This window comes from Mycobacterium sp. 050272 (assembly GCF_039023525.1).
GTDB lineage: Bacteria > Actinomycetota > Actinomycetes > Mycobacteriales > Mycobacteriaceae > Mycobacterium.
In genome coordinates this window covers 114,082-171,752 of sequence record NZ_JBCHKV010000005.1, presented here as the reverse complement: position 1 = coordinate 171,752, position 57,671 = coordinate 114,082, and the positions used below count along the sequence as shown (strand labels likewise).

General features: G+C 65.3%; 45 protein-coding genes, 1 tRNA gene and 1 pseudogene (2 of these 47 only partly in view). 30 read left to right on the top strand and 17 right to left on the bottom strand.

Translation table 11 applies throughout. The annotated features are described in order from the left end of the window. The 4 genes in view from AAHS21_RS12855 to AAHS21_RS12840 are tightly spaced (at most 18 nt apart) and all read left to right on the top strand, a layout consistent with a single transcriptional unit that may run on beyond the window. Positions 1-1,255: the 3' portion of an MCE family protein gene (locus tag AAHS21_RS12855; RefSeq protein WP_342928050.1), read on the top strand. It extends 215 nt beyond the left edge of the window; the window shows 1,255 of its 1,470 coding nt (coding positions 216-1,470); its start codon lies beyond the left edge, outside the window; the stop codon is at positions 1,253-1,255. 18 nt (positions 1,256-1,273) lie between these two features. Beyond that, positions 1,274-1,957 carry an Mce protein gene (locus tag AAHS21_RS12850; RefSeq protein ID WP_342928049.1) on the top strand — a complete coding sequence of 228 codons (684 nt, stop codon included), beginning with the start codon at positions 1,274-1,276 and terminating at the stop codon, positions 1,955-1,957. Continuing rightward, positions 1,954-2,559 carry a hypothetical protein gene (locus tag AAHS21_RS12845; protein ID WP_342928048.1) on the top strand — a complete coding sequence of 202 codons (606 nt, stop codon included), beginning with the start codon at positions 1,954-1,956 and terminating at the stop codon, positions 2,557-2,559. Before AAHS21_RS12850 ends, AAHS21_RS12845 begins: the two co-directional genes overlap by 4 nt. Positions 2,560-2,573: 14 nt before the next feature. Next, entirely contained in the window at positions 2,574-3,068 is a 495-nt protein-coding gene (locus AAHS21_RS12840; protein WP_342928047.1) for a CAP domain-containing protein, read from the top strand. A gap of 4 nt (positions 3,069-3,072) precedes the next feature. Here the strand turns inward: AAHS21_RS12840 and AAHS21_RS12835 are convergent, their stop codons facing one another. The 5 genes from AAHS21_RS12835 to AAHS21_RS12815 all read right to left on the bottom strand — a co-directional run bounded on the left by AAHS21_RS12835 (position 3,073) and on the right by AAHS21_RS12815 (position 11,567). Further along, a complete protein-coding gene (locus AAHS21_RS12835; protein WP_342928046.1) occupies positions 3,073-4,719 on the bottom strand; it encodes an NAD-dependent malic enzyme in 1,647 nt (548 codons plus the stop codon). A 109-nt stretch (positions 4,720-4,828) separates the two neighbouring features. Then, entirely contained in the window at positions 4,829-5,407 is a 579-nt protein-coding gene (locus AAHS21_RS12830; protein ID WP_342928045.1) for a rhodanese-like domain-containing protein, read from the bottom strand. A 92-nt stretch (positions 5,408-5,499) separates the two neighbouring features. Further along, entirely contained in the window at positions 5,500-6,852 is a 1,353-nt protein-coding gene (locus AAHS21_RS12825) for an MBL fold metallo-hydrolase (protein WP_342928219.1), read from the bottom strand. A 150-nt stretch (positions 6,853-7,002) separates the two neighbouring features. Continuing rightward, a complete protein-coding gene (locus AAHS21_RS12820; protein ID WP_342928044.1) occupies positions 7,003-7,269 on the bottom strand; it encodes a hypothetical protein in 267 nt (88 codons plus the stop codon). 101 nt (positions 7,270-7,370) lie between these two features. Next, complete coding sequence (locus AAHS21_RS12815) at positions 7,371-11,567, bottom strand: bifunctional nitrate reductase/sulfite reductase flavoprotein subunit alpha (protein WP_342928218.1); 4,197 nt, start codon at positions 11,565-11,567, stop codon at positions 7,371-7,373. Between the two features lie 354 nt (positions 11,568-11,921). Between AAHS21_RS12815 and AAHS21_RS12810 the strand changes: the two genes are divergently transcribed. Both AAHS21_RS12810 and AAHS21_RS12805 read left to right on the top strand, forming a co-directional pair. Further along, a complete protein-coding gene (locus AAHS21_RS12810; protein WP_342928217.1) occupies positions 11,922-12,377 on the top strand; it encodes an LppP/LprE family lipoprotein in 456 nt (151 codons plus the stop codon). A gap of 159 nt (positions 12,378-12,536) precedes the next feature. Beyond that, entirely contained in the window at positions 12,537-13,937 is a 1,401-nt protein-coding gene (locus tag AAHS21_RS12805) for a nitrate/nitrite transporter (RefSeq protein WP_342928043.1), read from the top strand. Between the two features lie 9 nt (positions 13,938-13,946). On the opposite strand, the gene AAHS21_RS12800 is transcribed toward AAHS21_RS12805, so the two are convergent. Further along, positions 13,947-15,893, bottom strand: a complete 1,947-nt coding sequence (locus AAHS21_RS12800) for an acyl-CoA dehydrogenase (RefSeq protein WP_342928042.1) — start codon at positions 15,891-15,893, stop codon at positions 13,947-13,949. Between the two features lie 181 nt (positions 15,894-16,074). Here AAHS21_RS12800 and AAHS21_RS12795 point away from each other — a divergent pair, with 181 nt between their 5' ends. Further along, positions 16,075-17,196 (top strand): esterase-like activity of phytase family protein, encoded by a 1,122-nt coding sequence (locus tag AAHS21_RS12795; protein WP_342928041.1) that lies wholly within the window; start codon positions 16,075-16,077, stop codon positions 17,194-17,196. Here the strand turns inward: AAHS21_RS12795 and AAHS21_RS12790 are convergent. Together AAHS21_RS12790 and AAHS21_RS12785 are read right to left on the bottom strand one after the other, a co-directional pair. Next, positions 17,155-19,722 carry an ATP-binding cassette domain-containing protein gene (locus AAHS21_RS12790; RefSeq protein ID WP_342928216.1) on the bottom strand — a complete coding sequence of 856 codons (2,568 nt, stop codon included), beginning with the start codon at positions 19,720-19,722 and terminating at the stop codon, positions 17,155-17,157. The two genes, AAHS21_RS12795 and AAHS21_RS12790, sit on opposite strands and share 42 nt — an antisense overlap. Positions 19,723-19,823: 101 nt before the next feature. Then, positions 19,824-20,300, bottom strand: a complete 477-nt coding sequence (locus tag AAHS21_RS12785; RefSeq protein ID WP_342928040.1) for a MarR family transcriptional regulator — start codon at positions 20,298-20,300, stop codon at positions 19,824-19,826. A 128-nt stretch (positions 20,301-20,428) separates the two neighbouring features. Here AAHS21_RS12785 and AAHS21_RS12780 point away from each other — a divergent pair, with 128 nt between their 5' ends. The 4 genes from AAHS21_RS12780 to AAHS21_RS12765 are packed head-to-tail and all read left to right on the top strand — an operon-like array spanning position 20,429 to position 25,593. Continuing rightward, complete coding sequence (locus AAHS21_RS12780) at positions 20,429-22,471, top strand: ATP-binding cassette domain-containing protein (protein ID WP_342928039.1); 2,043 nt, start codon at positions 20,429-20,431, stop codon at positions 22,469-22,471. Continuing rightward, positions 22,468-23,331 (top strand): energy-coupling factor transporter transmembrane protein EcfT, encoded by an 864-nt coding sequence (locus AAHS21_RS12775; protein ID WP_342928038.1) that lies wholly within the window; start codon positions 22,468-22,470, stop codon positions 23,329-23,331. Before AAHS21_RS12780 ends, AAHS21_RS12775 begins: the two co-directional genes overlap by 4 nt. A gap of 23 nt (positions 23,332-23,354) precedes the next feature. Further along, positions 23,355-23,807, top strand: a complete 453-nt coding sequence (locus AAHS21_RS12770; protein WP_342928037.1) for an SRPBCC family protein — start codon at positions 23,355-23,357, stop codon at positions 23,805-23,807. After that, positions 23,800-25,593 carry a sulfatase-like hydrolase/transferase gene (locus AAHS21_RS12765; RefSeq protein WP_342928036.1) on the top strand — a complete coding sequence of 598 codons (1,794 nt, stop codon included), beginning with the start codon at positions 23,800-23,802 and terminating at the stop codon, positions 25,591-25,593. The genes AAHS21_RS12770 and AAHS21_RS12765 overlap by 8 nt, the downstream gene beginning before the upstream one ends. Before the next feature lie 79 nt (positions 25,594-25,672). Here AAHS21_RS12765 and AAHS21_RS12760 read toward each other — a convergent pair whose 3' ends face one another. Further along, positions 25,673-26,119: an Lrp/AsnC family transcriptional regulator gene (locus tag AAHS21_RS12760; RefSeq protein WP_342928035.1), complete on the bottom strand. Its 447-nt coding sequence runs from the start codon at positions 26,117-26,119 to the stop codon at positions 25,673-25,675. 121 nt (positions 26,120-26,240) lie between these two features. Between AAHS21_RS12760 and ddaH the strand changes: the two genes are divergently transcribed. The 3 genes from ddaH to AAHS21_RS12745 are packed head-to-tail and all read left to right on the top strand — an operon-like array spanning position 26,241 to position 29,811. Further along, a complete protein-coding gene (gene ddaH, locus AAHS21_RS12755) occupies positions 26,241-27,119 on the top strand; it encodes a dimethylargininase (RefSeq protein WP_342928034.1) in 879 nt (292 codons plus the stop codon). Further along, positions 27,116-28,351, top strand: a complete 1,236-nt coding sequence (gene rocD / locus AAHS21_RS12750) for an ornithine--oxo-acid transaminase (protein ID WP_342928033.1) — start codon at positions 27,116-27,118, stop codon at positions 28,349-28,351. The genes ddaH and rocD overlap by 4 nt, the downstream gene beginning before the upstream one ends. A 29-nt stretch (positions 28,352-28,380) precedes the next feature. Next, positions 28,381-29,811 carry an amino acid permease gene (locus tag AAHS21_RS12745; RefSeq protein WP_342928032.1) on the top strand — a complete coding sequence of 477 codons (1,431 nt, stop codon included), beginning with the start codon at positions 28,381-28,383 and terminating at the stop codon, positions 29,809-29,811. Positions 29,812-29,898: 87 nt separating this feature from the next. Here the strand turns inward: AAHS21_RS12745 and AAHS21_RS12740 are convergent, their stop codons facing one another. Genes AAHS21_RS12740 through AAHS21_RS12730 form a run of 3 tightly spaced genes read right to left on the bottom strand, consistent with a single transcriptional unit; the run spans position 29,899 to position 32,919 of the window. Further along, on the bottom strand, positions 29,899-31,236 hold the full coding sequence (locus AAHS21_RS12740; protein ID WP_342928031.1) for a sugar ABC transporter substrate-binding protein: 1,338 nt from the start codon (positions 31,234-31,236) through the stop codon (positions 29,899-29,901). Continuing rightward, entirely contained in the window at positions 31,233-32,057 is an 825-nt protein-coding gene (locus AAHS21_RS12735) for a carbohydrate ABC transporter permease (RefSeq protein WP_342928030.1), read from the bottom strand. The genes AAHS21_RS12740 and AAHS21_RS12735 overlap by 4 nt, the downstream gene beginning before the upstream one ends. Then, on the bottom strand, positions 32,044-32,919 hold the full coding sequence (locus AAHS21_RS12730) for a sugar ABC transporter permease (RefSeq protein ID WP_342928029.1): 876 nt from the start codon (positions 32,917-32,919) through the stop codon (positions 32,044-32,046). The genes AAHS21_RS12735 and AAHS21_RS12730 overlap by 14 nt, the downstream gene beginning before the upstream one ends. A 60-nt stretch (positions 32,920-32,979) precedes the next feature. Between AAHS21_RS12730 and AAHS21_RS12725 the strand changes: the two genes are divergently transcribed. The 7 genes from AAHS21_RS12725 to AAHS21_RS12695 all read left to right on the top strand — a co-directional run bounded on the left by AAHS21_RS12725 (position 32,980) and on the right by AAHS21_RS12695 (position 41,115). Then, complete coding sequence (locus tag AAHS21_RS12725) at positions 32,980-34,497, top strand: TldD/PmbA family protein (RefSeq protein WP_342928028.1); 1,518 nt, start codon at positions 32,980-32,982, stop codon at positions 34,495-34,497. Next, on the top strand, positions 34,494-35,867 hold the full coding sequence (locus AAHS21_RS12720) for a metallopeptidase TldD-related protein (RefSeq protein ID WP_342928027.1): 1,374 nt from the start codon (positions 34,494-34,496) through the stop codon (positions 35,865-35,867). Before AAHS21_RS12725 ends, AAHS21_RS12720 begins: the two co-directional genes overlap by 4 nt. Before the next feature lie 16 nt (positions 35,868-35,883). Continuing rightward, positions 35,884-36,741, top strand: a complete 858-nt coding sequence (locus AAHS21_RS12715) for a carboxymuconolactone decarboxylase family protein (protein WP_342928026.1) — start codon at positions 35,884-35,886, stop codon at positions 36,739-36,741. A gap of 38 nt (positions 36,742-36,779) precedes the next feature. Beyond that, positions 36,780-36,995, top strand: coding sequence for a DUF3072 domain-containing protein (locus tag AAHS21_RS12710; protein WP_096289041.1), 216 nt, complete (start codon positions 36,780-36,782; stop codon positions 36,993-36,995). A gap of 58 nt (positions 36,996-37,053) precedes the next feature. Further along, positions 37,054-37,127 (top strand) — tRNA-Ile (locus AAHS21_RS12705). A gap of 170 nt (positions 37,128-37,297) precedes the next feature. Then, positions 37,298-38,758, top strand: coding sequence for a hypothetical protein (locus tag AAHS21_RS12700; RefSeq protein ID WP_342928025.1), 1,461 nt, complete (start codon positions 37,298-37,300; stop codon positions 38,756-38,758). Between the two features lie 170 nt (positions 38,759-38,928). Further along, on the top strand, positions 38,929-41,115 hold the full coding sequence (locus AAHS21_RS12695; protein ID WP_342928024.1) for an arylsulfatase: 2,187 nt from the start codon (positions 38,929-38,931) through the stop codon (positions 41,113-41,115). Between the two features lie 93 nt (positions 41,116-41,208). Here the strand turns inward: AAHS21_RS12695 and AAHS21_RS12690 are convergent. Further along, positions 41,209-41,322: pseudogene (locus AAHS21_RS12690) on the bottom strand (MBL fold metallo-hydrolase); the annotation flags it as partial. A 128-nt stretch (positions 41,323-41,450) separates the two neighbouring features. Here AAHS21_RS12690 and AAHS21_RS12685 point away from each other — a divergent pair. Then, entirely contained in the window at positions 41,451-43,997 is a 2,547-nt protein-coding gene (locus AAHS21_RS12685) for an excinuclease ABC subunit UvrA (protein WP_342928023.1), read from the top strand. Positions 43,998-44,075: 78 nt separating this feature from the next. Here AAHS21_RS12685 and AAHS21_RS12680 read toward each other — a convergent pair whose 3' ends face one another. Beyond that, positions 44,076-44,900 (bottom strand): formate/nitrite transporter family protein, encoded by an 825-nt coding sequence (locus AAHS21_RS12680; RefSeq protein WP_342928022.1) that lies wholly within the window; start codon positions 44,898-44,900, stop codon positions 44,076-44,078. A gap of 234 nt (positions 44,901-45,134) precedes the next feature. Between AAHS21_RS12680 and AAHS21_RS12675 the strand changes: the two genes are divergently transcribed. The 3 genes from AAHS21_RS12675 to AAHS21_RS12665 all read left to right on the top strand — a co-directional run bounded on the left by AAHS21_RS12675 (position 45,135) and on the right by AAHS21_RS12665 (position 50,212). Beyond that, positions 45,135-45,683: an MmpS family transport accessory protein gene (locus tag AAHS21_RS12675; protein WP_342928021.1), complete on the top strand. Its 549-nt coding sequence runs from the start codon at positions 45,135-45,137 to the stop codon at positions 45,681-45,683. Beyond that, a complete protein-coding gene (locus AAHS21_RS12670; RefSeq protein WP_342928020.1) occupies positions 45,680-48,613 on the top strand; it encodes an MMPL family transporter in 2,934 nt (977 codons plus the stop codon). Before AAHS21_RS12675 ends, AAHS21_RS12670 begins: the two co-directional genes overlap by 4 nt. 360 nt (positions 48,614-48,973) lie before the next feature. Then, positions 48,974-50,212, top strand: a complete 1,239-nt coding sequence (locus AAHS21_RS12665) for a hypothetical protein (RefSeq protein ID WP_342928019.1) — start codon at positions 48,974-48,976, stop codon at positions 50,210-50,212. An 86-nt stretch (positions 50,213-50,298) separates the two neighbouring features. Here the strand turns inward: AAHS21_RS12665 and AAHS21_RS12660 are convergent, their stop codons facing one another. Then, positions 50,299-51,567, bottom strand: a complete 1,269-nt coding sequence (locus AAHS21_RS12660) for an ATP-binding protein (RefSeq protein ID WP_342928018.1) — start codon at positions 51,565-51,567, stop codon at positions 50,299-50,301. A 231-nt stretch (positions 51,568-51,798) separates the two neighbouring features. Between AAHS21_RS12660 and AAHS21_RS12655 the strand changes: the two genes are divergently transcribed. From AAHS21_RS12655 to AAHS21_RS12640, 4 genes are all read left to right on the top strand, one after another. Further along, positions 51,799-52,005 carry a hypothetical protein gene (locus tag AAHS21_RS12655; protein WP_342928017.1) on the top strand — a complete coding sequence of 69 codons (207 nt, stop codon included), beginning with the start codon at positions 51,799-51,801 and terminating at the stop codon, positions 52,003-52,005. Positions 52,006-52,139: 134 nt separating this feature from the next. Further along, positions 52,140-52,628 (top strand): hypothetical protein, encoded by a 489-nt coding sequence (locus tag AAHS21_RS12650; protein WP_342928215.1) that lies wholly within the window; start codon positions 52,140-52,142, stop codon positions 52,626-52,628. A gap of 179 nt (positions 52,629-52,807) precedes the next feature. Continuing rightward, positions 52,808-53,923: a phosphate ABC transporter substrate-binding protein PstS gene (pstS, locus tag AAHS21_RS12645; RefSeq protein WP_342928016.1), complete on the top strand. Its 1,116-nt coding sequence runs from the start codon at positions 52,808-52,810 to the stop codon at positions 53,921-53,923. 370 nt (positions 53,924-54,293) lie between these two features. Next, positions 54,294-55,607: an NtaA/DmoA family FMN-dependent monooxygenase gene (locus tag AAHS21_RS12640; protein WP_342928015.1), complete on the top strand. Its 1,314-nt coding sequence runs from the start codon at positions 54,294-54,296 to the stop codon at positions 55,605-55,607. Positions 55,608-55,615: 8 nt separating this feature from the next. On the opposite strand, the gene AAHS21_RS12635 is transcribed toward AAHS21_RS12640, so the two are convergent. Beyond that, the gene (locus AAHS21_RS12635) at positions 55,616-56,542 is read right to left on the bottom strand and encodes a class I SAM-dependent methyltransferase (protein ID WP_342928014.1); all 927 of its coding nucleotides are present in this window, start codon (positions 56,540-56,542) and stop codon (positions 55,616-55,618) included. Positions 56,543-57,000: 458 nt separating this feature from the next. Between AAHS21_RS12635 and AAHS21_RS12630 the strand changes: the two genes are divergently transcribed. Beyond that, positions 57,001-57,651 carry an HAD-IA family hydrolase gene (locus AAHS21_RS12630; protein ID WP_342928013.1) on the top strand — a complete coding sequence of 217 codons (651 nt, stop codon included), beginning with the start codon at positions 57,001-57,003 and terminating at the stop codon, positions 57,649-57,651. Positions 57,652-57,663: 12 nt separating this feature from the next. Here the strand turns inward: AAHS21_RS12630 and AAHS21_RS12625 are convergent, their stop codons facing one another. Next, a protein-coding gene (locus AAHS21_RS12625; protein ID WP_342928012.1) for a hypothetical protein crosses the window boundary here: on the bottom strand, positions 57,664-57,671 show its 3' end. Its footprint extends 466 nt past the window's final position; only the last 8 of its 474 coding nucleotides appear in the window; its start codon lies off the right edge, out of view — the gene reads right to left on this strand; its stop codon occupies positions 57,664-57,666.

The following is a 57,671-nucleotide window of genomic DNA, read 5'->3' as shown; positions in this document are numbered from 1 at the left end:
ATCGGTCGACGTCACCGCAACCGGGGTGCGCGCGGTGCTCGCGATGCGATCCGGGGTCAAAGTCCCTGCCAATGTCCAGGCTTCGGTGCACAGCCGCTCGGCGATCGGTGAGCAATATATCGAATTGACCCCGCAGCAGGGCAAGGACGGTGAACAATCCCGGCCGCTGCAGGCCGGCGACGTCATCCCGGCCGGCCACGTCGACGTACCCGTCGACATCGGCCACCTGCTTGACATGACCAACCGCGCGCTGCAAGCGATTCCACGGGACAATTTGCACACGGTGATCGACGAGACCAACCGGGCGGTCGGCGGACTGGGCCCGGAGCTGTCGCGGATCGTCGACGGGTCAACAGCATTGGCCATTGCGGGCGGCCAGACGCTCGACCCACTCGCTACCCTGATCGACCAATCACCCGCGGTGCTGAGCACACAGGTGCAGACGTCGGACGCGATTGCCACCTGGGCCAGTCGAACATCGGCCCTGATGGCGCAATTCAAGGCACAGGATGCCGCGGTGCGAGATCTGCTGACACAAGGCACTTCTGGTGTCGAAGAGGGTCGCGCATTGCTCGACCGGGTGTCGCCGGCGCTGCCGGTGCTCTTCGCCAACCTGGTGAGCCTCGGCGACATCGCCGTCGTCTATCGCCACGACATCGAACAGCTTCTGGTGCTGCTCCCGCAGGGCATCGCCGCCATGGCGGCGATCATCGTGCCGAGCTCGAACACCAAACAGGAGTATCGGGGCGCGCAGTTGGACTTCAATCTCAACCTCAACCTGCCGCCGCCGTGCACCACCGGGTATCTGCCCCCGCAGCAGCGCCGCTCACCGGCCAGCGTCGATGCTCCCGACCGCCCGGCAGCAGACCTGTTCTGCCGGCTGCCGCAGGACTCTGAGCTCAATGTCCGTGGCGTACGCAATATTCCGTGTGAGGCCAAACCATGGAAGCGCGCGCCGACGATCGAGCTGTGCGAAAGCGACGAGGAGTATGTGCCGCTCAACGAGGGCTACAACTGGAAGGGCGATCCCAACGCCACGACCAGCGGCCAGGGCGTGCCGATGTACCCGCCGGGACAGGATCCGCGGCTGCCACCGCCGCGGGGCACCGCGCCACCGGCCCCGCCGCTTGCGGTCAGCACGTATGACCCGGCCACGGGCGACTACATAGGTCCCGACGGGCGGCATTACACCGAATCCGACTTGGCGCACCCGCGTGCCAAAAACTGGCAATCCCTACTGGTGCCGCCAGCGTAGGAGTGTGAAGGAGAAACAATGGCCGATGAGCCCGATACCCCAGAGACCGAAGAAAAGGTCACTGCGCCAACGGATGCCGAAGACTACGACGCGTCCGCAGATGACGCCGCGGACAACGCCGCCGACGGCGACGCAGTCGCGTCGGCCGAGGAGAGCGACGACGGCGAAAGCCGGTCCCCAGGCCGGCTGGCCCGTTGGCGCCGGCGGGCCACGAGCCGTCGACTTTCCCGCACCGGATCGGCATTGGTTGCCAGCGCGGCCATCGTGGCGGCGGTGACGGGCTTGGCCGGCTGGCTGGGATTGCGCGCCTACGAAACCAAGCACGCCCAAGCCCAGCGCGAGCAGTTCGTCCAAGTTGCCCGCCAGGGCGCGGTGAACCTCACCACGATCAACTACACCGAGGTCGATGCGGACGTGCAGCGAATTCTTGACCAGGCCACCGGGGCCTTCCGCGAAGACTTCGAGCAGCGGGCCAAGCCATTCATCGAGGTCGTCAAGGCGGCGCAGTCGAAATCGGAGGGCACGGTAACCGATGCGGGTCTGGAATCGCAGCGGGGAGATTCGGCTCAGGTATTGGTGGCGGTCGCGGTGAAGTCGCGGACTGCGGGCGGCGAAGAGGCGCCGCGGGAATGGCGGATGCGCATCGAGGTCCGCTCGGTCGGCAACGACACCAAGGTCTCCAACGTGGTGTTCGTGCCATGACCGCGGTCAAGGACGACGCCGTGACCGAAAGTCCCGACGAAGTGCTGGTCGAGGAGCCGACAGACTCGGCCGAGGAGGCGGATTCGGCCGAGACCGAAACCCCACGCGAGCGTCGGCGGATCCCGTGGCTGCGGGTGCTCGCTTACGGCGTGCTGCCCGCGATCGCATTGCTGGTGGCGCTGGGGGCGGGCTACCTACGCTGGGTGATCGGGTCAACCGACGAGCTGGCGCAGGCCCGCACCGAATCGGTCCGGGCGGCAAGCGAAGACGCCGCCGTCTTGCTCTCCTACAAGCCCGACACGGCCGACAAGGATCTCGGCGCGGCACGCGAGCGGCTGACCGGTGAGTTCAAGGACGCCTACGGCGAATTGATCCGCCAAGTGGTGATCCCCGGTGCGAAAGAAAAACACATCTCCTCAGCAGCCAAAGTGACTGCGGCATCGTCGGTTTCAGCGAGCGCTAACCACGCTGTGGCCCTGCTGTTCGTCAACCAGACGGTGACCATTGGCGACGGCGCTCCCACCGATACCCAGCCGGTCATCAAAGTGACACTGGACAAGGTCGATGGCCGATGGCTGGTTTCGCGTTTCGATCCGGTGTGATTCGAGGAGGTCGGATGACGACGTGGCTACGCTCGCTGTCCGTCGCCGTGCTGGTGGCGGTAACCAGCGCACTGGCGGCCCCGGCCGCGCACGCCGACAATAAGCGGCTCAACAGTGCTGTCGTCTCCGCTGTCTATACCCTGCAGCACCAGGCGGGTTGCACCAACGACGTCATCCGCAACAACGCGTTGACCCTGGCCGCGCAATGGCACGCCGATGACATGATCAATAACCGAAACATCAACGACGACATCGGATCCGATGGATCGACACCGCAAGACCGAGCCACCGCCGCAGGATTCCGCGGCAAGGCCGCCGAGACGGTGGCAATCAATCCGGCCATTGCGATCAGCAGCCTGGAGCTGGTCAACCAGTGGTATTACAACCCCGCGGACATGGCCATCATTCGCGACTGCGCCAACAACAACATCGGAGTGTGGTCCGACAACAGCCTGGACCGCACCGTCGTGGTCGCGGTGTACGGGCAGCCGGCGCCGCCCGGCCGCTAAGTTTTCAGTCGTAGACCGGTGCCCAGGTGGTTTCCGCCACCGCCTGCGCGACATCGTCGTGGCGAGTCGTGGCCACCCCGTCGTCGACGGCGGCGTGGTAGACCGCCTCGGCGACCGCGGTGGAGATTTGGCGCAGGTTCTGCACATCCGGCAACAGCGAGTCTCCCATATTCGTCGGGCTAGCTTGCCGCACAATCGCTTTCGCGGCGGCCTGCAGCATGCCCGGGGTGACCCTGTTGGCTCGGGCGACAATGATCCCGAGTCCGATACCCGGGAAGACCAGGACGTTGTTGGCCTGGCCGATGGTGTAGGTGGTTCCGTTGTATTCGACGGGGGCGACGGGGGTTCCGGTGGTAATCAGCGCCTTCCCGCCCGACCAGTTCAGCACGTCGACCGGCATGGCCTCCATGCGTGAGGTCGGGTTGGACAGCGGGAAGATCATCGGCCGCTGGCAGCACGCGCTCATCGCCTCCACGGCTTCCTGGGTGAATGCGCCGAATACCGTTGAGGCACCCAACAAGATGGTCGGCGAGGCGAGCTTGATCGCGTCCACCAATCCCACCCGGTCGCCGTCGGCCACACCGAGTTGCTTGCGGTTCTTCGCATACGGCACCTGAAATGCGCGCAGGTCGTCCATGTCGTCGAACAGCAGGCCTTGCTTGTCGATCGGCCAGATCCGTGACCTGGCCTGCTCGATGGAGGCGCCGTCGGCGACCATCGCGTCACGGATCTGGTCGGCGACGCCGATCCCGGCGGTGCCGGCGCCGAACACGATCACTGTCTGCTCGCGCAGCGGGGTCGCGGTGACATGGCACCCGCCGTAGATGGCGGCCACCACGACCGCGCCGGTGCCCTGGATGTCGTCGTTGAAGATGCAGTAGTCGTCGCCGTAGGTCCGCAAGATGTTGCGTGCGTTGACCGGACCAAAGTCCTCGAAATGCAGGATCGCCTTGGGGAACAGCCGGTGAGCCGTTTCGATGTACTTCTTGATAAACGCGTCGTACTCCTCGCCGCGGCGGCGGGCGTGCCGATTGCCCAGGTAGAACGGGTCCTGCAGAAGCTGTTCGTTATCGGTGCCGACGTCGAGGGAGACCGCGATGCAGCGGCGGGGATCGATGCCGCCGCCCGCGGTGTAAAGCGCCAACTTGCCCACCGCGATCTGGATGCCCCCTACGCCCCAGTCGCCGATGCCCAGGATGGCTTCGGCGTCGGTGCACACGATCAGGTCGACGTCGTCGGGTCCCAGCCCGAAGGTCTCGAAGGCATCGTTGATGTCCTCGGGCTCGTCGATGCTCAGAAACAGTCCACGCTGCCCGCGGTATTCGTCGGAGAAGCGCTGGATCGCCTCCCCGACGGTGGGCGTGTACACCACCGGCATCAGTTCGGGCAGATGGTCTTCCAGCACCTTGTAGTACAGCAACTCATGCCGGTAATGCAGCTGCTCGAGTAGCAGATTGCGACCCAAATCCGTTGCCAGGCTTTGCAATTGATGCCATACCCGGTCGGCCTGTTGCTCGAGTGTGAGAACGGCCGACGGCAGCCGGCCGGTCAAGCCCAGCTTGTGCCGCTGCTCGTGGGTAAAGCCGACCCCGCGATTCAGGCTCGGCGAGGACATCGCGAGCGGGATCCGGGGCGTGTGGGGGTCGCTCATCGCGGCCTCCGTCCGATGGCTGGGCGCATGAGGTCACGTTAGCCCTGTCCCGGTGAACGCAACCTAACGAGAACTTGAAGGGCAGCCCGCTGCGATGCGCGAAGCGCCGTCAGGCGCCGAGCCGCGCCACGATTGTCTCGGCATCGGCCGTCGCCGCACGGTTGTACGGCAATTTGGACAGCGCCGTTGCCATCGCGCACGTGTTGGAGATCGCGGCATACGTCAAGCCCGCCCCGATCGCGCCGGCCAGCCATTTGAGTCGCGGCACGGCGAGGCTGCCAACGACCGACGACAGCACGACCGATCCCGCGACCAGACGTACCTGACGCTCGAGATCCCAACGCGGAGCACCGCGGTCGACCGCGAAACCTCGTCTCTCCCAATCGGTGATGCCGTTCTGCAGGACACGCCCGCTGGCCAGACCCGCGTTTCGCAACAGCGTTTGCGCCTTGGTGGCCCGTTGGCCCGAGCGACACACCAGCACGACATCGGGGTCGTCGTCCAAGCGCTGGGCAACGGCAGGGCCGTGTTCATCCACAACGTCGAGCGGAACGTTGTAAGACCCGGCGATGTGCGAGGTTTCGAACTCGGCGGGCGTCCGGACGTCGATGACCCGTGGGGCCGTGGGCGATTCCAGCAACGTCCGAAGCTCTGCCGAGGTGATGACATCGGCGCTCGATGCGTTCATTGTCAGCTCCCGTATTAGGCGGCAATGAGTTATCACTACCCGGGTCCGTCGGGAACTACAGGTTTTACTTCAGAATGAGTTTTTGCCCCGCCTCACCCGCTGGACGTGGTGATCCCGAGTTTTTCGGCGCTGCCGAAATCGTCGTCGATCAGCACGACGCGCAACTGGTGCCGGTCCAGCAGCGCGGCGGCGATCGACGCCCGGTAGCCGCTTGCGCAATGGATCCATAGCTCGCGGTCGGGCGGGATCTCGGCGACACGTCCGGTCAGTTCGTGCAGTGCGACATTGAGCGCCCCGCGCACATGGCCGCTGTCGAATTCCCCGCGCTGGCGCACGTCCAGCACCAGGACCCGGTCCATGTCGAGAATGGCGGCCAGTTCGCCGAAGTCGGCGACGCGGTAGCTCCGCAGCTGCGCCCCACCGGCGAGCTCGCGGATGTCACAGCTGGCGCTGCCGGTGAGGTGGTCGACGCCGATGCGGGAAAGCTCACGCTGCGCCTCGGCGATCTGCTTGGCGCCGTCGCCGATCAGGGTCAGCGGCGCGCCCCAACTGTAGAGCCAGCCGAGGTAGTTGACGAACGAGCCGGACAGCTCGAAGCCGTATGTGCCCGACAGATGTCCAGCCGCGAACGCAGTCCGGTTGCGCAGGTCGACGACCCATTCGCCGGCATTGATTCTCCTGCGCAACTCGCCCGGATCGACCGGCGTGAGCGGCGAAAGGTCGGCTGCCGCAGGACCTTTCCGGTTGATCACGCCCATGTGTGCGTAGTAAGCCGGGAAGTCGGCCAGACCCGCGAGAAGGCCGTCCACGTAGTCCTGCTCCTCCTGGGTCAGCGCGGGATTCTTGTCGCGCTGATCTCCGATGGTGGAGTCGTCGCCGTCGGTGGGTGCGGCCGAGCAGAAGCTCCCGAATCCGTGGGTGGGATAGACGGGAGTCGATGGGGGCAGCTCGTCGGCGAGGCGTCGAACCGAATGGTATTGCAGCCGAGTCAATTCCTCGGTGTGCTCGTCGCCGAGTAGGTCGGTCCTTCCGGTGCTGCCGAAGAGCATCGACCCACCACTGAATACCCCGAGTGTGTCCCCGGATTCGTCGCGGAGCACGTAGCTGACGTGATGGTGCGTGTGCCCCGGAGTGAACAGGGTGTCCAGGTGAATTTCGCCGGTATCGATGCGGTCGCCGTCACTGGCTGCGCGGCAAGAGAATTCGACGTCTTCGCCAGCCGGAAGAACGTATTCGGCTCCGGTCGCCGCGGAAAGCGCTAAGCCGCCGGTCACGTAGTCGTTGTGGATGTGTGTTTCGAGGACATGCGTGATCCGCGCGTCGCCGGCGAGCTCCAGCACCCGATCGATGTCGCGCTGGGGGTCGATGACGACGGCTACCTCGCCGTCGCTCACGAGATAGCTGCGATCACCCAGCCCGGAGGTCTCGACAATCGATACGTCCACCATGCTTGTGCCCCGTCCACCGTCGTTGCCCGACGGTACGGCCGCAGCGCTGGACGTGCGTTGTCGCGAACACCGTCGCGGGGATGCGTGATTGACAATCGTGGCGGTTTGCTATCCGCCGTTCACGTCCCAGAAGGGCGACTCCGCGTGCTACCCGGCGTGGCGGCGATCGTCGCTCAGCCACTCACGCGTGTGACCCGCATCGGAGTCGAGCAGGCCGTTTTCGGTGGCGGGGTCGGCGGCGTTTGCGTCTGACCCGTTTTTGAGCGCGCACCAACGCTTGCGCAGCAGGTGCTGCGCGTAGACCTTGTCGCGCTGGGCGTAGGAGAACGCGAAATCCAGGTTGATCGGCAGTCCCGCCCACGCAACTTCGCCCGTCGGTAATTCCTGGTCACCGAGGTGTTCGTCAGTCGACATGCGGGCACCCCTTCATAGCTGTCGCACCAGTTGTTGAGCACATGGTGCGACAGCGATGTTTCGGCCACGCTTGTCCGGCGTTTCCGCCGTATTACGAAGTCCTAGTAGACGTCGCGGTGGTAGCGCTTGTCGGCGCTGAGCGACTGGACGTAGTCTTTTGCCTCGTCCAGGTCGAGGTTGCCGTGCTCGGCCGCGATGTCGCACAGCGCGCGGTCGACGTCTTTGGCCATCGGGTCGGCACTGCCGCAGACATACAGTTGGGCGCCGTCCTGCAACCAGCTCCACAGCTCGGCGCCACGCTTGCGCATCAGGTGCTGGACGTAGACCTTCTCTTGCTGGTCCCGGGAGAACGCCAGGTCCAGCTCGGTGAGGAGCCCGTCGGCGTGCATCTTCTCGATCTCGTCGCGGTAGTAGTAGTCGGTCTCGGCGTGCTGTTCGCCGAAGAACAGCCAGTTGGGCCCGGTGTGGCCGAGGGCGCGGCGCTCCTGCAGGAAGCCGCGGAACGGCGCGATGCCGGTTCCTGGCCCGATCATGATCATCGGCGTCGCTGACTCACGCGGCGGCCGGAAATTGCTCGACGGCTGCAGGTAGACAGCGACGCGATCACCGGGGGAGCGGTCGGCAAGGTAGGTCGAACACACCCCGCGGCGGGGGACGCCCTGGAAGTTGTAGCGCACCGGAGAGACGGTCAGGTGAGCTTCGCCCGGGCACTCCTTGGGGCTTGACGAGATCGAGTACAGCCGCGGTTGCAGGCGTTTGAGGACGCGCAGCCACTCGTGGGCCGACGCGTAGACCGGCAGCTGCGCCAGCAGGTCGATGGACTGGCGCCCCCACGTCCAATTGCTCAGGGCGGCTTTGTTTTCCGGCCGCAGCAGTTCCGCGAGTTTCGGGTCACCGGTGCGCTCCTGCACGAACCGCACCAGGTCCCGGCTGATGTGGGCGATCTCGATTCGCTCGGTGAGCGCGGAACGCAGCGACATCAGGCCGTGCTCGCCGACCTCGACCGGCGTCTGCCCGTTCAGTCCGGTGACCGACAGCCATTCGTCGACCAGCTGGTCGTTATTGCGCGGCCACACCCCGAGCGCGTCGCCCGCTTCGTAGCTGGCGGCCTCATCGGAAACGTCGAAGACGATCTGCCGCACGTCTTTTGCGGAGTTCGGCCCGCTGAGGGTGATGTTGCTGATCATGTCGGTGACCAGCGGGCGCTTCTTGTTGTACGCGGGTGCCTGGGGACGGGCCGCCGGACGGGGCGCGGACGTGGCGGGGGCCGCCGCCGGGGCACCGACGCGGGTGGGGGTGCGCCGCAGCGCCTCGATCACCCCGCTCATCCACCCGGCAGCGGCCTCCTCGTAGTCGGGTTCGCAGTCGACGCGGTTGACGATCCGGGTCGCGCCCAGCTCCGCCAGCCGCTCGTCGAGCTTGCGCCCGAAACCGCAGAAGTCGTCGTAGTTGGAGTCGCCCAGGGCCAATACGGCATAGCGGGTACCAGACAGCCGCGGTGCGCTGTCGCCGGTCAGCGCGCGCCACAGTGCGGCACCGTTGTCGGGGGCGTCGCCGTCGCCGGTGGTGCTGGTGATCACCAGCAGTTCCCGCGTGGTGGCCAGGTCGGCCACCGGGAAGTCATCCATGCTGTGCAACGCGACCTGCAGCGACGCCTCTGCGAGCTGGGCAACGCAGTCGGCGGCGAGTTCTTCGGCGTTGCCGGTCTGCGACGCCCACAACACCACCACCGGAGCCTGCTTGCGTTCCGCCGCGGTTGCCGGGGCCGCGGGCGGGCCGGCTGGTGCCTGCGCGGCGGGGGAGACCGGGGTAAAAGCCGGCATCGGCGCCGGTGTCTCGGTACGCGCGAACATCCCCGCGAGCAGACCGTCCACCCACAGCCGGGTGTTGGCGTCGAGTGGGGCGTTGAGCGGCAGGGTGGGGACCCCGGCCGTGCGGCGGCCGGCCTCCGAGCGCAATCCGGCCAGCACCCCGGCCAGATAGGTGCGGCCCAGTGGACCCAACTGGGGAGCAGGTTCGTTTGCGACACCGAGGATTTCGGCGAGGGCGTCAACCTGTGACACGCTGATTTCCATAACTTCGGTAGGAGCAGGCTCTGCTGTGCCGGTGGCCAACGACGGCTCCGGCTCTGTGTCGGATTCGGTTGTGCCGGCGGCGATCTTGGTGACGGTAATCGCGCACGCCTTGAACTCGGGCTGGAAAGACACCGGGTCCACGGCGTCGTTGGTGACCGCGTTGATCGACAAATATTCGCCGAACGCGTCGTTCCAGTGGAAGGGCGCAAAACAGTTGCCCGGCCGCACCCGGTCGGTGACCACGGCAGGAAGCACGGCTCGCCCACGGCGCGAAGCGATTTCGACCCGATCGCCATCGGCGATCTCGAGCCGCGCGGCGTCGTCCGGGTGGATTTCGACGAACGGTCCCGAGTTGAGTTTGTTGAGCTTGGCCACCTTGCCGGTCTTGGTCATCGTGTGCCACTGGTGCGGAAGACGACCGGTGTTGAGCAGGAACGGGTAGTCGTCATCCGGCATCTCGTCGGGTGACAGGTGCGGTCGGGCGAAGAACATCGCCCGGCCGTTCGCGGTGGGGAAGGCCAACCGTGGCACGGTGCCGTCTTCGCGAACCAGCTGAGTCTGGCTGACGCCGTCGTTGCGGTAGCGGATCGGGTTGCGGTCATCGGTGCCATCGGGCGGGCACGGCCACTGCAGCGGAGTCTGCCGCAGCCGGTCATAGCTCGCACCGCGCAGGTCGTAGCCCGTCTTGGGATTCCAGAACCGCTTGATCTCCTCGAACACTTCCTCGGCGCAGTCATAGCTGAAGGAATCCGAAAAGCCCATCTCGCAGGCGATTCGGGCGATGATCTGCCAGTCCGGCATCGCCTGTCCGGGCGCTTGCACGGCCGGCTGGAACAGCGTCAGGTTGCGCTCGGAGTTGATCATCACGCCCTCGGACTCGGTCCACAGGGCGGCGGGCAGCAACACGTCGGCGTAGCCGTTGGTCTCGGTCTCGAGGAAGGCGTCCTGGGCGATCACCAGCTCGGCGTTTTCCAGACCGGCCAGCACTGTTTTCCGATTGGCAACGCTGGCAACGGGATTGGTGCAGATGATCCAGCAGGCCTTGATCTCGCCATTGGCCATGCGGGAGAACATGTCGACGGTGCCCGTACCGACCTCGGTGCGCAGCGTTCCGCGGGGGACGCCCCACTGGTCCTCGACAAAGTCGCGATCGGCCGCCGAAGTCACCACCCGCTGGCCCGGCAGACCCGGCCCCATGTAACCCATTTCGCGCCCGCCCATCGCGTTGGGCTGCCCGGTGAGCGAGAACGGGCCGCTGCCCGGCTTGCAGATCGCCCCGGTCGCCAAGTGCAGGTTGCAGATCGCATTGGTGTTCCAGGTGCCGTGGGTGCTCTGATTGAGCCCCATCGTCCAGCAGGTCACGAAGTTCTCGGCTTCTCCGATCCAGCGAGCCGCGGTGCGGATGTCGTCGGCGGGGATGCCCGTGGTCTTGCTGACCCGCTCCGGCGTGAAGTGTTCGAGGAAACTCGGCATCTCGTCCCAGCCCTCGGTGAACTCGGCGATGAATTCCGGTTCGGTGTGGCCGTTTTCGACGATCAGGTGCAGCAGTCCGTTGAGCAGAGCGAGGTCTGTGCCAGACGAGATCTGCAGGAAGAGGTCGGCCTTCTCCGCGGTCGCGGTGCGGCGCGGGTCGACGACGATAAGCTTGGCGCCGGCCTTGATCCGATCCATCATCCGCAGGAACAGGATCGGATGGCAGTCGGCCATATTGGCGCCGATGACGAAGAAGACGTCGGCCTTCTCGAAATCCTGATAGGACCCGGGCGGTCCGTCCGCGCCCAGCGACAGCTTGTAGCCGGACCCCGCGCTGGCCATGCACAGTCGCGAGTTCGACTCGATCTGGTTGGTGCCGATGAACCCCTTGGTCAACTTGTTCGCGAGGTACTGCGCCTCCAGCGACATCTGTCCGGACACGTACAGGGCGAAGGCATCCGGGCCGTGCTCGTCGATGATGGCCCGCAGCTGCGTGGCGGACCGGGTGATCGCGGCGTCGATGTCGATCCGGTCCAGGGATTCGCCACGGTCGGCGCGCCAATACGCCGAATCCATCCGGCCCGGAGCGGCCAGCATGTCCGCGGTCGTGGTGCCTTTGGTGCACAGGCGGCCGAAGTTGGCCGGGTGGCTTTTGTTTCCAACAGATTTCGTGACGTGACGGCCGTCGCTGTCCGGATCGGTTGTGATCTGCAGCACCATGCCGCAGCCCACGCCGCAGTAGGCGCACATGCTGTTCACGGTGTCTTGACCGTGGTCTGCAGCCACGCCTACGACCTCCTTCCGGGCGCGCAAGGATCTATCCGCTAAATCGTGCGACAAGGATGTTTCGGCATCGGACGTCCGATGTTTCCGCCGTTTTACGGCTTGATCTCACCGGCGCCGGACGCAAATGTGAGATGTCCGGGAAATCCGCCGCCAAGCGCGTAGCCGCAGGTCAGCATTGATCCGCGACTGGGGCCAGATTACCCACGGATCCTTCGGAATTTCCCCTCAGAACAGGGGTTCCGACCAAACAAATGGCACATTCACAGTTTTCGCTAAGCTCACAATGTGCGTCGTCACTTTGTGATTTTTCTGGCTTTCTTGGCCGCGTCTTGTGGCGGAAAACCAACGGCACCGCCGGCGTCGTCGCGAGCGGACACGTGCAAGGAGTCCGACGGGCCCAGTGCCGCGACCGTGCGCCAGGCCATCGCCGCCGTTCCGATCGAGGTTGCCGGGTCGAGTTGGGTCGAGATCGGTCGCGGGCACACCAGGAATTGCCGGTTGTACTGGGTGCAGATCATCCCGACCATTGCCAGCGAGTCGACTCCCCAGCAGCTGGTGTTCTTCGACCACGACAGGCCGCTGGGTACACCGACGCCAAACCCCAAGCCGTACATCACCGTGTTGCCCGGCAGCGACAACGATGCGGTCACGGTTCAGTACCAATGGCAGACCGGGAACGAAGAGCCTTGTTGTCCCAAGGGAATCGGCACCGTTAAGTTCCACATCGGGCCCGACGGCACACTGCAAGCGCTCGGCAAGATTCCGCACCAATAGGTCTACCGCACATGACGTTCCGACATTCCGCCGCATTAGGTCCTGGTATCGAAGGGATTACGGTGCCCGCACGAGGCGATGCTTCCAGTATTTCCACAGGAATTCACCAGCGATTCCGGGCCGAATTCGCGAGCCACCGTCGTTCGAACGGTCAAGCGAGTGGGTAGTTCACGTCACCTCTCGCATTGGGACGCAGAAGATCTCGAGGCGTGGGAGGCAGGCGGCAAGACCATCGCGCGACGCAACCTGTTCTGGTCCGCGGCGATCGTGCACCTCGGTTATGCGATATGGGCCCTCTGGCCGGTGATGGCACTGTTCATGCCCCGAGACGTCTATGGCTTTTCCGCCGGCGACAAGCTGTTGCTCGGTGTCACCGCCACCCTGGTCGGGGCATGCCTGCGGCCGACGTACGCCGTGGCGACGGCAATCTTCGGCGGCCGCAACTTGGCCATGTTCTCGGCCTTCGTCCTGGTGGTCCCGGTCATCGGGGCCATGGTGCTGCTGGCTCATCCGGGGCTGCCGTTGTGGCCGTACCTGGTGTGCGCGGCCCTGTCCGGCATGGGCGGCGGCAACTTCGCGGCCTCGGCGAGCAACGCCAACTCCTTCTATCCACACCGGCTCAAGGGCGCGGCGCTCGGGCTCGCCGGCGGGATCGGCAATCTCGGCGTGCCGGTGATCCAGATCGTCGGGCTGGTGGTCATCGCTGCCGCGGGCGACCGGCAACCGTACTGGGTGTGCGGCCTGTACGTGGTCCTGTTGATGGTCGCGGGCATCGGCGCCACGTTCTTCATGAACAACGTCGCCCAGCACCGGGTGGAGCCCGGCCGGCTGCGATCGATGCTGTCCGCCGTGCTTTCCACGCGTGACACCTGGCTGCTCTCGCTGCTGTACCTCGGCACCTTCGGGACATTCATCGGGTTCTCGTTCGCGTTCGCCCAGGTACTGCAGACCAGCTTCGTGGCCGGCGGGCAGACTAATTCCCAGGCCGCGCTGCACGCCGCCGAACTGGCCTTCATCGGACCGCTGCTGGCCGCGGTGTCCCGCATCTACGGCGGCCGGCTGGCCGACCGCCTCGGCGGGGGCCGCGTCACGTTCGTGGTGTTCGTCAGCATGGTGGTGGCCGCCGGGCTGCTGATCACGGTCGGCACCATCGAGGATCCGCACGCCGGGCCGGTCAGCCGCTCGGCGATGGCGGGCTACGTCACCTGCTTCATCGCCCTGTTCACCTTGGCCGGGTTGGGCAATGGATCGGTCTACAAGATGATCCCGACCATCTTCGAAACGTGCGGCCGGAACCTGGATATGGACGAGGATGACCAGCGACAGTGGTCCCGCGTGATCTCGGGCATCGTCATCGGTTTCGTCGCCGGCGCCGGGTCGTTGGGTGGCGTCGGGATCAACCTCGCGTTGCGCCAGTCCTACGTCAGCACCGGCACGATGACGTCGGCGTTCTGGATCTTCCTGGCCGTCTACGTCGCCGCCGCGCTGCTGACCTGGGTCAGGTACGTGCGGCGCCCGCTGAGCGTGCGCAGCCTCGCCGATGCGGTCGACGCCGGTTGAGCGGGGTGTTCAGTCGGCTTCGGGCAGGTTTTCCGGGTGCAGCATCTCGGCGTAGCGCAACGGCTCCGGGATGCCGAAGCCGTCAACCAGTGTCTTGGCATGCGGGCGCAGGGCCCGGCACCGGTCGTTGATGCCGCGGGTCACCGCCTTGGCCCGCCCGGTGGACAGGTAACCGTGCTCGATGTACCAGGCCTTGTCTTCTTCGATCACCGAAAGCGCGTACAGGTCGCAGACGACCTCCAGTAGCTCACGGGCCGCGTCGTTTTCGCAGGCGTCGATACCGGCGACGAATGCTTCCAACACGATCCGGTCGATGTGTGCGCTCGCCGCGTGCAGCACGTGATCCTGCACGGCGTTGAACGCGTCGAACTCCGACATCTCCTTGGACTTGCCCTGCAGGCGTCGCGCGACCGAAGACAGTAGGTATTCCTCGCGCTCTTCGAACATGTTCACCTGGGTACCGCGGTTGAACAGGCTGCCCTCTTCTTCGCTGTCCTGGCGGGAGTCGACGATGGTTTGCATAATCGCTTCGGCCGCAGTACGTTTCAGCACCCGCGTACCAACGGTGTTGGCCGCGAACCGAACCCAATCGACCGGGCTCATACTCTTGATGTCGTCGGCGTAGGCGGTCAGCAGTTCCTTGGCCACCAGCTGGGTCAGCACGTGGTTGTCACCCTCGAAGGTGGTGAACACGTCGGTGTCAGCCCGCAGGGCGATCAGCCGGTTCTCGGCCATGTAGCCCGCGCCGCCACACGCTTCGCGCGCCTCCTGAATGGCACGGCTGGCGTGCCAGGTGTTGGCCGCTTTCAGGCCGGCGGCACGCGATTCCAGCTCGCGCTGCTCTTCGGCGTCGGGAAAGTCCGACGTCTGCAGGTCGTGGCACTTGGACACCAGCTCGTTCTGGGCGAACTGCAGCGCATACGACTTGGCTATCAACGGGAACAGCCGCCGCTGGTGCACCAGGTAGTCCATGATCAGGACTTCGCCCTCGTCGTCGGGAGCGCTGAACTGCCTGCGCTGCAACGCATATCGAGTGGCGATGTCCAGCGCGACGCGGGCGGCGTTACCGGCGCTGCCGCCGACGGTGATCCTGCCACGGATCAGCGTGCCGATCATCGTGAAGAACCGGCGGTTCGCGTTGTCGATCGGGGAGCTGTACGTGCCGTCCGCGGCGACGTCGCCGTACTTGTTCAACAGGTTCACCCGCGGGACGCGGACATGGTCGAACATGATGCGGCCGTTGTCGACGCCGGGCAGGCCGCCCTTGTAGTGACAGTCCGACGTCGTCACGCCGGGCAGGTCGTTGCCGTCGGCGTCGCGGATCGGGACCAGGACACAGTGCACGCCGTGGTTGACCGGCTCACCGTTCTCGGTGGTGATCAGCTGCGCGAAAACGGCTGCGACCGTTGCCGTCTCGGCGGCCCCGCCGATGTAGTCCTTACGGGCGGTCGGGGTGGGGGAGTCGATGATGAACTCTTCGGTTTGCGCGTCGTAGGTCGCCGTCGTCTCCAGCGCCTGCACGTCGCTGCCGTGCCCGGTTTCGGTCATCGCGAAACAGCCGCGGAGCTCGAGGCTGATGACCTTTTTCACATACGGTTCGTGATGGCGCTCGGTGCCCAGGTTTTCGACGGCCCCACCGAACAGTCCCCACTGCACCCCGGCCTTGACCATCAGGGACAGATCCGACATCGCGAGCATCTCGATCATCGTGATCGCCGCGCCGACGTGGCCGGTGCCGCCGTGCTCCTTGCGGAATCCTTCGTCGGGGATGCCCGCGGCGGCGATGAGCTTCATCTGCTCGAACACCTTGGCGCGGGCCAGGACCGTGTTCGGCGTGTAGTGCGGCCGGAACTGATCCTGGCTTAGCCATTTGCGGGTCTCGTTCTTCGCGTCCCGGAAACGTCCGTCCAACGCGTCGCGCAGGTGCTCGGCAGTGTTTGTCGTGTCTGGCGCCATACCCGACGGTAACCTGCCGCCCGCTGCGCGGGGAACAACCCGCCGGTGTCGATCCTGTGGCGGTGAGTCAGCGTGGCGGGGGCGCCCGGATGCGATTAGATGACGTCATGTCCCGGCCCGCCACCGTGTCCGTGAACCCGGCGTCAGACGACGCCTGCCTGCTCGGCCTGGCAGTCGTTTGATGCGGGGCCGGTTGCTGGCGCTGGTCGGGTTATGCCTTTCCTGGTGGCTAGCGGGTTGTGATGCCGCGCGCCCTTCGGCTCCGCCGAGTCCGCCGCGGCCGGTGCTGGCTTATCTCGGTCAGGCGCAGGTCGCCTTCGGCACGAGCTTCGGTGGCACCGCGATCGGCGGGTTGTCCGCACTCAGCTACGACCCGGAGCGCGAACTCTACTACGTGATCAGCGACGACCGTTCGGAGAAAAACCCCGTCCGGTTCTACGTTGTGCAATTGTCGCTGTCGGACAAGGGAATTGACGGGGTTACCTTCACTGCCACCCACCCGCTGCTGGACCAGTCGGGTCAGCCGTTTCGGCCGCTGGCGCTCAACGCGCCGCAGCCGGTGGTTCCTCCCGACCCGGAGGGCATCGCGTTCGACCGCCTCCGGCAACGGTTGTATTGGAGTTCGGAAGGCGAGCGGCTGGCCGAGGGGCCGGTGCTGCTGGACCCGTGGGTCAGGACCGCCGGACTCGATGGCGCCTATCTGGGACAGTTCACGCTGCCGGCCAATCTGGCCATGTCCGCCCAGCAGACCGGACCGCGGCGCAACCGGGCGCTCGAGGGTGTGACGCTGACGCCTGACGGTCGATCGGTGTTCGCCTCGATGGAGGATCCGGGTTACAACGACGGCCCCGAGACCGGTGACGGGCACCGGGTGCTGACCCGGTTCACCAAATTCGACGTCGCCACCGGAAAGCCCATCGCCCAGTACGCCTACCCGATGGAGCCACCCACCCCGCCGGCGGAGGAGAACGGTGTCTCGGATCTGGTGGCGCTGACGGATACGACGTTTCTGGTGATCGAGCGGACCGATTCCATGCCGCAGACGATCCGCGTCTATCGGGCCGAGATCGGTTCTGCCACAGATGTATTGGATATGCCGTCGATGACGAACGTGATGTTGACGCCGATGACGAAGTCGTTGGCGGTCGACATGACAGCGACACCGGGCCTGTCGCCGCTGGGCAACATCGAAGGCATCACGCTGGGACCGAAGCTGGCCGATGGCCGTCAATCGGTCGTATTTGTCAGCGACAACAATTTCTCACCCAGGGGAATCACTCAGTTCCTGCTGTTCGCGATGTAGCGGCCGCGGGCCGATATCGCGGGCCGGCGGGCGTAGGCGGTACCGAGCAAAACCGGCCCACAGCGCGCCGAAGCTGGCGAGCACGATCATGTCGAACATCCACCAGCCCGCGTAATGCGTCCAGACCAGGATGTCGGCGGCCTGGGCGTCAACTCGGTGTAGGTCGACGGTCGAGGCGGATGCCGCGAAGCCCCACTGCGCGGGGACGAACCAGGAGATCTGGTCGTACCCCCAGGTTCCCACCAGGGTGATCAGGCCGCCGGCGAAAACCGCCGAGGCCAGAATCGCCGGGATCGCCAGTGGCAAAACCTCGCGCAGCGACGTGCCCATCGTCGACAGCGCCAGGCCCAGGACCGCCGAGACGATGGCCGTCAACGCCACGCCGACATACAGCTCGGCGGTGGCGTTGTTCAGCAACACAGCGCCGCGCGTCGGCTGGCCCTTGTCGGCGATGACGATCGCGAACACGATGCCCGCAAGCGCGGCCGCGGCCACGCCGAAGAAGACGATCTTGGCCGCCAGATACGCCGACGTCGAAAGCCCGACGGCTTGCTCGCGCCGGAAAACGCGCCGCTCGCCGGCCAGTTCGCGAATGGTCAGCGCGATACCCACGATGACCGCGGCGATGTTGAGTGCGGCCAGGATCTCGACGGCTTCATGGGGGTTGCGGCTCGTCGGGCCGGGCCGACCCAGGCCGGAGTCACCGGGAATCAGCAACGCCGAGCCCGCCAAGGCGAACGGCAGCGCCACCAAGAACAAGGTGTAGAGCGGGTCCGCGACCAGCAGCCGCACCTGGCGACGCGCGACCACCCAGGCCTGGCGGGTCAGGGTGGGCGCTGGCTGCGGCGGCCAGGGTGCGGCGACCTCGGGCGGTTCCGCCGGACCTTGTGCCTGGTGCCGTGCGGTGAACGCGCGGTGCGCCCCGTCGGGATCGGCGCTGATCCGCGCGAGAGCTTCGGACCAGTCCGCGGTGCCCAGCGCGGACTGGATCTGCGCGGGCGCCCCGGCGAAGGCCATCGTCCCGGCGGCCGTGAGCACTAGGACCTGGTCGCAGATCGTGAGGTGGGTCGGTGTCGTGGTGGCCACCACGACGACACAGCCAAGGTTGGCCTGACGCCGCAGTACGGCCATTACGTGATCTTCTTGCTCCTCATCGAGTCCGATGCCCGGCTCGTCGACCACAAGCAGGCTCGGCCGGGTGATCAGTTCGATCGCCACCGATGCGCACCGGCGTAGTTCCGGGGTGAGCTTGCCGATCCGCGTCATGCGGTGCGGTGTCAGCTCCACCTCTTCGAGCACCTGATCGACCACCCGGTTGCGATGCTCGGGCGTGGTATCGGGCGGCAGCCGTAACTCGGCGGTGTAGCGCAGGGCTCGTTCGACGGTCAGCCGCCGGTGCATGGTCTCGTTGCGTCCGACGATCCCGATGCGGGTGCGCATCGAGTCGGGTTCGGCATACACGTCGTGGCTGTCGACGGTGAGCTGCCCGGTGCTGGGCGTCCGGGTGCCGGCGAGTATCCCCAGCAGCGCCGAATTGCGGGCGGCCGACGGGCCGGTGACCGCGGTCAGCGTGCCCGGACGTGCCGTGAACGACACGCCCATGAGCATTTGCTGGCTGTCGGTGCCCAGTCCCAGCCGGTAGGCATTGACGCCGACCGTGCGGGCACCGGTCGCCAGCGGCAGCCGATAGGTCGTGTTCGGCTCCTCGGGGCGGAAGTTGGTGGTGGCCTCGGCGGGACGGCTTGCCCGCAGCTTGCGGGTCGCGTCGGTCATCCGCTCGATCAGGCCACGGCCCTTGGGCTGTTCCTCCGGCGCGACGGGTTGCTCTGGTGCCGCGGGCGGACGCGGAGGCGGCGCGGCCGGCGGCGGAGGTGCGGCCGGCGGCGGAGGTGCGGCCGGCGGAGGCGGCGGCGGCCCGACCGCGGGCGGAGGTGGCGCGGGCGGGGGTGATGGCGGCGGCACAGGTGGCCCGACCGCGGGCGGAGGCGGCAGCACCGGAGGGATGCGCTGCTCGACCGTCGGCTGTCGCGTTGGCCCGATCTGGATGCGCCGGGTCTCCTGTTGCGTCGGCATCTGCGGCGCGGCGGGCGGGGGCGGCGTCGGCGACCGCTGCGGCGGCGGTGCGACGGGCGCTGGCGGCATCGGCGGCGGCGGTGGGGGTGGCGGCATCGGCGGTCGCTGCATGGGCGGTGGCTGAGGCGCACGTTGCGGGGGACCGGGCGGTGGCCCTGGTGGGCTCGCGGGCGAGCCAAGCCGGAACACCAGCCGTGGCCCGCGCTGGGGATCGCCGAGCGCGATCGCGAGGCCGTCGCGAATGTCGACCGCGGGCACTCGAGAGCCGTCGACGAAGATGCCGCTGCGGCTCCTATCGATAGCGACCCAGCGCGTTTCGGCAAAGCGCAGCAGCACATCGGGCTGCGGAATCGGCGGTGGCGGGGCGGCGAAGCCCAGTCGATCCAGCGGGATGTCACACCAGTCCCCGTACGCCACGATCACGTCGCGGCCCGGGACAAACACGTACCGCATCGAGCCGACGAAGACGGTGAGCGGCGAGGCTGGGAAAGCGGAAGCCACTGACTAAGTGTCTACCCGCTGGCGGTCATCGACCCACAAGGGGTGCACGCCGGTCACAGTGTGTTGCGGCGCGGCGTCGCCGCGGCGTTGTCGAGCAGGCGGCGCAGCACCTGGACCGCCTCCGCGAGCACCTCGCGGTCGGCGGGCTCGAGCATCGCCAGTTGCGGTTCGATCGCGGCGGCACGGTCGGCCCGGACCGCGTTCAGGGTGCGTCGCCCTGCGTCGGTGATGCGGATCCGGACCGCACGGGCGTCGCCGGGGTCGACGGTTCGGCTAACCAGGCCTGCGTCTTCGAGTCGACGCACCTGGGTGGTCATCGTGGGTTGCGAGCAGTGGTCGACGGCGGCAAGGTCGCCGATGCGCGCTTCTCCGTGAACCTCGACAGTCGCGAGCAGCCTGGCCTGCGCCGACGGCAGCGGCATCTGGATACGTTGGGTAGCCAGTCGGTTCAGCCGCGCGACCACGGCGAGCAGGTCTGCGCCCAGCCCCTGCTGAAGCGCGACGTTTGCGGTGTCGACGACGTTGTCCATGGATCCATGCTTCCATAGCTTTGCTATGCGAGACCAACCGCTGTCCAGCTGATGCACAGAATCGTCCCGGCCAGCAAAGGGCCGCTAACTCAGGGCGCCCGGTGTGTCGGCCTGGCACAATCGAGAAAGTGACCTTGCGCCCTCTTCGGCACAGCACGAGCGGACCGCTGCAGCCGAACGAATTAGCTCAGGCCGCGGTGATGGGGGCGCTCTGTGCGGTGACCGCAATCGTCGCCGCGGTCATTCCGTTCGCTCAGGGTTTCGGCGTGCTGGGCACGGTGCCGATGGGGTTGCTCGCCTACCGCTTCCGTCCTCGGGTGCTGATCGCCTCGGCCGTCGCCGCGACGGTGATCGCGTTCTTGATTTCCGGAATGGGCAGTTCGGCGATGGTCGTCGACGCCGCCTGGGTCGGCGGGATATGCGGCATTGTCAAGCGCAAGGGCCGCGGCGTACCCACGGTGATCGTCTCGTCCCTGGTTGCCGGATTCCTCTGGGGCGCGGCCTGGGTCGGCGTGTTCGCGGTGCTGACCCGGTTGCGGCAGTTGATCTTTGGCGTCCTGACCGCGAACGTCAACGGGGTCGCCGCATTCTTGCGCTGGGTCCACCTGCCCAATGTCGCCCAGACGCTGCAGCGCTACGTCGCGGAGGGGCTGCAGTACTGGCCGTGGTTGGTGCTGCCGTACTTGATGTTCGTCGTCGTGCTGGTGACGCTGATCGGCTGGTCGGGGTTGTCGCGTCTGCTGGAACGGATGGGCGACATCCCCGGTGTGCACAAGTTGGATCCGCCCGACAACGAACTGCCTGCGGATGCCGGGATCGGTCCGGTGCCGGTGCGGCTGGACCGGGTGCGGTTCCGTTACCCCAAGGCGGCGAACGACGCACTGCGCGAAGTCAGCTTGGAGGTGCGAAGCGGGGAGCACGTCGCGATCACCGGCGCCAACGGCTCCGGCAAGACCACGCTGATGCTGATCCTGGCCGGCCGCCGGCCGACGTCGGGCACCGTGCACCGGCCCGGCGCGGTGGGTTTGGGGCGGCTGGGCGGCACCGCGCTTGTCCTGCAACACCCGAAGAGTCAGGTGCTGGGCACCCGGGTTGCCGACGACGTGGTGTGGGGCTTACCCCCGGACGCCAAGGTCGACGTGAGCCGGCTACTGCATGAGGTGGGCCTCGACGACCTTGCCGAAAGCGACACGTCAAGTCTGTCGGGCGGGCAGTTGCAGCGTCTGGCACTCGCCGGGGCGCTCGCCCGAGAGCCCGCATTGCTCATTGCCGACGAGGTCACGTCCATGATCGATCAGCGAGGTCGCGATGCCTTGCTGGACGTGATGTCGGGCCTCACCAAACGGCACCGGACCGCCCTGGTGCACATCACCCACTTCGACGACGAGGCCGCGTCGGCAAACCGCACGATCAATCTCAGCGAATCGTCGGATAACACCGACACGATCGGATTCGACGAATCGTTGGTGTCCAGCGCCGTGCCGCCGCGGCGGCACGACGCGGGAGCGATCGAACTCGTCGGCGTCGGGCACGAATACGCCAGTGGCACGCCGTGGGCCAAAATCGCCTTGCGCGATATCAACTTCGTCGCCGAGCAGGGTGATGGTGTGTTGATCCACGGTGACAACGGCTCGGGCAAGTCGACACTCGGGTGGATCATGGCCGGGCTGACGGTCCCCACCACGGGCACCTGCCTGATCGACGGTGAGCCCACCCATGAGCATGTCGGCGTGGTGGCGTTGGCATTTCAGTCGGCCCGGCTGCAATTGATGCGCAGCCACGTCAACCTGGAAGTGGCTTCGGCGGCGGGTTTTTCGCATGAGGACGAAGACCGGGTGGCCGCGGCATTGGGTTTGGTCGGGTTGCAGCCCGCGTTGGCGCAACGTCGCATCGACCAACTCAGCGGTGGCCAAATGCGCCGCGTGGTGCTGGCCGGGATGTTGGCGCGTTCGCCGCGAGCGCTCATTCTCGACGAGCCGCTGGCGGGATTGGACGTCGCGAGTCAGCGCGGGTTGCTGACGCTGCTGGAGCGGCTGCGCCGTGAGCAGGGTCTGACTCTGGTGGTGATCTCGCACGACAGCATCGGCCTGGAAGGAATTTGCCCGCGCACGTTGCATTTGCGCGACGGGGTGCTGGAAACGGTGCCCACCGCGACTGGGGGTGCAGCGTGACCGAGACCGCGTCATCACCGCGCGCCGCCAAGGGCGCCAACAAGAAACCCCGTCGTCCGGTGGTGCTGTTGGTTCCGGTCCCCGGAGACACCGTCATCCACAAGTTGTGGGCCGGCACCAAACTACTGGTCGTTGTCGGCACCGCGGTGCTGCTGACCTTCTATCCGGGTTGGGTCACTATCGGACTGCTCGGGGCCCTGACGATCGCGGCGGTGTGGCTGGCGCACATCCCGCGCGGTGCCATGCCATCGGTACCGCGCTGGATGTGGTTCATGATCGCGCTGGGCTTCATCACCGCCGCGGTCGCCGGCGGTAGTCCGGTGGTGTCGGCGGGCGGGCTTCATGTCGGACTCGGGGGATCACTGCATTTCCTGCGGGTGACCGCATTGACGATCCTGTTGATAGCACTCGGGGCGATCGTGTCCTGGACAACCAATGTCGCCGAAATCGGCCCCGCACTGGCAACTTTGGGCCGCCCGTTCAAGGTATTCCGGATCCCGGTCGACGAATGGGCCGTGACGTTGGCGCTGGCGTTGCGCGCCTTCCCGATGCTGATCGACGAGTTCCAGGTGCTCTACGCCGCCCGCCGGCTGCGTCCCAAGGAGTTGCCTGCGACCCGCAGGGCCCGGCGCAAGCAACAGGGCCGGGAGCTGATCGACCTGCTCGCGACGGCCATGGTCGTGACGTTGCGGCGCGCCGACGAGATGGGCGACGCGATCACCGCTCGCGGCGGCGCGGGCCAACTGTCGGCATCTCCGGCCCGGCCGAAACGGGCGGACTGGGTGGCGCTGGCGCTGTTTGTCGCGGCGGGGTCCGCCTCGGTGGTGATCGAGACAATGCTGCACACCACTCCGATTTAAGGCTTGTCGCGTAGCGTGAGCGCGTGGCCGACATCCAGCGCACTCGTACCATTGCCGCGCGCCCGCAAGAGGTCTGGGATGTCCTGGCGGACTTCGGCGCCATCGTTTCGTGGGCCGACAACGTCGACCACTCATGCATATTGGCTTCGGGGGCCGACGGAGCACCGGTCGGTACCACCAGACGAGTCCAGGTCAAACGCGACACCCTGGTCGAGCGCATCACCGAGTTCGACCCGCCCCATGCGCTCGCCTACGACATCGAGGGCCTGCCCCGGCTGCTGCGCCGGGTGGTCAACCGCTGGACGCTGGCGGCGGGTCCAGACGACTCGACCGTGGTGACGCTGACCACCACGGTCGAAATCGGGCACTGGCCGCCGCAGCAGCTTGCCGAACGCGTCGTGTGTCAAGTCGCTGCGCGACAGTCCGATTCGATGCTCGCCGGGCTTGCCCACCGATTGGAGAATGCGCGTGTCTGATCGCCCCGACATCGTCATCCTGATGACCGACGAGGAACGTGCGGTGCCGCCGTACGAGACGCCCGGTGTGCTGGCGTGGCGCGACCGAGTACTGACAGGCCGCAAGTGGTTCGACGACCACGGCGTCAGTTTCGGCCGCCACTACACGGGATCGCTCGCCTGCGTGCCGAGCCGCCCGACCATTTTCACCGGGCAGTACCCCGACCTGCACGGCGTCACCCAGACCGACGGCATCGGGAAGACGGCAGGCGATTCCCGGATGCGCTGGCTTCGTCCCGGCGAAGTGCCCACCCTGGGTAACTGGTTTCGCGCGGCCGGATACGACACGCACTACGACGGCAAGTGGCACATCTCGCACGCGGATCTCGAAGACCCGGACACCGGCCGTTCGCTGGCGACCAACGACGACGACGGCGTCGTCGACCCGGTCGCGGTGCAACGCTATCTGGACGCGGATCCGCTTGGGCCGTATGGCTTTTCCGGATGGGTCGGCCCGGAGCCGCACGGGGCGCTGCTGGGTAATGCCGGGATTCGCCGCGACCCGCTGATCGCCGACCGCGTCGTCGCGTGGCTGACCGACCGCTACGCGCGCCGTCGCGCCGGCGACCCGTCCGCGCTGCGCCCGTTCCTGCTGGTCGCCAGTTTCGTCAACCCCCACGACATCGTGCTGTTCCCGCTGTGGTCGCGGCGCAGTCCGGTCAAGCCCTCGCCGCTGGACCCACCACCGGTCGCCCCGGCGCCCACCGCCGAGGAAGACTTGTCTACCAAACCCGCCGCGCAAATCGCTTTCCGTGAGGCGTATTACTCCGGCTACGGTCCGGCACCCGCGATCGACCGGACCTACGAGCGCGGCGCGCAGCGCTACCGCGATCTGTATTACCGCCTGCATGCCGAGGTGGACGGGCCGATCGACCGCGTCAGACGTGCCGTCACCGAAGGTGGTTCGGAGGATGCCGTTTTGGTGCGCACCGCCGATCACGGCGACCTGCTGGGCGCTCACGGCGGGTTGCATCAAAAATGGTTCAACCTCTACGACGAAGCCACCCGTGTTCCGTTCGTGATAGCCCGCATCGGTGCGCGCGCGACGCAGCCCCGGGTGATCACGGCGCCGACATCGCATGTCGACCTGGTCCCGACGCTGCTGGGTGCCGCCGGGGTCGATGTCGCGGAAACCGCCGCCACACTGGCGGAGTCGTTCTCGGAGGTGCACGAACTGCCGGGCCGCGACCTCATGCCGGTCGTCGACGGCGCACCTGCCGACGACACCCGGGCCGTCTACCTGATGACCCGCGACAACATGCTCGAAGGGGACAGCGGTGCGTCGGGTTTGGCGCGGCGCCTGAAGCAGACGGTGAATCCGCCTGCGCCGCTGCGGATCCGGGTTCCCGCGCACACGGCCTCCAATTTCGAGGGTCTGGTATTGCGGGTTGACGAGGCCGGCGGCGACGGACATCTGTGGAAACTGGTTCGCACCTTCGACGACCCGGGCACCTGGACCGAGCCCGGCGTTCGTCATCTGGCGGCCAATGGCATTGGGGGAGAAGCGTATCGGACGTCTCCGCTCGACGATCAGTGGGAGCTCTACGATCTGACCGCCGACCCGATCGAAGCAAACAACCGCTGGACCGATCCCGATCTGCACGACCTGCGCCAGCACCTTCGGATGCAGCTCAAGGGGGCCCGGGCGAGTTCGGTGCCGGAACGAAATCAGCCCTGGCCCTACGCAACTCGCCGGCCTGGGGCCCGGCCCGCGTGGCGCCGGATGCTGACGTTCCGCGCGCGCTAACGCTCACGCCGCGAGCGTAACGTGACGCGGAAATCTCGGGCCGAATGTCAGCGTGGCGTTACGCTCGCGAGTCCGACCGCTAGGTCCGCATCCGGTCGATCAGGTTTGACAGCACAACGATGCTTTCGCTGCGCTCGATGTCGGCACTCTCCCGAATGCGTTCGAGTGCGGACTCCAGGTGGCGCATATCGCGGGCCAGCACATGCAGGATCGCGTCGGACGTCCCGGTCACCGTCGCGGCGCTGACCACCTCGGGCATCTCCACCCAGGCCGCCCGCAGCTGATCGGGCGCGATCGTGCCGTGGCAGTACACCTGCACATACGCCTCGGTGTTCCACCCGAGCGCATTGCGGTCGACGATCGTGGTGAAGCCCCTGATCACGCCGTTGTCGAGCATGCGGTCGACGCGCCGTTTCACCGCCGGCGCGGACAAATTCACCTTCTCGCCGATCTCGGCGAACGTCGCCCGCGCATGCTCGGTGAGCTCGGCGAGGATGCGCTCGTCGGTGTCATCCAGGCGGTCCATCGCCCTCCATTCGAGCCTGCGCAATAAATCCCTGTCTACAGCACCCTAGCGCAACAAATCCTTCATAGACACGCAAGAATCGGCGTTTGATTGTGCACAGACGTCCAAATACCCTTGATCTATGACGGACTATTATGTCGCTGACCCGGCCCCGCGCGCCCGGCCCGAGGCATGGCAAGACACCGCGCTCAAGCGGTTCAGAACGGCTCGGACTCGTCGGTATGCGATGACGCCGCCGACCTACTTCGCGGTCGAGTACGCGATCAACCCGTGGATGGACACCAGTGCGCCCGTGGACGTCGACGTCGCGCACGCGCAGTGGGAAGACCTCCGGCGGACCTATCTCGGGCTCGGCCATCGCGTGGACATCGTCGAGCCGGTACCCGGTCTGCCGGATATGGTCTACGCCGCCAACGGCGGCTTCGTCGCCGGTGATGTCGCCATCGTCGCCCGATTCCGCTACCAGGAGCGGGCCGGCGAGGCCGTGGCGTACGGCGAGTGGATGTCGTCGATGGGCTTCCAGGCTGTCACGACCCGCCACATCAACGAGGGGCAGGGCGACCTGCTGCTGGTCGGCGAAATGGTGTTGGCGGGCTACGGCTTTCGCACCGACCGGCGCGCCCATGCCGAGGTGTCGGCGGCGCTGCGCATGCCGGTAGTTTCCCTCGAGCTGGTCGATCCGCGGTTCTATCACCTCGACACCGCGCTGGCCGTCCTTGACGATCACACGATCGCCTACTACCCTCCGGCGTTCAGCGTGGCGGCTCAAGATCAACTGCGCGCGCTGTTTCCCGACGCTATCGTGGTGGGAAGCGCGGACGCCTACGTACTTGGCCTCAATGTGGTATCCGACGGCCTGCATGTCGTGCATCCTTGCGCCGCAACGGTTTTCGGAGACCAGTTGCGGGAAGCGGGCTTCGAGGCCGTCGGCGTCGATCTCTGCGAGCTGCTCAAGGGGGGCGGTTCAGTCAAGTGCTGCACATTGGAGGTGTTTGAATGACGATTCTGGACCACCCGACTTCGCTGGCCGGCGACGAAACCGAGAACGCGATCGGACTCGTCGAAAAGTATGCAGCGCACAATTATTCGCCGTTGCCAGTGGTGGCGGCAAGCGCTGAGGGTGCCTGGATCACCGACGTCGAGGGACGGCGCTACCTGGATTGCCTGGCCGCGTATTCGGCGGTCAACTTCGGGCACCGCAACCCGGAGATCACCGCGACAGCGCACGCCCAACTCGACACCGTCACGCTGGTCAGTCGGGCATTCCACGCCGCGAACCTGGGCCCGTTTTGTGCTGGGCTTGCCGAGTTGTGCGGCAAAGACATGGTGCTGCCGATGAATTCGGGCGCGGAGGCCGTCGAGAGCGGCCTCAAGGTCGCCCGCAAGTGGGGCGCCGACGTCAAGGGCGTGCCCGCGGGCCGCGCCAACATCGTCGTGGCCGAGAACAATTTCCACGGCCGCACGATCAGCATCGTCAGCTTCTCTTCGGACCCGACGGCGCGGGACGGCTTCGGTCCGTTCACCCCTGGCTTCCGTGCGGTGCCGTTCGGTGATGTCGCGGCGTTGGCCGACGCGGTCGACGAGAACACCGTCGCGGTGCTGCTCGAACCGATCCAGGGCGAGGCCGGCATCATCGTGCCGCCCGACGACTATCTGCCGGCCGTTCGTGCGCTGTGCACCGAACACCACGTGCTGATGATCGCCGACGAGATTCAATCGGGCCTGGCGCGCACCGGCTACACGTTCGCCTGCGACCGCTGGGGTGTGGTGCCCGACGTCTATCTGCTCGGCAAGGCGCTCGGCGGCGGCGTCGTTGCGCTGTCGGCGGTGGTCGCAAACCGCGACGTCCTCGGTGTGCTGCACCCGGGCGAGCACGGCTCGACGTTCGGGGGCAACCCGCTGGCCGCCGCAATCGGCACCACGGTGGTCGCGATGCTGGCCCGGGGCGAATTCCAGGCTCGCTCGGCCGAGTTGGGGGCCCATCTGCACGGACGGTTGCGAGACCTGATCGGTGACGGGGTGATCGCGGTGCGTGGCTTCGGCCTGTGGGCCGGCGTCGACATCGAACCCACCCTGGCCACCGGCAAGCAGATCAGCCTGCGGCTGGCCGAGCGCGGCGTGCTGGTCAAAGACACCCATGGTTCGACGCTGCGGTTCGCGCCGCCGCTGGTGATTACTGAGCAAGAAATCGGTTGGGCCATCGACCAGTTTGCAGCCGTCTTGCGGGCATAATCAGCTGATCCAGCACGAGGGGGCGCCATTTGCCAGCCAGCTCGATCAGCCTGACAGCACAGATGCTGCGGCGCCGCCCGGTATCCGGCGCGCCCGTCGCAGCAGGGGCCGCGGAGCATCTCAAACGCGGCATTACCGCGTTCCAGCTGACCATGTTCGGGGTCGGCTCGACGATCGGCACCGGCATTTTCTTCGTGCTGTCGCAGGCGGTGCCGGAAGCCGGCCCCGGGGTGATCGTCTCTTTCATCATCGCCGGCGTCGCGGCCGGGCTGGCCGCCATCTGCTACGCCGAATTGGCTTCGGCCGTACCGGTTTCCGGGTCGTCGTATTCGTACGCGTACGCGACGCTGGGCGAGGTCGTCGCGATGGCGGTCGCGGCCTGCCTACTGCTGGAGTACGGCGTGGCCACCGCGGCGGTGTCGGTGGGCTGGAGCGGCTACGTCAACAAGCTGCTGCACAACCTGTTCGGATTCGAGCTCCCGCATGCGTTGTCGGAGGCGCCGTGGGACTCCGACCCCGGCTACGTGAATCTGCCCGCGGTCATCCTGATCGCGATGTGTGCGCTCTTGCTGATCCGCGGCGCCAGCGAATCGGCGCGGGTGAACGCGATCATGGTGATGATCAAGCTCGGCGTGCTGGGCATGTTCGTGATCATCGCGTTCACCGCGTTCGACGCCAACCAGCTCAAGGACTTTGCCCCGTTGGGCGTGGCCGGCATCGGCTCGGCGGCGGGCACGATCTTCTTCTCGTTCATCGGCCTGGACGCCGTGTCCACCGCGGGCGAAGAGGTGAAGGACCCGCAGAAGACCATGCCGCGTGCCCTGATCGCGGCGCTGACCACGGTCACCACCGTCTACGTGCTCGTCGCGCTCGCCGCACTGGGCACTCAGCCGTGGCAGGATTTCGCCGGGCAAGAGGATGCCGGCCTGGCGACCATCCTCGACAACGTCACACACCAACGCTGGGCCAGCACGATTCTGTGCGCGGGCGCGGTCATCTCGATTTTCACCGTCACCCTGATCACGATGTACGGCCAGACCCGCATCTTGTACGCGATGGCCCGCGACGGGCTGCTGCCCTCGCGATTCGCATCGATCAACAGGCGCACGTTGACTCCGGTGTCGAACACGGTGATCGTCGCTGTCGTCACCGGAACATTGGGTGGCCTCGTCCCGCTGGACAAGCTGGCGGACATGGTGTCGATCGGCACGCTGGTCGCGTTCATCGTCGTCGCGGTCGGCGTGATCATTCTGCGGGTGCGCGAGCCGGACCTGACCCGCGCGTTCAAAGTGCCCTTTTACCCTGTCACGCCGGTACTTTCGGTGCTGGCCTGCGGCTATATCCTGTCCAGCCTGCACTGGTACACCTGGATCGCGTTCAGCGGCTGGATCTTTGTGGCGTTGATCTTTTACTTCGTGTGGGGCCGCCGCCACAGCGCGCTCAACGCCGCCTCGTCGTGATCGCCGAGTTGGGGGCACCGCCGAGTGACACGCCAGCGTGGCTGTCGCCGTCGAGCGTCACGCTGGCGTGACGGCCGGCGCAGGCGACTAGCGGTGCGCGGCGGCATTCGCCGCGGCCTGTGCCTGTCTGAGGGTGGTCGCGACATCGCCGCGGCCGAGGAACATCTCGTCGAAATAGCTTTGCAGCGCGGCGTTTCCGGCCGCGAAGCCCGGACCACCCGGCGCCGGGATGCGCGGGCCCTGCAGGACGGAGAAGAAGGGTTCGACGTCGACGCCGTGCGCCGCCCAGTATGCGAAGTAGCCCTGCTGGGCCGAGCGTACCGCGGGGATCGCCGCGCCCTGATTGCCCAGATAGGCATTGCCCTCGCTGCTGCCCATCCAGGCCAGCACCTGACGCACGGCATCGGGATGCTTGGTAGCCGAATTGCCGGCTGCGGCAATGCCATTGGTGACGCTAATCCGGCCTGCGGGGCCGATCGGCAGCATCGCGATACCCCAGCGGAATTGGGCGTCACGCGCGATCGCCGCGAGGTTGTAGGTGCCGGATTGAAACAGCGCCATCCTGCCGGCCAGGAATTGATTGCGGGAGAAGTCGCCGTTGGTGTTGGTGTCCGAGGCCGGCGGCGCCACGTGGTCGTCGTTGATCAGTCCGACCACGTAGCGCAAGGCCGCGACGGCTTGGGGATTGTCGAACGCGAACTCGTCACCACGCTGGAATACCCCGCCCGCCGAGCCGATGTAGTTGAGGTAAATCGCCTGGGCGTCGTTGGCCGCGTTGTACCCCCACTGCCGAATCCGGCCGGGGTCGAAACCCGCTGTACTCGCCGCCTTTCCACTGGTGTCGACGGTGAGGCGGGCCGCCGTCGGGCGCAGGGTGTCGTCGCCGGCTGGATCCCAGCGCAGGCTGTTGAGCTGGCCGGGATCGATGCCCGCGGCGGCGAGCAGGTCCGCGTTGTAGTACACCGCGATACCACCGTCGGTCAGCTGCGGCACGCCCCATAGCGAGCCGTTGCGGGTGAACTGGTCGACCACCGCCGGTTCCCACTCCGAAATCGCTTCCGGGCTAAAGGTTTTGCTGATGTTCAGTAACCGGCCGTTGTCGGCGTAGCCGGCGAAGTAGGCATTGGACAGCCAGAAGATGTCGTCGGCGCTGCCTCCCGCGACGTCGGTGCGCAGCGTGTTGAAGTACGTCGCGTAGGCCACCAGGTCGACGCGCACCTCGATATCGGGATGCGTGCGGTTGAACTCCGCGAACGACTGCCGGTACGCGTCGGCGATCGGTGTGCCCCAGACCCGCACGCGCACCACGATCTTGTTGCCGTGCGGATCGCCGGAATAGTTCAGCAGCATAGCGATGGCGGCCAACAGCACCGCGACCAGTCCCAGCGCACCGGCGGCCAGTGTGGAGGAGCGGGGCCTGTTCACTTGACACCCGAGAGGACGATCGAGGACACGATGTGTCGCTGGGAAGCGATGAACAGCAGGGCCAGCGGGACGATCGCGATCGTGGTCGCCGCCATCACCAGCGTCCACTGCGCGTTGAAGCGGGACTGCAGTTCCGCGGTCGCCACCGTGAGCACCCGCCACTTGTGGCCGCTGGTGATCACCAACGGCCACATGAAGTTGTTCCATTGCGAGACCACGGTGATCAGCGTCAGCGTCGCCAGCACCGACCGGCTGGACGGAACGACGACGTGGGTGATGACGTCGAGGGTGTTGGCGCCGTCGAGGCGTGCGGCGTTGACCAGGTCGTTGGGGATCAGGCGAAAGTGCTCGCGCAGCAAGAAGATCGCGTACGGGGAGCCGAACATGAACGGCAACACCAACGCCCAGAACGTGTTGCGCAGACCCGCTTCGGCCATCATCAGATACATCGGCACCACGGTCACCGTCCCGGGCACCATCAACGTCGCGATGTACACCCAGAACAACACGTCGCGCCCGGGGAAGTCCAGGCGAGCGAACGCGTAGCCGGCCAGCACCGAGAAGGTCATCTGGCCGACCAGGATCACCGCCGTCATCAACGCCGTCACCGCCGCGGCGCGCCCGAATCCGGCACCGGCCAGGTCGCCGTAGTTGGCCAGCGTGGGTGGATGCGGCAGCTGCAGCGGTGTGCCCGTCGCGAACTGGTGCGCCGAGGTGAACGAGGTCAGTAGGCCAAGTGCGAACGGCAGCAACGTGATCAGCGCACCGACGACCATGCCGGCGTAGATCAGCGCGTTCGCGACGCGGCTAGACGAGGTCATAGGTGATCCGCCGCCGGAAATACAGATGCTGAACGATCGTGACGCCGATCAGGATCACGAACAGCACCACTGCCATCACCGAGGCCCGGCCGATGGACGCCGAACCGAACGCTTCGGCGTAGATGCGGTGGGCCACCAGGTCGGTGCTGCCTCCCGGCCCGCCGTCGGTCAACGCGTACACGGTGTCGAAAACCTGTGCGGTGCTGACGATCCCGGTCACCAGCACGAAGAACATCGTCGGGCGCAGCATCGGCAGGGTGATACGCCAGAACCGTTGCCAGGCGTTGGCGCCGTCGGTGCGCGCGGCGGCGTGGATGTCGTTGGGAATGGCCAGCAGGCCCGCCAGGAAGGACAGCGAGTTGTAGCCCACGTTCATCCAGACGACGACCGCCGACACCAGGGGCAGCGCGAAGGTGGGATCGGAGAGCCACTCGATGCTGTGTCCCAGCAGAGTCGCGATCGCGCCGTCGGTGGGCGCCAGGATCCAGCGCCACAGCACAGCGATCGCCAGCGGTGCGCAGATCCACGGCAGCACGAACACCGTCCGGAAAAAACCGGTCCCCGGCAGCAGCCGGGCCAGCATTAAGGCGACAGCCAGTCCCAGCACCGTCTGGGTGGGGACCACGATCGCCACGAAGATCGCCGTGACGAACAGCGAGTGCCCGAAGTCGGTGTCGGTCAACACTGAGCGCCAGTTGGCCAGGCCGACGAAGCGCAGCGGACCCAGCAAGTCCCACCGGTACAGGCTGAGCCAGATCACCACCAGGATGGGCAGCAGCAGGAAGGTGACGACGCCGAACAGGCTGGGCGCCAGCAGCCCATAGGCCAGCACGCTGGATCGCGGCTGACTCCGGCTGGCCATGCAGCTAATTAAAGCGGGCGCTGCCGGGGTTTGGAGTGCACAGTCGTTACGGTGGGAGCCGTGACACCGAATCGGGGGATCGATGCCGACTTCCTCGGCCTGCCGCGACACGAGCTCGCCGAGGCCGCGCTCTCGGCGGCCACGACGGCCGGGGCCAGCTACGCGGACCTGCGAATTCATCGCATCAACACCGAGATCATCCAGCTGCGCGACGGAGAGCTCGAGACTGCGGTCGTCAGCCGTGAGGTGGGGTTGGCGGTGCGGGTGATCGTCGACGGCACCTGGGGGTTCGCCTCGCACGCCGAGCTGGCGCCCTCGGTCGCGGCCGACACGGCGCGGCGCGCGGTGCACGTGGCCACCACGCTGGCGGCGCTGAACACCGAGCGCGTCGAGCTGGCGGCCGAGCCGGTCTACGCCGACGCCACCTGGGTGTCGAACTACCGGATCGACCCGTTCGACATCCCCGCGGCCGACAAGATCGGCGTGCTCGAGGAGTACTCCGGGCGGCTGCTGAGCGCAGACGGCGTCGACCACGTGTCGGCGGGACTGACCGCGGTCAAGGAACAGACGTTCTATGCCGACACCTTCGGGTCGGCGATCACCCAGCAGCGGGTGCGCGTGATGCCGTCGCTGGAGGCGGTGACCGTCGACCCCGCGGCGGGCAGCTTCGACTCGATGCGCACCCTGGCCCCGCCGATGGGACGCGGCTGGGAAGTGCTGGCCGGCGACGAGGTGTGGAACTGGACCGACGAGCTCGCCCAGCTGCCGGCGCTGCTGGCCGAGAAGGTCAAGTCGCCCAGCGTGACCGCGGGGCCCACCGACCTGGTGATCGATCCGACCAACCTGTGGCTGACCATTCACGAATCCATCGGCCACGCAACCGAATACGATCGAGCGATCGGTTACGAAGCCGCTTATGCCGGAACGTCCTTCGCGACTCCGGACAAACTCGGCACCATGCGCTACGGCTCGCCGGTAATGAACGTGACCGCCGACCGGACCGTCGAATTCGGTTTGGCCACTATCGGTTACGACGACGAGGGCGTGGCCGCCCAGAGTTGGGATCTGGTGCGCGACGGCATGTTCGTCGGTTACCAGCTCGACCGAGTGTTCGCGCCGCGGCTGGGGCAGTCGCGCTCCAACGGCTGCTCGTATGCCGACTCGCCGCATCACGTGCCGATCCAGCGGATGGCCAACGTGTCGCTGCAACCCAGTCCCGACGGGTTGAGCACCGAGGATCTGATCGGCCGGGTGCAGGACGGCATCTACATCGTCGGCGACAAATCATGGTCAATCGACATGCAGCGCTACAACTTTCAGTTCACCGGACAGCGGTTTTTCCGGATCCGCGACGGCCGGCTGGACGGCCAGCTGCGCGACGTGGCCTACCAGGCCACCACGACGGATTTCTGGAATTCGATGGAAGCCGTGGGCGGGCAGTCGACGTGGCGGCTCGGCGGCGCGTTCAACTGCGGCAAGGCGCAGCCCGGGCAGGTCGCCGCGGTCAGCCACGGCTGCCCGTCGGCGTTGTTCCGGGGCGTCAACGTGCTCAACACCCGGACCGAGGGCGGCCGATGATCACCCCGCAACACGTCGTCAACATCGTCTTGGACGAGGCGGCCAAACTGGGCCGCGCCGACGAAACCATGGTGCTGGTCACCGAGAAGGTCGAAGCGACGCTGCGATGGGCCGGCAATTCGATGACCACCAATGGGCTTTCGCACAGCCGAACGGTCACGGTCATTTCGATTGTGCGCAAGGGTGACAGCGCCTCCATCGGCACGGTGGTCTCCGCCGAGGTGGACCCGCGGGTGATCCCGGGTTTGGTGGCGGCCTCGCAGGACGCGGCCGCCGCCGCGCCGGAGGCGGGTGATGCCGCGCCGCTGCTGGCCGATACCGGCGTGCCCGCCGATTGGGACGCGCCGGTGCCCGGCACCGGGCCCGAGGTGTTCGCCGACGTCGCCGGCTCGCTGAGCCGCGGGTTCGCCGGCACCGACCGGCTGTATGGCTTTGCGCACCACAGTGTTTCGACGACGTTCCTGGCGTCCTCGACGGGGCTGCGGCGGCGGTACACCCAGCCCACCGGCGCGGTGGAGATCAACGGCAAGCGCGGCGACGCGAGCGCCTGGGCCGGTGTCGGGACGCCCGATTTCGTTGGTGTGCAGACGGATTCGCTGCTCGAGGACTTGTCGCTGCGGCTGGGTTGGGCCGAGCGTACCGTGGCGCTGCCGGCGGGGCGGTACGAGACGCTGATGCCGCCGTCGACGGTGGCCGACATGATGATCTACCTGGGTTGGTCGATGGCCGGCCGAGGCGCGCAGGAAGGGCGGACCGCGTTCTCCGCGCCGGGCGGCGGAACGCGGGTGGGGGAGCGGCTCACCGATCTGCCGTTGACGTTGTTCTCCGATCCGATGGCGCCCGGGCTGGCATGCACGCCGTTCGTCACGGCGAGCAGTTCCTCGGAGACGGTGTCGGTGTTCGACAACGGCATGGAGATCAACCAGGTCGACTGGATTCGCGACGGGGTGATCAACGCGCTGGCCTACCCGCGCGCCATCGCCGCCAAATTCGACGCTCCCGTGGCCGTCGCGGCGGACAACCTGGTGATGACCGGCGGGACCAAGGACCTCGCCGACATGATCGCGGGCACCGAGCGCGGTCTGCTGCTGACCACGCTGTGGTACATCCGCGAGGTCGATCCCACCACGCTGTTGCTCACCGGGCTGACCCGCGACGGGGTGTACCTGATCGAGGATGGCGAGGTCACCGCGGCGGTCAACAACTTCCGCTTCAACGAGAGCCCGCTGGATCTGCTGCGGCGCGCGACCGAGGCGGGAGTCAGCGAGAAGACCCTGCCGCGCGAGTGGGGCGACTGGGCGACCCGGGCGGCGATGCCGACGCTGCGGATCCCGGATTTCCATATGTCCTCGGTGAGCCAGGCGCAGTAGTCGTAACGTATCGGGCATGGTGGTTCCCGCTACGGTTCGAAATGGTCAGCTGACGCGGTTGGTGTCGCTGGCGTCGCCCGACGGCCGTCTGGTGGGCCTGGTGCGGCGGGTGTGTGCGCAGACGATGTCGTTGCCGCCGCTGCCGGTCGAGGTCCCGGTTTCCGAGCCGGTGTCCGACGTTGAGGCCGTGGTCGCCGAATTCGCCGAGCAGTTCAGCGCCGACGTGTCCGCGATCACCGTCGAGCAGCGGACGCGGTTGTTTAAGGCGTTGGGGGACAGTACCTTTGGCGCGGTGGTGGCGATGTACATCGCCGACTTGGTGCCGCGGGTGCGGGCCGGGCTAGAGGCGTTGGATGTCGGTTCGAGCCTGTTGGGTTGGACAAGCGAGCCGATCGAGTGGGATCACGCCACCGACTCGTCTGGTGAGGTGTTCAACGAGTTCCTGCCCTCGGTGGGTCGGATGCGTTCGCTGGACCCGGTGACGTCCGAGCTGGTGCGGCTGCGCGGGGCGGCCGCGCACAACTGCCGGCTGTGTAAGTCGGTGCGGGAGAGCAGGGCGCTGGATGCCGGGGGCTCGGAGACGCTGTACGGCGACATCGGGCAGTTCGAGCAGTCGGAGCTGATCGACGATCGCGCAAAAGCCGCGCTGCGGTATGTAGATGGGTTAATTTGGACGCCGGCGCACCTCGACGCCGACGTTGTCGCCGAGGTGCGCGCTCGGTTTTCCGAGGCCGAGGCCGTCGAGATCACCCTTGATGTGATGCGCAATGCCAGCAATAAAATCGCGGTGTCGTTGGGTGGGGATGCGCCCCGGGTGTCGGAAGGAACCGAGACCTACCTGCTCGATGTCGACGGGCAGACGGTCTTCAGCTGAATGTTTCGAACGCATGTGCGATGGATATTCCGTCGCCCATGACAAACAACACGCAAGCCGCACCGCAAGAGACTCCCGAGAAGGACACGTCGGAATGGGTGACCGGCGACGAACCGATGACAGGGCCGCAGCGCAGTTACCTGCACACGCTGGCTCAGGAGGCCGGCCGGGATGTTCCCGACGATCTAACGAAAGCTCAAGCCTCGGAGCTCATCGACGAATTGCAGCAAGCGACAGGGCGAGGCGCGGACTAAGCACCACTGCTTCGCTGGGAGTGCGAGCTGGGGCTAAGGTCGAACCCGTTGAATACCAGGGGCGGTAGCTCAGTTGGTTAGAGCCGCGGACTCATAATCCGTTGGTCGCGGGTTCGAGCCCCGCCCGCCCCACCTTAAAAGTGTGTTGCCTCGGCTGATGCTTGACGTTTCGATTCCGGGTGATGCCTGACAGTGTTTCGGGTGATGCCTGACAGTTACTTCGGCTGATCCTTGACATGTGCTTCCACGACGAAGTGCTGAGCAAACTGTTAGCCTGCTCGGTGCACTGTCCCGGGAGGACGATGAGCACCGACACCGCCGTACGCACCGCCGTGGTCTTCGTGCACGGTCTGCGCGAGCGCCGGCCCATGGACATTTTCGACGACTTCGCCAAGACGGTGTTGCCCCCGGGCGACGAAGGTTGGGAGTACTACCCCGATCCCATCGAGATCACGGCTTCCTACGAGGCGCGCCGCTACGTTGCGCCGTCGATCGGAGTCGAACTCTTCGAATACGACTGGTCGTTTCTGATGACGAGTGCCCGGTATGCGGGATGCATGGCCGCGCTCGCACGGGTCTTCCTCCGCCGACCCCGCCACGTGGCCGACCAGTTGTTCGGCATCTGGCGCTTGGTGTGGCTGGCTGTGCTGGTCCCTCTCACCGTGCTGGTGGGGCTGTTTGTGGTGGGCGGCTACTTCCTGCACACCGGGGTGGCCGGATGGATCATCGGGCTCGCCACCAGCGTGGTGGTGGTGACCGTCGCGCTGGCCTTACTTCGCATCGCGCCGCGCGCGTTGACCCGCAGCTTCCTCACGAGCGGCTTCGTCAACGTCGCCCGGTATTTCGCCCCCGTGCCGCAGTCACATGCGGCCCGGCGCGTGATCCGGCGTGGGCTCGTCGACCTGTTGTACACACTGCACCAAGGCCGTTACGCACGCATCGTCGTGGTGGGACACGGCATCGGCGGCCACATCGCCTATGACGCGTTGACGACGTTGTGGGACGAGACGCACCAACTGCGCGCAGCACCGGCCGAAAGTTCCGGCGGCCTCGGCTCGTTGGATGGCGTCGAGGCAGCCGCCGACCGGCTGACGGCCGACGCGGACTCGCCGGGCGCACTCGATGACTTCCAAGCCATGCAGTTCGCCCTGTGGCAGGACCTTCGGGCGCAGGGAAACCCTTGGCGAATAACAGATTTCATTACGGTTGGTACACCGATGGCGCTGGCCGACCTGTTCGTAGCCAGGCCGCCCATCCTCGGCGGTCTCAGCCCCTCCGACGGTCGGCGGCGCGAGTTGTTCGACAAGCTGATCCGTAGGGGTGTGGTGGCCAGTTGCCCACCTCGGTCGGCGGCGTTACCTGTCGACGCTGTCGGGAACGGGCCGGCGAGCTATGGTGCGGCTGGTGTGCTGGGAGCGCTATCCCCGTTCGCCGTGACCCGCTGGACCAACATCTGGTTTCCGGTGCGCCGAGGCAGCATCCGCGGTGACTGGTTCGGCGGCGCGCTTCGCCCGCTGTTCGGACCGGGCATCCGCGAGATCGCGGTCAGCGGTAACAGGCCCGAGCGGCTACGCCCTGGGGCGGCGCACACCCAGTACTTCAAGCACCCCGATCACGACGCCGAGGGAGACGTGGCGTTAATTCTCCGCGAAGTTCTTGCCCTCGAAGATCATTCGGGCCTCGACGCCTCGATGACTGCGCCTGAGCCCGATCACGCGACGGTCGGTCGGACGGTGTATCGGTCGTGGCAGCGCAGTATGTGACTAGTCCCGGCGGGCCGGCGAAAGTACGTTCACCGGGCAACGCGGGCGGTTCGGCTATAACGTGCGGGCCTATGACGCCAGACGTTGCAAGAACGCTCGATCGCACCCGGCTGCCGCTGCCTGACACGCCGACGGGCGGCAGAGCGGCACGAACGATTTCTGATTCGGTGATGCCCACCATCACGCCCATCCGGGCGCCGCAGGGCGCACCGAATGTCGTGATTGTGCTGCTCGACGATGTGGGGTTCGGGGCAACCGCGACATTCGGCGGTCCGGTCCCATCGCCAACCGGCGACGCATTGGCGCAGGAAGGTTTGCGGTACAACAGATTTCACACCACTGCGCTGTGTTCGCCCACCCGGGCTGCATTGCTCACGGGCCGGAATCATCATGTGGTGAACACCGGCAACATCACCGAGTGGGCTACCGGATACGACGGCTACAACAGCATCATCCCGAAATCGGCCGCCACGGTCGCTGAGACGTTGCGGCTCAACGGCTACAGCACCGCGGCGTTCGGCAAGTGGCATAACACCCCGGTATGGGAAGTGAGTCCGAGCGGCCCGTTCGATCGGTGGCCCACAGGCATGGGTTTCGAAGAGTTTTACGGGTTCATGGGCGGTGAAGCGCACCAATACAATCCCGGCCTGTATCACGGGACGACACCGATCGAACGTCCCGAAAACGTCGAGAACTATCACCTGACCACTGATCTCGCCGATCGGATGATCGAATGGGTTCATCGGCAGCGGTCCATCTCACCGGATCGGCCGTTTTTCGTGTACTGGGCTCCCGGCGCGACCCACGCACCGCACCATGTCGCGCCTGAGTGGAGCGAGCCCTTCCGCGGCCAGTTTGACCAGGGCTGGGACACGCTACGCGAGGAGATCTTCGCTCGTCAGAAACAGCTGGGGGTGATCCCCGCCGACGCGGAGTTGACACCGCGCCACGAGTCCATTCCCGCATGGGACTCGATCTCGCCGGATCGGCAGCGCATCGCCTCCCGGCTGATGGAGGTCTACGCGGGCTTTTTGGCCCACACCGATTACGAGATTGGGCGGATGGTCGCGGCGCTCAAAGACATGTCCGAATGGGACAACACGCTGTTCTTCTACATCATCGGGGACAACGGAGCCGCGCCTGCCGGTGGAATCGATGGTGTCTTCAACGAAATGGTGGCACTGAACGGACTCCAGGAGGACGTCGCGGTGGTGCTATCGAAGATGGACGAATTCGGCGGGCCGAAGGCCAGCAACGAGTATCCAGTCGGATTCGCGTGGGCGATGTGCACGCCCTTCCAGTTCACCAAACAGTTCGCCAGCCACTTCGGCGGCACCCGCAACCCGATGATCGTGACTTGGCCCGAGCGATTGACCGACCGGGGCGGGCTGCGTTCCCAGTTTCACCACGTCATCGACATTGCCCCCACCATTCTGGAGGCCGCCGGCATTCCGGCACCAACAACGGTCAACGGTGTGGCTCAAAAGCCCCACGACGGCGTCAGTGTGGCGTACACCTTCGACGATGCCGCGGTCGAGGACCGTCGCCGCACACAGTATTTCGAGATCCAAGGCACCCGCGGGATCTATCACGAGAATTGGATCGCGTGCACCTACCACGGCAAAATCCAGTGGAAGAAGAGCTCTCTGCCGGAGTTCAGCGATGACCGCTGGGAGCTCTACGACCTGAGCCGCGACTACAGCCAAGCGGTCGACCTATCCGCCGAACACCCGGACAAGCTCGCCGAACTACAGGCGTTATTCGACGCCGAAGCCGAGAAGAACTCCGTCTTTCCCCTTGACGACCGCGGACCGATCCGCGCGATCGGTGCCCGTCCCACCATTCTGGGGGAGCGGTCTTCCATCTCCTTCGGTCAGGGCGCGATTCGCATGCCCGAGGACATTATTCGCAGCACGTTCAACCGGTCGTATTCGATCACCGCGGTAATCGACACGCCGGGCGGGCCAACCGTGGAAGGCGTTCTGCTGGCAGCCGGCGGCTATTTCGCGGGACTGTCGCTGTATGTGCAGAACGGGCGGCCCAAGTTCACCTACAACTATTTCGGCTCGACGTACACCACCATCACCGCATCGGAAATCCTGCCTGCCGGCGAAGTCACCGTCGCGATCGAATTCGACTACGACGGTGGCGGTTTAGGCAAGGGCGGCGTGGCGAGGCTGCTGCTCGACGGTCGACACGTAGGGGACGCGCGCATCGAACGCACGGTGCCCTTTGGGTTCAGCGCGGACGAGGGACTCGACATCGGCATCGATGGCGGGACACCAGCCGCCGATACCTATGACGACACGTTTCCGTTCAACAGCACCATCAATGTGGTGACGATCCAGCTGCGATAAGCGGCGCAGCCAACGCCGACGGTCCGGCCTTGTTTCAGACGGTGACCGACGCCCCCCGGCCGACCGCGAGGACGCGGTCGCCGAGGCCGCGCCGCCCAGGTAGGCGTGCTGGCCGCGGTGCAGAAAATTTGGGTCGGTCAGCAGCATCAGTCCGCCGGCGCCGATCAACGTGGTGACGTTGCCGACGAAGGTCACGGTGATGTCCATGACGGCGGGCTACCCGCTCCCCGGGTGTTTACGCGGCCCCGAAATCGGCCTGCCTGCCTGCCTTCGTCGCGGTCAAGCAGCAAACATCGTGCTTGCGCGGCTGCGGGGCGGGTACACATCCGAGCACGATGACGCAAACGTCCGACGGAGGCACAGACGAACCCGACCCCTGTGTGCGGGTCTACGGGACGCGGGTCCACAATCTGCGCGGCGTAGACGTCGTAGCACCGCGCGATGCGCTGGTCGCGTTCACCGGAATCTCGGGATCGGGTAAATCGTCGTTGGCCTTCGGCACCATCTACGCCGAGGCGCAGCGCCGCTACTTCGAATCGGTGGCCCCGTACGCCCGCCGCCTGCTGCTGCCAGCCGGCGCGCCAAAGGTAGACGACATCACCGGTCTACCGCCCGCGGTCGCTTTGCAGCAGCGCCGGGGTTCGGCGACGTCGCGGTCGACGGTCGGCACCGTCACCACGCTGTCGAACCTGCTGAGGATGCTTTTTTCCCGCGCCGGAACCTACCCCCCGGGGGCCACGGAACGACTGGACTCCGACGCGTTCTCCCCGAACACCGCCGTTGGCGCGTGCCCCGAATGCCACGGGCTGGGACGAATCCATCGGGTGACCGAAGAGACGTTGGTGCCGGACCCGTCGCTGACCATCCGCGACGGCGCGGTGGCGGCTTGGCCCGGCGCCTGGCAGGGCCAAAACCTACGCGACATCCTCGTCACGCTGGGCTACGACATCGACAAGCCATGGCGGAAACTTCCTAAGCGTCAACGTCATTGGATTCTGTTCACCGATGAGCAGCCGACTGTCGAAATCGATCCCAGCCAGCACCCCGTGCAGGCCGATTATTACTACAACGGCACGTTCTCCAGCGCCGAACGCCACGTGCGCCACACGTTGGCCAACTCCCACAGCGCGATGATGCGGCGCCGGGTGCTGCAATTCGTCGACAGCGTCGAGTGCCCGACATGCGGCGGTTCTGGGCTGCGGCCCGAGGCGCTGCAGGTGACGTTCGCTGGGCGGACCATCGCCGACTACGTGGCAATGCCACTGGCTGACCTTGCTCACGCCTTGCGCCCCACGGCTTTTCGGACCGATGCTGCTGCGGCATACGAGTCAACCGAATCCGGTGAGCTGACGGAAGTAGCGACCACGATCGCCGCCGATCTCGTCGCACGCCTGCAGGTACTGATCGATCTCGGCCTCGGCTATCTCACGCTCAGTCGCCGCACGCCGACCGTGTCACCGGGCGAACTGCAGCGGTTGCGGCTGGCCACTCAACTGCGCGCCGGCTTGTTTGGTGTGCTTTACGTGCTCGACGAGCCGTCGGCCGGACTGCACCCCGCAGACGCCGAACCGCTACTCGACGTTCTCGACCGCCTACGGCGCGCGGGCAATTCGCTGTTCGTGGTCGAGCACGACATGGACGTGGTACGCCGTGCCGACTGGATTGTCGACGTCGGACCCGGGGCGGGGGAGCTCGGTGGCAAGGTGCTCTACAGCGGGCCAGTGCCGGGCCTCGCCGAGGTCGGCGAATCCGTCACTCGCAGATACCTTTTCGACGGGGCTGGTCCACCGATCCGTCAAACCCGGACGCAGACCGGACAGCTGCGGCTGCGCGGAATCTGCTTCCACAATTTACGAGACCTCGACGTGGACCTGCCACTTGGTGTGTACACCGCGGTCACCGGAGTATCCGGTTCGGGCAAGTCGACGCTCGTCGTCAAGGTCCTCGGCGACGTCGTGAAGAGCCACCTCGGCACCGGACGCGCAGTCGAACCGGCCGCATCCGACGATGACGAAACCGACACCGAGATCATCGATCTCGACCATGACGCGAGTGTCGGTGTGACGGCAGAGGGGGTCGAACAGATCAACCGGTTGGTGTCAGTCGACCAGCGTCCGATCGGACGCACTCCTCGCTCGACGCTGGCAACCTACACCGGCTTGTTCGATGCCGTCCGTCGCGAATTCGCCGCCACGCCGAAGGCGCGTCGCCGCGGTTGGACGGCGGGTAGGTTTTCCTTCAACGTGGCCGAAGGTCGCTGCCCCACCTGTCAGGGGGAGGGGTTCGTCTCAGTCGAATTGTTGTTCCTGCCAGGCACCTACGCCACTTGCCCGGCGTGTCAGGGGGCGCGTTACTCCGACGAGACGCTCGAGGTGCGCTACCGCGACCATACGATCGCCGACGTGCTCGCGATGACCGTCGACGAGGCCTCGGAGTTTCTTGACGATGTCGCCAATGCGGGGCGCAGCTTGACCACGCTGCGCGAGGTGGGGCTGGGATATCTCCGCCTTGGGCAGCCTGCGACGGAGCTGTCGGGGGGCGAGGCGCAGCGAATCAAGCTCGCCTCCGAACTGCAGCGTCCCCGCCGCGGGCATACGCTCTACGTCCTCGACGAGCCGACCACCGGGCTGCATCCCGCCGACGTGGATCTGCTGGATCGACAGCTGCACCGCCTGGTCGACGCGGGCAATACCGTGGTGGTGGCCGAACACGACATGCGGATGGTCGCGGGTGCGGACTGGGTGATCGACCTGGGGCCGGGAGCCGGCAGCGACGGCGGTCGCGTCGTTGCGGCCGGCCCGCCTCAGAAGGTGGCATGTGCGAAGGGCAGCCGCACGGCCCCGTATCTGGCGAAGCGGTTGGTGTCATCTGCTGCTCGATGAAGAGGTCGCGAAGGCGTGATACCGGCGTCGGCATTCGGATGCCGTACCAATCCCGCGGCGCCGCAGTCGAATAGGGCGTTATCCTTCACAAGCCTGGGCGTCGGCCCGCTCTTCCCGCAACCGATCCTTGCTCCGCAGCAGTCGCAACAGGGTCACAAAGACCAACCCGCCCACCATATTTCCAACCACGGTGTAGCAGAACCAGCCCAGCCAATCGAGATAGCCGAACGGTGCGCGACCGGTAATCAATGCGCCGAAAATCAACAGGGAGTCCAGAATTGAGTGAAACAACTGCAGACCGGCGAGCAGGAAAGCGACAGCGACGGCCGCGGCGATCTTTCCCGTCATCGAATCCGTGCCGTGCTGCATCCGGGTCATCAACGTGATCGCCATACCACCGAGCACGGCCAGCGACATCGTCTGCGCCGACATCGGAGCGGTGGCGAAGTGGGTGGCCGATTCGACGGCCTGAGCGCGCAGCTGAGGGAATCCCACCATGATCAGGCACATAATCACCCAGCCGCCAACCATATTGGCCAGTAATGTCCCTACCCACAGCTTGGATAGCTGAGCGAAGCTGGCACGTTTGGCCGCCACTGTCGTGACTGGCACCAGGAAACCCTCGGTGAACAACTCGCTGTGGCCCAACAACAGGGCCAAGAATCCAATCGAAAACGCCAGTCCCGCCAGCAACGGCCGGTGCGTGGCGTCCAGGACCGCCAGGTAGGCGAGCACGCCCAGCGCGACCTCGGTGCCACCGAAGAAACCGGTGACCAGGAGGCCCCGCCAGGTTCGGTGCAAGCGCTGCGTTCCTTCACTCAACATTCTGGTGAAAGCATCTTCGAGCTTGTCTTCGATCGGGCTCTCGTACGAGCCGAGTTTGCGCTGCATCGCTTCGCTCATCGTGGGTCCTCCGGATTCGCCGAGATGCAGTAGTACCCACCGAGCGAGGGGAGCGGCCTGTGCACATCTGTGACTCGTCCCACCCGCGCCGGTTAACCGTGTGCCGGCAGTGTCTGACTTTGCGGATGGTTCTATCCGGGCGTGAAACCCGGACCGTGTCGTTGTAGGTTAGAGCGTCTAAGCTTACCCTCTAAAGTAATTGATTAGCCTTCGTCCCTGGTTAGGAAAGCGCCCATGACGACCACCAAGCCGTGGACTGAGTCGCGTGATCCTGAGGTTCCCCAACGCAGCGAGGAAAAACCGGGCCCGGACCGCGTCAAGAAGAAAAAGGGCCTGTTCAGCCGGTTCTGGCTGGTGCTCACGATCGTGGCGGTCGTCGCTCTTTCGGGTTTTATGGTCTACCGCCTGCACGGAGTCTTCGGGGTCCATACCGGTTCGTTCGGTGGTGGCACGTCGGGTGAGGTCCTCGACCAGTTCAACGCCAAGACCATCACGCTCCAGGTCTGGGGCTCACCGGGCAGCACGGCGACCATCAACTACTTAGATGAAAACTCCCATCCGCAGCAGGCCCTCAACGTCACCTTGCCCTGGAGCACAGTCTTGAGTTCAACGAAGCCCGGCATCCCGGCAAACCTGGTAGCGCAAGGAGACGGGAGTTGGATTGCCTGCCAATTCGTGGTGGACAACCACGACGGGCGCGGTGCGGTGATCAAGGGTGCTAACCGATCGCCCGCCAACGAAAACGTCAATGCCATGGTCTACTGCCTGGACAAATCCGCATGAGCGAGACCACCGAGGCACCAGCGCCCCGCGTCGATCAGCCACTGATCCCGCCATTCCTGCCGCGGATGATCCATCGGCTTGCGCTGCCGATCGTCCTGGTGTGGTTGGGCATCGTCTTCGTCACCAACACGATTTCCCCGCAGCTCGAGGTCGTCTCCAAGCGCCAATCGGTGTCGCAGAGCCCCAGGGACGCCGTGTCGTTCCAGTCGATGATGCACGTCGGATCGACGTTCAAGGAGTTCGATACCGACAGCTCGGCGATGATCCTGCTTGAGGGCGACAAGCCGCTGGGGGCGGAGGCTCACCGCTACTACGACGAGATCGTCAAGCGACTCGAGCAGGACAAGAAACACGTTCAGCATATTCAGGACTTCTGGAGCGACCCGCTGACCGCCGCGGGCTCCCAGAGTCACGATCAAAAGGCCGCGTACGTCCAGGTCTACCTCGCCGGCAATATGGGCAGCGCCCAGTCTGGCGAATCCACGGACGCCGTCCGCAAGATCGTCGAATCGGTGCCCGCGCCGCCGGGGATCAAGGCCTATGTCACCGGGGCGGGTCCGCTGTTTGCCGATCAGTCGCACGCGGGTGAGAAGGGCGTCGCGACAGTCACCATGATCACCTTCCTGGTGATTATCGTGATGCTGCTGTGGGTCTATCGGTCGGTGGTCACCATGCTGATCATGCTGGTCATGGTCTTCATCGAATTGGCCGCGGCCCGCGGTGTCGTCGCGACGCTGGGCAATTACGGCATCATGGGGCTTTCGACGTTCGCCAATAACATGCTCGTGCTGATGGCGATCGCCGCCGGAACGGACTACGCGATCTTTGTGGTCGGCCGCTACCACGAGGCCCGCGGTCAGGGCGAAGACCGCGTAAAAGCGTTCTACACGATGTTCCACAGCACGGCGCATGTCGTGCTGGGTTCGGGGCTGACCATCGCCGGCGCGATGTATTGCCTGAGCTTCTGCCGGCTGCCCTATTTTTCCTCGCTCGGCATCCCCTGCGCCGTCGGCATGCTGGTCGCGGTCCTCGCGGCCTTGACTCTGGCACCGGCGATCCTGACCGTGGCGACGTTCTTCAAGCTGCTGGACCCGAAGCGAAAGCTGCAGACCCGGGGATGGCGACGCATCGGCACCGCCATCGTCCGCTGGCCCGCACCGATTCTCGCGGTGACCATCGCCGCCGCATTGGTCGGCCTGCTCGCTCTGCCCGGCTACAAGACGGACTACGACACCCGTCACTTTCTACCGGAAGACACCCCGGCCAATGTCGGATATGCGGCTGCCGACCGGCACTTCGACCAGGCTCGGCTCAATCCCGAGCTGTTGATGATCTCGACCGATCACGACCTGCGTAACCCGGCCGACTTCATCATCCTGGACAAGGTCGCCAAGGCCGTCTTCCATATCCCCGGCATCGGCCGAGTCCAGACCATCACCCGGCCGTTGGGCACCCCGCTCGACCACAGCACCCTCGGTTTCCAGATGGGCGCGCAAGCCGCAGGCCGGCTGCAGACCCAGCACTATCAGGAAGAGCAGGCGGGCAACCTGCTGAACCAGGCCGAAGAGCTCAAGAAAACGATGGCGACGTTGCATGAGCAGATGCAGGTCACCCAGGATCTGAGCAACACCACGCACGAAACCACCAGGCTCACCAAGCAAACCGTGCAGATCACCGAGAAGTTGCGCGACGACATCGCGAACTTCGACGATTTCCTGCGGCCGATCCGGAGCTACTTCTACTGGGAGAAGCACTGTTACGACATCCCGGTCTGCTGGGCAATCCGTTCGGTCTTCAACGCGCTCGACGGCATCGACCAGGTCGCCGAGAACATCGTGAACCTCAGCGCGAATCTCGACAAGCTGGACCAGATTCAGCCGAAGTTGGTGGCACTGATACCGCCGCAGATCGAGAGTCAGCAGCGCAACCTCGACACCATCATGTCGAACTACGCGATCACAAAGGGTCTCAACGACCAGGCGAAAGCCCAGGCGGACAACGCCACCGCGCAGGGCGATGCCTTCGACAAATCCAAGAACGACGACACGTTCTACCTTCCGCCGGAGGCGTTCAAGAGCCCGGACTTCGCGAGGGGTCTCAAACAGTTCATCTCGCCGGACGGGCACTCTGTCCGGTTGATCATCTCGCATGAGGGCGACCCCGCGACCCCTGAAGGCGTCAGCCACATCGAGCCGATCAAGCAGGCCGTGCACGAGGCGATCAAGGGCACGCCCTGGGAGGGTGCCCATGTCTACCTCGGCGGTACCGCCGCGACGTATAAGGACATGCACGACGGCTCGAACATCGACCTGTTGATCGCCGGAATCTCCGCAGCCACACTGATTTTCATCATCATGCTGGTGATCACCCGAAGTGTCGTAGCGGCTTTCGTGATCGTCGGCACGGTGTTGCTGTCGCTGGGCGCCTCGTTCGGACTCTCCGTGCTGCTATGGCAGTACATCCTGGGGATCAAGCTGCACTGGATGGTGCTGGCGATGGCGGTCATCCTGCTGCTGGCGGTCGGCTCGGACTACAACCTGCTGCTGATTTCGCGGTTCAAGGAGGAAATCGGCGCCGGACTCAAGACGGGGACGATCCGCGCGGTTGCCGGTTCGGGCTCGGTCGTGACTGCCGCCGGTCTTGTGTTCGCCGCCACCATGGCCACGTTCGCCTTCAGCCCGCTGCGGGTGATGGCCCAGGTGGGTACGACGATCGCGCTGGGTCTGTTGTTCGACACCTTGATCGTGCGGTCGTTCATGACGCCGGCGCTGGCCACCTTGCTCGGGCGCTGGTTCTGGTGGCCGCAGCACGTGCGTCCGCGGCCGGCCAGTACCATGCTGCGCCCGTACGGACCGCGTCCCGCCGTGCGCGAGCTGATCCTCAAGGACGTGGACGAAACGCCGCCGGGCGGACTGGTCACAAAGCGCTAAAAGCTTTGCCGACAACCTAATTCGGGTCCGGGGAGCTGTCAACGTAGTTGTCCTGGGCGCCAGCCATCGCGCTGCAGGCCGACATGGTCCGACATCTTGAGTCGCTGGCGGTTGCTCTGACGGGAACGCCTATGTGCGGCAACAGCTTCGGGGATGCGAATCAAGAAGCGGCGCTATTCGGTAGGGGAGTGACCCTCTTTGTGCGTCTCGGGGTCACTCTTCTTGACGGCGGGCATTGAAGATTTTTCACCGTTTGGGCGTTATTCACTAAAATGTTTTCAGTCTCGCATGTGGCGCAATATACTTTCGTCCATATTTCGATCAGAGTCCCGCGATGGGGCATCGCCAATGGAGGCGACTATGGCCGAGTCAGACACCGAAATTCCGCTGCGTGTTGAGCACGGCGTTCAAGGTAAAGGCCGCGCCGACAACGGCCATCCTGATCAGACCGAAACGGCCGCGATCGAGGAGTCGGAGTCCGCGGAAATAAAAACCGAACCATTGCCCGAGATCGACTCTGTCGCAACAGATCCGGCAGATCCTGACGCGGATGGGCATTCTCCGAATTGCTGCTTCCGGCGTGCGTGGAACCGACTTAGTGGCACTTCCACGGCCCAGCCTGGGGGGCCAACCCCTCCTGTTAAATGGATTGGGTTCAGGCTGTACCTGCACCAAAACTGGTCACATCTGAGCGCGCCTTGGCGGCAAGACGTTCAACGAACGCGAATCATGCTCCTCGGCGATCTACTGCGCCTCAATCCGAATCAAGACCGCAAACGTGAGCGCGTGCTTCTTTACGCACTCCTCGAAGACGCCAGCCGCGCATCGAGGGCGAGAGTAAATTTCCGGAAGTGGTGGTTCGGCACGGAGATCGAACGTGCGTGGAGGAACCTCCACGAGGTTGGACAACGTCTCGTCGAAATCCTCCCCAATGAGGACGTCGCAGCTCGAGCGAACTTCGCCGCGGAACGCGGACGCCGCTATCTGCGGGATGGCGACAAGCGGCTACAACATCTCGAGACTCTGCGCGTACAGGCTGGTGCAACACCAGAGCAGCTGCGCCCGGCCATCGTAGAGGTCATGCGTGCAACGCAGGCCGCGTCTGACCGTACCAACCAGGAGGCGCGTTACTTCCGGAACCGGCTCCTGATCGCCTCCGTCGTCAGCCTCTTGTTCGCGGTCATACTCGTCATCGTTCAGTGGCGCCTCGGCGACAATGCCCGGTTGCTATACCCGCCGGCCGACTGGCATGGCCCGGCCTGGGCGTTCCTCATCACCGTCATGATTTTCGGCAGTGTGGGCGCTTTGTTTACGACCATCCCGGCGATGGCCAAGATTCCGTCGGATTTCAGCGCATTCAACTTGCCCTATCAACAGGCAATGCTCAAAATCGTGTTCGGCCAACTCGTTGCGGTAATCGGCATCGCAATACTCAGTTTTGACACGCAGCATTCAGTGGTGCCGAAGACATGGCCCGCACTCCTGCTGGTCGCCGTGGTGTTCGGAGCGGCCCAGCAGGCAGTTACGCGATACGTCGACCAACGTGCAAACTCCATCCTGGAGGCAATAGCACCCGCGTCGACAAGAGATACGGCCTGAGCGCAGTGTGTAAATCGATGTGTTTGCATACCAGGGCTGTCAGTTCATCTACAAAGGGTTGAGTTGCCCTTACGCAATTAAGCCGATCACGCTGCCGTGAGATGCCTTGTCGTCCGTAGGGGTATGGAGATGGCGAGTTCGGTTCCGGGGGATGTCGAGCGCACGTCGAACTGTCCACCGGAGGCAAGCACCCGAGCGCGCATCGAGGTCATCCCGATGTGACCCTCGTCGGCCTTTCGCGCCATGGCCGCCTCCGAGATGCCCACTCCGTCGTCGGCGACACGCAGCGAGGCTAACCCGTCCCAGTGTTGTAACTCGATCCGAACGTTATGTGCCCGTGCATGTTTGATGACATTGTTCGACGCCTCACGCGCAGCGTTGTACAGCACGTCATCGGCCTCGGTGCGCAGATCGTCGGGCCAACTCGACGCGTCGAAATCGACGGTGAGCCCTGCCCGGGAACCGAGACTTTCCGCGAGGGCGGCCAGGGCTGATTTCAATCCCATCCGCACGAGAACGTCTGGGTGCAGTTCCCGGACCACATCCCGCAGCAGGCCGGAACATTCGGCGAGCGCGGATGCCACCCGGTCCGCGGCGTCAACCGAACCTTCGCGCACATCCTCGATGTCTTGGCGCGCAACCAGGATGTACTGCAGGGCGCCATCGTGCAGACGTTCTGAGATTGCCTGGCGCTCATGCCTTTCCACTTCGAGCAACTCTTCCAGCAGCTGGCGCCGTTGCCGCGCCAAGTCCGCGATCATGTCCACTCTGGACCGCTGGATGAACGACAACACAACCGATCCGCCGGCCAGCGCGGCCAAGACGAATGAACTCAGCAGGATCGACGCCCATGGCTCCTGGTTGGCCGACCTGGTGATCCAGCACGTCAGAACGAATACCGACAGAGTCGGAATCGCCACCGCCGCACTGATTTTGGGATCCAGTTGTGCAGCCGCGATCAACGGAATCAGGAAGAAGCCATTCCTCATTACGTCCGATGTCCAGTCCTGCGGGGACGTTACGCCGGCGAGTATCGACAGGACAGAGACCATCGTGACGTCGGCGGTCAGCATCAGCAGGGGTACCACCGTCCTGGTGGATGTTGTCGTGGGCGCCCGACGTCGCAGCGCCCATGCAGTCCAACATCCGAGGGCGACCACGTACACCACCGGGATGGACACACAGACCCACTCGTAATGATCCGGCGGCTCCAGCAACAACGTCGCGACGACCAAGATGATCAGCACCGAGCGCAGCCCAAATTGCAGCAGAGTGCCTAGCCACACCGTCCGCCCGATGTCCGGGACAACCTGTTGCGCGCGCAGATCGACCACACGCTGCTGATCTCCGGGCATCTGCGGCTCCTGTCGTCTCGCGATGGCGAGATCATAACCGCCGATTACCGGCAAAAATGGACTCCGCGGCAAACGGATTCGGTGCCGGCCTAGGCCCCGGCTCGGGGTGAGCCGGAAGGCTAAGGTCGCGGGGCAGCGGGCGCAGGCGCAGTTCCACGCATGCAATCCTGAAACTCAGGACTAGCCGGCGCGAAGTCGAAGCCGCAGTTGCACTCATGAGCTTGCTGCGGGTTGCCAAGCGAATCGCAATACGGGGTGCCGGCCGAAGCCGGAGATGCCGTCCACACAATACCGGCGGCCACGGCCGCCGATGCGGCGCCGAGGGTGGCCATCAATACTCTCGTCTTCATGCTGGAATTCCTTTTCGTCGAAGACGACGGTATGGCCGCCCCGGGTTCCAGCGGTGACAACATCTGTCGCACCGCGCTAGCCGAATAGTAGGGTCCGCAAGGCCTGCCCGCGATTCGAAAGCGTGCCGGCAGCGGTTCCCGAAAGCGCGATATCGTCTGCTGGTGGCTATACCTCCACCCATCAGCGCAGCGCTTGCGACATTGCTGGCGACGACGGCGTGCATGACAGCGCCCGTCGGCAACGCCGACCCGACGACCCAGCAGTCGCCGTTCCCGACCGGCAAGTCCGGCACGACCATCCATGTCACGGAGTACAGCACCGCGACCGCCGACGTCACGCTCAACAACGCGACCTGGGTCTCGTCGGGCTGCACCAGCCTCGCTGGGGGAGGCTGCAACGTCATCGAGCTCACCATCGTCGGTAAGTCCGACGCACCCTTCAGCTACAGCGAAAGGTCCATCACCGCCGCCGCTACGCCGTGGCGGCAAGACCCCTACCGGGACATCCAGGGTGGCTCGTCCGTGGTCGATTACCAGACGATCGGCAAGACCCCACCGCTGCGCTCAGGCACCGTCACCAACGGCCAAACCGCCCACGGATTCATCGCTTACGACAGCAATGTGAAACAGGGCGATTTTTATGTCGAGTTCAACGACCCCAACGCTCCGGCGGCACCGACCCCATTGGCTGGCTGGAAGGTGCACACCTAACGCGTATCGGTGAAAGTGTTGACGCACATACACATTGGCTCCCGCCGGTTCGCGCCACACCATACTTCAAGAGACCAATTACCTCGTTTCTGCCACCCAAGCCCGAACCAAGGCGATAATGTTCGCTGGCTCGGTGGGATCGCAGCCAGTTGCGCACCGGGGAAGCAGGGGGAGGATGGATGAAGTTTCGTGTGCTTATTGCCGCGTCGGTAATGCTGCTCGCGGCGGCATGCGGTTCGAACTCGACAGGCGGTTCAGGCGGCACCGGGGCCACCTCCGGCAATCTCGCCACCGCGCCCCCCACCTCGGACGTGACCTTGTCGGAGACCGGTTCCAACAATCTCTACCCGCTGATGAGCTCGTGGGCCGGGATCTTTCACTCGAGATATCCCAACGTCACGATCAATACCCAGAGCGCGCTGTCCGGCGTCGGGATCGCCCAAGCGGCTGCGGGCGCAGTCAACATCGGCGCCTCGGATGCCTACTTGTCCGACGCTGACATCGCCGCGCACCAGGGCCTGATGAACATCGCGATGGCGGTTTCCTCGGTGCACGTGCACTACAACCTGCCCGGTGTGACCGGGCACCTCAAGCTCAACGGCAAAGTACTGGCAGCCATGTACCAGGGAACAATCAAATCCTGGGATGATCCACAGATCGTCGCGATCAACCCTGAGGTAGAACTGCCGGCCATCCCAGTAGTCCCGTTACACCGCTCCGACGGTCAAAGCAGCGACACATTGCTTTTCACCCAGTACTTGGCCAAGCAAGACCCCGACGGCTGGGGTAAGTCGCCGGGATCCGGCACCACCGTCAGCTTTCCCGCGGTGCCGAACGCCGTAGGCGCCGCGGGCCAATCAGGCGTGTTGGGTGGATGCGTAAAGTCTCCTGGCTGCGTGGCCTACATCGGCACCCGGTACTACGACGACGCTATGGAGAAGGGCCTCGGCGACGCCCAATTGGGCAATGCCTCAGGAAATTTCGTGCTGGCCAACGCTCAAAGCGTTGACACCGCGGCGTCGGGCTTCATCTCGCAGACCCCGGCCAACCAGGCGATTTCACTGGTCAATGGACCGGTGTCGGACGGATACCCAATTGTCGGTTACGAATACGCGGTGGTCTACAGCAAGCAGAAGGATGCCGCCGTCGCGCAGACGATCCGGGCCTTCCTGCACTGGGCGGTAACCGCGGGGAGTTCCCCCAGGTACCTGCGCAGGCCGCACCTCTACGCTCAGCCGCTGCCCGGTGCCGTGGCGAAGCTGTCTGACGCCCAGATCGCGACCATCAGCAGCTAGCTGAGGGGCCCCGACGAGGCCGCGCCGGCCGAGTGGCGCGGACCAATGCCCGAGGTTTTGCGTGACTTTCAATTCGCGCGAGCCTTCCTCGCGGCTCACCCCGCGGGCGTAACCCGAAATAGCCTGCGGACGAACGCATTCCATCGCCGGCGGCTGACCGATAGTCGACCACGGGTCGGTCTTTGCATAGCTGCGCGACGCCCGCGGAATCGTCATCCGCTCGAGTAACGGTCACGAGGACCTGCGGTCAAGAATTCATCTTCGAAATGTGCGGAGTCGATGTAGCAGGACTAATTCAACCCCACGCCACGTTGCCTCATCAGAGTGCCTGGGGCTGGGCGGGCATTCACCCGCACGAAGGAGTCGACTCATGAGCACGGGGCCTTTGCACTTCAACGCCTTCATCTGGCCGAACGGCTATCACGAGGCAGCGTGGCGCGTCGTCGACGGCGATGTACGCAATGTCCTGGGCCTGTCCTATTACACGGATATCGCGCGCATCGCGGAACGCGGATTGATGGACTCGATCTTTTTGGCCGACAACATCGCCATCGCCGAATATCGCGCCACGTACCTGCCTCAGACGCAGTTCGACCCGATTGCGGTGCTCTCGGCGCAGGCGGCGGTCACCGACCGCATCGGGCTGATCGGGACGGGCTCGACGACCTACAGCAAGCCGTGGGAGCTGGCCCGCCGATTCGCGACGCTGGATCATCTCAGTGGGGGCCGCGCCGGCTGGAACGTCGTCACCACCGTCACGCCCCTTGCCGCAGCTGCGTTCGGCGAGCGGTTCCACCCGGAGCACGCCGACCGCTATGCGCAGGCCCACGAATTCGTCGACGCTGTCACCCACGTATGGGACAGCTGGGAGGACGACGCGGTCATCGGTGACCGCGAACGCGGCGTATGGGCAGACCGCGCCAAGTTGCATGCGCCGCGCTTCCACGGCAAGTACTACGACGTCGAGGGCGTCCAGCCGTTTCCGCGCAGCCCGCAGGGACACCCGGTACTCGTCCAAGCGGGACAATCCGCCGCCGGCGTCGGGCTTGCCGCGCGATACGCCGAGGTGGTCTTCTCCGGGCCCCCCTCACTGGAGGCAGCGGTGGCTTTCCGGGCCAACCTGCATCAGCAGGCCGCGGCCATCGGCCGAAAGCCCGATCAGATTCTGGTGCTACCCGCGTTGATGATCACCCTCGGCGGCACCGAGGCCGAAGCGCGGGCGCGGGCACAGCGCCTCGAAGACCTGGAGAATCCGGAATTCCGTTGGCAGAACACGCTTTACACGGCCGGGCTGGACCCGGACGGTTTCGACCCCGATGCTCCGCTGCCCGCCGATCTTTGGACCGAGAGGTCGGCACCATCAAGCGGCGCCGAGCACCTCTTTGCGGCCTCGCGTGCGCGGCCCGAGGCCTCCTTGCGGGAGATCACCAAGGAGATGACCGGCGGGCTGGCACGGCAGACGCATTTCGTCGGCACCCCCGAGCAGCTGGCTGATCACGTGATCGCATGGCAGGAGGCGGGCGCGGTCGACGGCTTCACGATTATGGGATCGACACTGCCGCATGAGCTCACGACGTTCGTCGACCATGTCGTGCCCACCCTGCAGCGCCGGGGGCGATTCCGTACCGAGTACGCCGGTTCCACCTTGCGCGATCATCTTGGGCTCGAACGCCCGGCCAAGTAGCCTCGTCCTTAGCCTTCTTCGCGATCAACGACGAAGCGAACCTGGCAGCATTTGTGAATGTTGCCAGGGCGGAAGCCCACAATTTCCGTTTCTACGGTACGGAAGCCAAGGCTGCTGAATATCGAATGCCATTCGCTGACCGTCTTGAACTGAAAGCCAAAATTCATATCGACAAGGCCCTGCGCAACAGCATTTCCGAAGAAATCAATGAGCATGAGAGTCCGGAATTGATCGCGGTCATTCAATTTGTTGAATTCAGTGAATTCGGCTTGTTTCTTCAGGGCTCCCAGCCGCGCTGGGCGGACGGCGTAGGTATCTTCTTCGATAATCAACCGCCGCGAAACACGCCGCAGATTCATCAGCAGCGGAAGCAGATCCGGCTCATCAACGTGATGGAGAACCGTTTTGACAATCGCGCTGTCGAACGAATCGTCCGGGTAGGGGACGTCGACGGGTGACGCCATCTGCCGAAAAGGTAGGACAGCAGCATCCTCGCCGCGGTAGTCCATGACGTCTGTGGTGTAGCAGTCAAAGCCGGCACGTCCGATCAGTGTCGCCAAATGACCTCGGCCACAGCCGAAGTCGAGCACTGCATTGCCCTTGATGGCGTCCGCGAGGTTGTTGAAATCCTGTATCGGCTTACGCAGTGACTTGTACCTCGAGTAGCCCTCGCTGAACCACGACCCGGATCCTTCGGATGTGAAGAACTGCTCATGCACCTCTGTGCATACTTGGTATAAATCATGCCCGTCGCTGGCTGCGAGCAGATACTTCCACGCGTTCTCCAGTAGGGTGCTCACCTCGCTGACGTGGCCAGGGAAGTGAGATTTGTAACTTTTTTCGAACAGTGACGTCGTGAAGTCGAGCGCCGCCGTTCCATGCTGCAAAGTCTCGTGGATCAACTCGTATTGAGCTCGTTTGGTGGCTGTTGGCACCAAGAAGTCCTTTCGTCGCCCACGCTGCAAATGCCTGACGCTGCGTCGTTGGTAGCGCCAGGCAGAGGGCCAAGTGGTTGATTAAACGTATGATATCAGGACAATGCAAATTGAACGTATTAGGATAAAGGTAGTTAAATTTCCTTTGATTCGCCTTTACAAAAGCGAGTAACTCGCGTATTAGCAACGACGACCGACCTCGCGACGCGGTGCGGCCCGTCCGCCTCAACGCCGTGTCGAAGAACCCGTTTGACGTGCGAGTTTCTGCGCGGGACGGTCGATTGATGCCTTCTGGACATTGCCGGTCGCCATCGTCGACGGCAAATCCCAGACCGCCGCACCGCCCGTCGAACCTCGGGTCGCCGGATCCGAGGCGGAGTGAATGACCGCTAACCGCGCCTGTTTCCTAGGACACACCCTCGGCTGTGCGGGCGCTACCCGCATTAGGGTTGCAGTCGATGGCGGTTCTGCACGGCAAGCGAGTCTTGTTCGATATCGATGGCACCTTGGTTGACTCAACCGCCACGGTCGAACGCTCGTGGGGCACCTGGGCCGATGAATACGGCGTTGACTATGACGAGGTACTCAAGGTCTGTCACGGCAGGCGAACCGAAGACACTGTCGCGCAATTCGTCGCGCCAGCGCAGCGGGCCGCCGCGACAGCCCGGCTACTCGCGCTGCAAGAATCCGCTGATCTCGATGGTGTTTTGGCGCTACCGGGAGCGCATCGGTTGCTCGATGCCCTACCCCCTGGTCATTGGGCGGCGGTGACGTCTGGGCCGCGTTCGTTGATGGCTGCTCGATTGGCGGCCGCGCGGCTCCCAGCCCCGATGTTGCTGATCGGCGCGGAGGATGTGTCGTTCGGCAAGCCCGATCCCGAGAGCTACCTCAAGGCGGCCGCGGCGCTGGGCTTCGAGGCACGTGAGTGTCTGGTGGTGGAGGACGCGCCCGCGGGCGTCGGTGCCGGCAGAGCCGCGGGGGCGCAAGTGCTAGCCGTCACGACGACTCATCACGCGGCCGAATTGGTGGACGCCGACGTCGTGGTAACCGATCTATCCTGCGTCCGCGTCGACGTCACTGACAGTGGTGTCGCCTTAGTGGTCGCCTGAGACGCCTCCCGCTCAGGCTG

Excerpts from the sequence above, each read along its gene's own strand:
- AAHS21_RS12850 (WP_342928049.1), top strand. The coding sequence starts at position 1,274 with ATGGCCGATGAGCCCGATACCCCAGAGACCGAAGAAAAGGTCACTGCG.
- AAHS21_RS12845 (WP_342928048.1), top strand. The coding sequence starts at position 1,954 with ATGACCGCGGTCAAGGACGACGCCGTGACCGAAAGTCCCGACGAAGTG.
- AAHS21_RS12840 (WP_342928047.1), top strand. The coding sequence starts at position 2,574 with ATGACGACGTGGCTACGCTCGCTGTCCGTCGCCGTGCTGGTGGCGGTA.
- AAHS21_RS12835 (WP_342928046.1), bottom strand. The coding sequence starts at position 4,719 with ATGAGCGACCCCCACACGCCCCGGATCCCGCTCGCGATGTCCTCGCCG.
- AAHS21_RS12830 (WP_342928045.1), bottom strand. The coding sequence starts at position 5,407 with ATGAACGCATCGAGCGCCGATGTCATCACCTCGGCAGAGCTTCGGACG.
- AAHS21_RS12820 (WP_342928044.1), bottom strand. The coding sequence starts at position 7,269 with ATGTCGACTGACGAACACCTCGGTGACCAGGAATTACCGACGGGCGAA.
- AAHS21_RS12815 (WP_342928218.1), bottom strand. The coding sequence starts at position 11,567 with ATGTGCGCCTACTGCGGCGTGGGCTGCGGCATGGTGCTGCAGATCACA.
- AAHS21_RS12800 (WP_342928042.1), bottom strand. The coding sequence starts at position 15,893 with ATGGCGCCAGACACGACAAACACTGCCGAGCACCTGCGCGACGCGTTG.
- AAHS21_RS12795 (WP_342928041.1), top strand. The coding sequence starts at position 16,075 with ATGCGGGGCCGGTTGCTGGCGCTGGTCGGGTTATGCCTTTCCTGGTGG.
- AAHS21_RS12790 (WP_342928216.1), bottom strand. The coding sequence starts at position 19,722 with ATGCGGTACGTGTTTGTCCCGGGCCGCGACGTGATCGTGGCGTACGGG.
- AAHS21_RS12785 (WP_342928040.1), bottom strand. The coding sequence starts at position 20,300 with ATGGACAACGTCGTCGACACCGCAAACGTCGCGCTTCAGCAGGGGCTG.
- AAHS21_RS12760 (WP_342928035.1), bottom strand. The coding sequence starts at position 26,119 with ATGGACCGCCTGGATGACACCGACGAGCGCATCCTCGCCGAGCTCACC.
- ddaH (WP_342928034.1), top strand. The coding sequence starts at position 26,241 with ATGACGGACTATTATGTCGCTGACCCGGCCCCGCGCGCCCGGCCCGAG.
- rocD (WP_342928033.1), top strand. The coding sequence starts at position 27,116 with ATGACGATTCTGGACCACCCGACTTCGCTGGCCGGCGACGAAACCGAG.
- AAHS21_RS12735 (WP_342928030.1), bottom strand. The coding sequence starts at position 32,057 with ATGACCTCGTCTAGCCGCGTCGCGAACGCGCTGATCTACGCCGGCATG.
- AAHS21_RS12730 (WP_342928029.1), bottom strand. The coding sequence starts at position 32,919 with ATGGCCAGCCGGAGTCAGCCGCGATCCAGCGTGCTGGCCTATGGGCTG.
- AAHS21_RS12720 (WP_342928027.1), top strand. The coding sequence starts at position 34,494 with ATGATCACCCCGCAACACGTCGTCAACATCGTCTTGGACGAGGCGGCC.
- AAHS21_RS12715 (WP_342928026.1), top strand. The coding sequence starts at position 35,884 with ATGGTGGTTCCCGCTACGGTTCGAAATGGTCAGCTGACGCGGTTGGTG.
- AAHS21_RS12710 (WP_096289041.1), top strand. The coding sequence starts at position 36,780 with ATGACAAACAACACGCAAGCCGCACCGCAAGAGACTCCCGAGAAGGAC.
- AAHS21_RS12700 (WP_342928025.1), top strand. The coding sequence starts at position 37,298 with ATGAGCACCGACACCGCCGTACGCACCGCCGTGGTCTTCGTGCACGGT.
- AAHS21_RS12695 (WP_342928024.1), top strand. The coding sequence starts at position 38,929 with ATGCCCACCATCACGCCCATCCGGGCGCCGCAGGGCGCACCGAATGTC.
- AAHS21_RS12685 (WP_342928023.1), top strand. The coding sequence starts at position 41,451 with ATGACGCAAACGTCCGACGGAGGCACAGACGAACCCGACCCCTGTGTG.
- AAHS21_RS12680 (WP_342928022.1), bottom strand. The coding sequence starts at position 44,900 with ATGAGCGAAGCGATGCAGCGCAAACTCGGCTCGTACGAGAGCCCGATC.
- AAHS21_RS12675 (WP_342928021.1), top strand. The coding sequence starts at position 45,135 with ATGACGACCACCAAGCCGTGGACTGAGTCGCGTGATCCTGAGGTTCCC.
- AAHS21_RS12670 (WP_342928020.1), top strand. The coding sequence starts at position 45,680 with ATGAGCGAGACCACCGAGGCACCAGCGCCCCGCGTCGATCAGCCACTG.
- AAHS21_RS12665 (WP_342928019.1), top strand. The coding sequence starts at position 48,974 with ATGGCCGAGTCAGACACCGAAATTCCGCTGCGTGTTGAGCACGGCGTT.
- AAHS21_RS12660 (WP_342928018.1), bottom strand. The coding sequence starts at position 51,567 with ATGCCCGGAGATCAGCAGCGTGTGGTCGATCTGCGCGCGCAACAGGTT.
- AAHS21_RS12650 (WP_342928215.1), top strand. The coding sequence starts at position 52,140 with ATGACAGCGCCCGTCGGCAACGCCGACCCGACGACCCAGCAGTCGCCG.
- pstS (WP_342928016.1), top strand. The coding sequence starts at position 52,808 with ATGAAGTTTCGTGTGCTTATTGCCGCGTCGGTAATGCTGCTCGCGGCG.
- AAHS21_RS12640 (WP_342928015.1), top strand. The coding sequence starts at position 54,294 with ATGAGCACGGGGCCTTTGCACTTCAACGCCTTCATCTGGCCGAACGGC.
- AAHS21_RS12630 (WP_342928013.1), top strand. The coding sequence starts at position 57,001 with ATGGCGGTTCTGCACGGCAAGCGAGTCTTGTTCGATATCGATGGCACC.